This window comes from Anabaena sp. AL09, from assembly GCF_001672255.1.
Lineage (GTDB): Bacteria > Cyanobacteriota > Cyanobacteriia > Cyanobacteriales > Nostocaceae > Dolichospermum > Dolichospermum lemmermannii.
The window spans coordinates 155,021-206,915 of sequence record NZ_LJOQ01000038.1 but is presented as its reverse complement, the minus strand read 5'-3'; the positions used below and the strand labels follow the sequence as shown (position 1 = coordinate 206,915).

The following is a 51,895-nucleotide window of genomic DNA, read 5'->3' as shown; positions in this document are numbered from 1 at the left end:
CCCCCGATTGTTGTAGACAATGGCATTATTAGGATTAATTTTTATAGCTTGAGTGTAATCATCAATAGCGTTCTGATTATCTCCTAATTCAAAGTGAGCATTTCCCCTTTTGTAATAAATAATTGCATCACTTTCATAATAAGTAATTGCCTCATTTGCCCTTAATTGTAAGGCATGACGATAATTTAAAATAGCACCTTCATAATCTTGTTTATCAAGACATTCATCGCCTAAACTGATATATTTGTCAGCATCGTAAGATACTAAACTATCTAAATAACCACGCAAACCACCAGGATAAAGTAATTCATCTATTCCTAGTATAGCTTCATTAAAAGCATATTGAATCATATTGGTTGGTAAAAACCCAGCCATAATAAAACGATACTCTTTTTCGGTGTCACTAAATTCTTCTTGACATAAAATACAAACTAAAACAGCATTTTTTTCAATTTCTTCTCTATCAATTGTCCATTGAACTTTATCAAAATATCCATAACGGGTTTTAACCTGAATACCAACTGACGAATCAGAAGTTAAAGTAAAATCAATTTTCCCATCTCCACTACTATATTTTTCATAATCAACCTCAGTGACAAAATCACCTAAACAGATTTTAACAACCTCCTCACCCAGCTTTCCCTTCATATTATTGAAAAAGATGTTCTTAACATCGGATTGTTGCTTAAATTTATTAGCCATCTCCCAGCAAAAATCCCGTAATTGCTTTAACCTCTCTCCAGAGATAACCGTCAACTCACTATGCTGGCCTTCCTTCTCACAATGGAGTAAGTCACCAGATTTCAGTCTTTGAATAAAATCAGTCTGCTGTGCTTTGAGTATAGTTGTCCAGTCCATTTGTCAAAACTCACCTTTATCTGACAAGGAGTATTTATTCTATTATTCCCTATCAAGCAGCAAAAAGCACTAATCTAGATCACATTGCAGTTTTTTGAGTCTAACCGAGAAGTATAGAATCCTCAAACCCTAAAAACGCAACTTAAACAAACATCCTGTAAATCCTTAAATCCTGGACATCCTGATTCTGACAATACCTCAGACAGATGAACAGGTATAGACTCAGCATCTAGAGTATCAAAGCCCGATTGATACCGAGAGTATGAATTCAAACTTTCATATTTGGACGCTGACAATAGTATTAAGTGAAATTTGAAACCGCCAATTTATCTTTTTTTCTCTGGTAAATTACGAGGGGGGATCATTCTCCCTTCATAAAACTCCCTTTCCAACTGACTTAATTTCCACCATCCTGCACCGAAAAACAGAGGAACAAATGTTTCCACCATCACCAATACAATTGATTTTGTTTCTACCAAAAAAGCCAATAAAGGACTACTAGCTAAAGCAACAATAGTAAAAACACCACACCAGAATTTTAACCGTTGAATTTTTTTTAAAGCCTGACGACAACTAGCACATTTTTCTGTATGGGAATGATATCTTTCTAGCAATCCTTCCTTATTCAATAACAGTGGTGGTAAAGATTCCCCTGGAAATGTTTCCCCATGAAATTGATTTACCCATTTACGTAACTCAGCCACAAAAGTATCTGCTTTTGTCGCTAGATAAAAAGCCTTATTAAAATTAGCACTACCACCTTTATCCGCTAAATAACGTTCTTGATAATGGAGAAAAATTTGATCATCTTCTAAAACGCCATTTTGTCCAATATGGACATACCAACGAGGGCGAATTTTAATAAAAAATCCGGGTAGTTTAGACTTGAACTTAAAAGGAAAACGGGCAATAATTCGACATTCACCTTTGCGAATGGGGACAGCATAAACAACAGTTAAAATTCTGCCTTTTTCCGCATTAATATCATGCCACATCAAACCAGGAGCAATAAATGTTGTGGAAAGTTTTCCCGATTGTCCCGCTTTTAATCCTTGTTTCCAAATCCCTTCAAAACCATGTTTTCCTGATTCAACTATTTCTAATTCTAAAGGTGCAGCATTGGCACGATTTCCCACTGTAAGATGATGCGTAAAGGCAATATGACTAGGATCAAGGATATTTTCTAATAATGTCAAAGCATCATAAGGAACATCTCGAAAAGTGTTCATAATTACCCAGCCTTCCGGCGCTGCTTCTATGGGTTCAACTACAGGAACTTTGGTATTTATGGCATTTTCTGGATTACCAGCATAGACAAATAATAATCCTTGTCTTTCTGTTGTTGGTAAAGATGTTACACAAGCCCTGGGAGAGGTTTCTGCTTTTGCACCTGCAACCTGTTGGGGAATTTTTTGACAAGTTCCATCTCCAGCAAAAGACCAACCATGATATGGACATTCTAATAGTCCATCTTCATTAATTCTGCCTTCAGAAAGAGGTGCAAGACGGTGAGGACATTGATCTATAAATACTTGCCAAGATGAGTTTTTTTGATCCCACCAAATCACAATATCTTTACCCAAAAGAGTGAAAGGAGTGGGTTTTGATTTATCTAAATCCTGAAGATAGTGAACTGGATACCATGCTTCTGCTAATTGGAAAGAATCGGGGTTACTCCCTCCAGGTAATATTTCTGTGAAAGAATTTTCGTTGATAAAAGATTGTGTTTGCACCATTTTCTGTATTGATTAATTTCCCATAACTTTTAATTTAACATTCTAGCAATAATCATCCCCAATTGAACACTGATAATTCCTAAAATTGTACTACCTGAAAAATAACCAGCAGCAGCTAACCAATTACCACGTTGTAACAAGCCAACTGTATCTAACCCAAAAGTAGAAAAAGTAGTATATGCCCCTAAAAATCCTGTAGCGACAATCAACTTAATTTCTGGAGAAATCATCGCTGTTTTTTCCATAGCTAAAGTTGCAAAAAACCCCATTATTAAACAACCACTAATATTAATAAAAAAAGTTCCATAGGGAAAACCAAAACCAAAGCAGTTTGTCAACCACAAAGTTAAATAATAGCGACTTAAAGCTCCAGCTATTGCCCCTAAACTAATGGCAATGGGAACACGAATTTCTGTCTGTTGTAACATTATTAATCTTTTATTCAATCAACCTCAAAGGGAAAACCGTACTTTGGTGACAGGTTTTCATCACTGTACCTCAAAATTGAACTCGATACAATCAAGAGGTGGCTAAAAGGATGCTGTTGTCCAGACAAAGTTATAAAAATTAATACAGCACAAGTAGGAGAGTTATCAAGATGGGAAATCAACTGAAAACGGCTATTTTACTAGGTACTCTAAGTGGCTTATTGATAGCAATTAGTTACTGGGTAATTGGTGGTACGGGGGGCTTGATTATAGGAATTGGGTTAGCAGCAGCGACTAATTTATTCTCCTGGTATCAATCAGATAAGATTGCTTTAGCCGTATATAACGCCCAGCCTGTCACCGCAGCGGAAGCACCAGCACTGTATCGTATTGTCCAAAAATTATCTAGCCGTGCCAATATTCCCATGCCGGGAGTGTACATTGTTCCTAGTCCCACTGCTAACGCCTTTGCTACAGGACGAGATCCTGAACACGCGGCTGTGGCTGTCACTGCCGGGATTTTAGACATCCTCCCAGAGGATGAATTAGAAGGCGTAATTGCCCACGAACTTACCCACATTATTAATCGTGATACCTTAACTCAAGCGGTGGCGGCTACTGTGGCTGGGGCTGTTTCTTTCCTCGCGCAAATGCTCAGTTATAGTCTGTGGTTTGGTGGCGGTTCACGGGATAATGAAAGAGGTGGCAATCCTTTGGGTGTATTAGCTACAGTTATTTTTGCCCCTATGGCTGCAACAATTATTCAGTTGGCTATTTCCCGCACTAGAGAGTTTTCTGCTGACGCTGGTGCGGCAAAATTAACAGGTAATCCTCGCGCCTTAGCTAGGGCTTTGCAACGGTTAGAATCTACAGCGAGACAAATGCCTTTGAATGCTAATCCAGCTTTTGAACCATTATTAATTATTCATCCCATTTCTGGGCAGTTTTTGGGAAATCTTTTTTCTAGTCACCCAGCAACTGAAGCAAGAGTAGAAGCTTTACTACAATTAGAAAGGCAACTGATTAGTCGTTAATAATCTATCTTTGGTCATAAGTATATTCATAAATCCCCAATTAACTGATGACCAAATTATGATGATTACAGGTGCAATATTCATCCACAAGTAAACTTTACCAACAGGATGTGGCAACTATGACTACTAACAATATTGAATCTATAGAAATCGTAGAAATTAGTCTTCATACCAGCGAAAATGGGGAAATAGATGAAGTTAAGCAGGAAACTACAGCATTATTAGAGGCGATTAAAAACCGCGCCCAAGCTGAAGCTGAATCGGCTGGAACTATTACCCGTGAAACCTATTTAAATGCTGTGCGTCAGGTACGAGAAGCTATTGAAAAAGACAAACTGATCGAAAGAGACCGCTTAGAATATTCTTGGGCTAAAATTCAAGAAGAATTGGAGCATAATTGGAACTTACTGCATAAGGATGTCACAGATTTGGGCGACAGATTCCAAAATGCTGCTAAGGCTGCTTGGGAAGCTTTCAATGCCCCTCGTGATTAGAGGATGTTTGAAAAGTGGTATTCCGTAATTTTCATCACATTGCTACCCCCCTTAGTCCCCCCCCTTGTAAAGGGGGGAAACAATAAAAATCCAGTTCCCTCCCCTTTACAAGGGGAGGGTTAGGGTGGGGGAAAAAATATTTGATACATCAACCATAACTTTTCAAACACCCTCTTAGGAACACAACCCCACTTTCTTACCTGCACATTGGTAAATTGGATGCCATTATTTGGCAATATGGAAATTGCCCAAATTATTATAGATTCTCTCAATTTTCTCCAATGCCAGCAGCGGTTGACATTGTATGGTTATGTGATTATGGAAAACCATCTTCATCTTATTGCTGCTGCTGCCAATTTATCTAAAGAAATTGCAAATTTTAAATCATTTACGGCTCGTTCGATTATTGATTTACTTGAGAAAAATAACGCCAGTTATGTACTTCAGCAACTAGAATTTCATAAATTAAAACATAAAACAAAACAAGATTATCAACTTTGGCAAGAAGGTTTTCACCCCCAGGCAATTTCTGATGAGGAAATGTTTAGACAAAAATTAGATTACATTCATCATAATCCGGTGCAACGTGGTTATGTTGATGAGCCGTCTCATTGGCGTTATTCTAGTTATCGGAATTATCTGGAATTACCAAGTTTATTGGCTGTTGATTTGGTTGATTTGTGAGGTGGGATGCTTGAGGCAGAGCCTCTTGAGGGCATTCCCAGCCGGAGTCTGGGAGCGAGGGTAATGGAGTTGGTTGATTTGTGAGGTGTGAGGTGGGATGCTTGAGGCAGAGCCTCTGGGGGGCATTCCCAGCCGGAGTCTGGGAACGAGTTGACAGTTTCAGATTTGTGTGTTATCGTGAATGAAACCAAGGCTGTGAAAGTTTCTATTAAATTAAATAGCTCGAATTTCTGAAAAGTCACAAAATAAAAAAGATCGCTCCACTCCGTTACGCTTGGCAAGGGTAAAGAGGAAAAGAGCAGAGGGCAAAAGAGCAAGAGTGTAAAGGGCTACTAAGTCCTCGCCGCACCACTACATACAACCCGAAAACCAATATTGCCGTAGTAGTAACCGAGATTGATGAAGTAGCGAACAGCAGAACGGCAATTTCCAGGATTGAGGTCCCACGAACCACCGCGCAACAGCCTAGCGTTTTGATTAGTTTCGCTTATCCATGCACTTCCATCATTAGGCGCATCCTCATAGCTATCATGCCAAGTATCAGCGCACCATTCCCAGACGTTGCCGTGCATATCATATAAACCAAAGACGTTGGGCTGAAAAGTTCCTACTGGAGTTGTTCTTCCTCGATATTCTCCCTTGGGGGCATTACCATAGGTGAAGTTACCATCATAGTTTACCACATTTGTGGTGATTGTATCACCACAAGCAAAAGGTTTTGCAGAACCGGCACGACAGGCATATTCCCATTCAGCTTCACTGGGTAAACGGTATTTTTGTCCTGTCTTGTGAGAGAGTCTAGCACAAAACTCAACGGCATCATTCCAAGATACTCGTTCTACAGGTAGTTTATCACCTGGGAAGTAAGCAGGACGAGAATTTAATTCTCTAGCAACTGGAGGACAGGAATAAACTACTTTTTCCCATTGTTCTTGAGTAATAGTGTATTTTCCCATGTAGAAGGGTTTCACCGTTACATAGTGTTGGGGACGTTCATAATCTAAACTCTCTTCTTCTGTTTTTGGTGCGCCCATGTAAAATGTCCCACCAGGAATATAAACCATCTCCAATTTTACACCAAAACCCAAATCTTGGCTAAAAGATTGATTTGAAGATGAATTTGGAGAAGATTTAGGTAATTTATTTAATTCCTCTTGACGTTTTTCTATTACTTGTTTGATTGACTGAATTCTATTCTCCAACCTATTACGAAGACCTGGATCATTTTCATTACGTTTCTCATTTTCATACTGTTTAAGAAGTTGAAAATCTTTTTCTAATTCTTCTTCAAGGTGCTGACGCAAATCCACAATTTACTTTCTCCCTAATTTTTTGATAATAAACTCCCAAGCAGACTTGATATTAAAACCAGTTCCCAATTCTAATTCACCTTCATAATTAATCAAAAAAGGAACAATTGGTAAAGTGACTGTAATTTTATGTCTAGTATCTAATTCAGGAGATTTGATAATTTCGGCAAATTCTGCTTGACTGCTAGAAGGTAAAGAAGGTATGCGTGATTCTAGAACTGCCAACATTTGCAGCATTTCTGACTCAGATACTTGATTAGCTGCTACCGCATTTAACATATTTTCTGTAAAAGCTAATTGAGTCTGATTTAGCTGTTCAATAAAAACTCTCAAAATTGCTTGTTCAGAAGCTTGATAACGAATTAAAAGTGAATCTTGGTTAATAAGAACAATATTTAATTTTGCGTCTATTTGCTGTAATTGGTTTTCTATTATTTGCAGTTGATTTCCTACTACCTGTATTTGCGGTGTAGATATACCAGTTAACTGTTGTTCTAATTCTGTATATTCTTGTCTATAATTATCAATAGATTCCTGTTGTCGTTTAATTTCTTTTTTATATTTTTTTAATGTTCGAGGGTTGTCTTCAACAGTTAATTCTTCTTCAAATTCTTTCAGTAATTTTTGATCTTGAGTAATATTATCTAATAAATCTGTCAATCTTTGTTGGAAAATCTGGGAAAGCATGAGTTAAATGCCTTAATTTGGGGATTGTTGAGGGTTTACAGAACTTTTCAGCCCAGTGTATCATAAATATCCCTAAATTAGCTATTAGTCATTTCAAACTTTTGCGCTATGCTATCAAATAGATAAATACAGATTATACTTAGCTGATGCACCCTGCCCGCCTGGGAATGAATTCCCAGGCTGGAAGGGACATCAATTTACGTTAAGTTGACACCAATGAAGCTCTTGCTTTACCCCTACGAAAGATATAGTTTTCACCTAATACATATTTTGGGTTTTCTGTCAATGCTTGAGTCTTAATTACAAAAAATTTACAAGGTGCGCTACACTGGGTTAATCCAGATTAACGCACCCGATAGTTAATTAAGGAACAATCAAAACAGGACAGGGAGAAAGGTTAATTACCCGCATGGTGACGCTATCAGTTGCGCCTTCTTCCGTTAAACCTAGTCCTCGACAACCCATAATAATTAAACTGGCCTCAACTTCATCAGCAACATCACAGATAGTAAAGGCTGGTTTACCTTGTCTTTCTAGTAATTCGGTTATAATTCCTTGTCCAGAAAATAAGGTTTGGGCATTTTCTAGGAGTTTGGCAACTGCTTCTGGAGATACCATAGGACTGGTAGCAGGTGCTTCTGGGTCGGGTTCTTCAACGACTGAAAGCAAAATTAAGCGACTGCCATAAGTTTGCACAATATTGGCAACTATATCAGCGGCCTCTCTGGCTTCTCGACTTTGATCAATGGGAAATAGAACTGTTTTAAACATATCTCACCTCTGCGCCCCTCACTCCGGTAAAATCTTGATGGTCATATTTTGAAGACAATAACAAAAAAGTAATCAGGAGAGTTGTACTGTGTCTAAAAAAAGTTTAGCAAGTTTATCTGCGGCTGATATATCTGGAAAACGCGCTTTAGTAAGAGTTGATTTTAATGTGCCTGTGGATGATCAAGGAAACATTACCGATGATACCCGGATTCGGGCGGCGCTGCCAACTATCCAAGATTTGACCCAAAAGGGTGCTAAGGTCATTTTAACAAGCCATTTCGGTCGTCCCAAGGGTGTAGATGAAAAATTGCGTTTAACCCCGGTTGCTAAACGTCTGGCTGAGTTGTTGGGACAGGAAGTTATCAAAACTGATGACTGTATTGGTGATGATGTTGCTGCTAAAGTTGCGGCTTTGGACAATGGCCAAGTGCTATTGTTAGAAAATGTCCGCTTTTACAAGGAAGAAGAAAAGAATGACCGCGAATTTGCTCAAAAATTGGCAGCAAACGCTGATTTTTATGTAAATGATGCTTTTGGAACTGCACACCGCGCTCACGCTTCTACTGAGGGCGTAACTGAGTTTTTAAGTCCTTCTGTGGCTGGTTATTTGGTTGAGAAGGAATTGCAATATTTACAAAGTGCAATTGAAGAACCTAAGCGTCCTTTGGCGGCTATTATTGGCGGTTCTAAGGTTTCTAGCAAAATCGGTGTGATTGAAACTTTGTTGGAAAAGTGCGATAAGTTGATCATTGGCGGTGGGATGATTTTCACTTTCTATAAAGCTCGTGGTTTGAATGTTGGTAAGTCTTTGGTGGAAGAAGATAAGCTAGAATTGGCTAGAGAGTTGGAAGCAAAAGCTAAAGAACGGGGTGTGGCTTTGTTGCTACCTACAGATATTGTTTCTGCTGATAAGTTTGCGCCTGATGCTAATGCTACTACTGTCAGCATTGAAAATATCCCTGCCGATGGTATGGGTTTAGATATTGGTCCTGATTCTATCAAGGTTTTCCAAGCGGCTTTGGCTGATTGTCAGACTGTAATTTGGAATGGGCCTATGGGTGTGTTTGAGTTTGATAAATTTGCTGCGGGTACAGAAGCGATCGCTCATACTTTAGCAGAAATTGGCAAAACCGGCGCAACTACCATTATCGGTGGTGGTGACTCTGTAGCGGCTGTGGAAAAGGTTGGTTTAGCTGATCAAATGAGCCACATTTCTACCGGTGGTGGTGCGAGTTTGGAGTTGCTAGAAGGTAAGATTTTGCCTGGTATTGCAGCTTTAGATGAAGCGTAAGCTGTTAAATTTCGATAATTGATAACAAATTGAGTAGGGGTGTAGTTTTACATTACCTTACTCTTTTTGTTAGCATTTATCTACTAGCATTAGGAAGTTAGCCAAAGGTAAAATTATGGAAACCCAAGAACTGAAAGCCTTGATTAAAGAGATAGTTCAAGAAGTATTGCAACAAGAAAAACTAACGCTTTATAATACCTTGTTACCATATATAAATAATACAGAAAATCAAGAATGGAATCAATTTTCTCTTGAACAAGCTATGAGAGGTTTAGAAAATGATCATCTCCCTGAATACACAGAAGCGGACATTATAGAAAAATGGCAATAGTTGGTCAAATTGTTTTATTCAAATTTCCCCAAACACACCTGACAAAGATGAAGGATGAAATTTTTAGCTTTGTCATTCATTCCATTAGTTATAGTTAAATGAAATATGCAAAGAAAAATATTGTCAAGGAGAATACTATGAAAATCGAAAGTATCCATTTAAAAAACTTTAAAGCTTTCAAAGACGTAGAAATTAAAAATATTCCTAAAATGTGCGTTTTCGTCGGTGCAAATGGTACTGGTAAAACCACAATTTTTAATGTCTTCAGTTTTTTAAAAGATGCTTTAACTGATAACGTTCATGTTGCTCTCACGAAATTAGGAGGAGGTCGAGGATTCCAGGAAGTAAGAAGCCGCAATTCAACTGGACCGATAGAAATTGAATTAAAATTTCGTCTAACTGATAAATCACCCTTAATTACTTATTCTTTGAAAATCAACGAAGAAGATGGTAGCCCTATCATAGAAAAAGAGATTCTTCAATACCGAAGAGGTAGTAAAGGTCAGCCTTGGCGGTTTATTGATTTTTCTAAAGGTAAGGGACAAGCTGTTATTAATGAACCTGATCAAGTTATAGATGAAAAAGACTTAAAACGAGAAGACCACGAGTTAAAATCTCCAGATATTCTAGCATTAAAAGGGTTGGCACAATTTGAAAAATTTCCTGCAAGTAAAGCAATTGGTGATTTACTTGAAAATTGGCATATTTCCGATTTTCATATCCAACAAGCGCGACCAGAAAGAGAATCTAGTTATGCAGAACATCTTTCCAAAGAGGGTGAAAATTTAGCAATGGTGACAGAATTTCTCTATAAAAGACACCCTGATATTTTCCATAAAATCATTGAAAAACTAAAACAGCGAGTTCCTGGTATCAGCGAAGTTGATTCTAAAATTACTGAAGAAGGGCGGGTATTGCTGCGGTTTAAAGACGGTGATTTTCATGATCCTTTTTTAGCGCGATATGTTTCTGATGGAACTATCAAAATGTTTGCTTATTTAGTGCTTTTGTATGACCCAAAACCTCATCCTTTACTATGTGTAGAAGAACCAGAAAATCAACTTTACCCAAAACTTCTTTATGAACTTGCAGAAGAATTTCGAGAATATGCACGCAAGGGAGGTCAAGTTTTTGTATCCACTCATTCCCCTGATTTTTTAAATGGTTGTGAACTAGAAGAGGTATTTTGGTTACAAAAGGAAAGAGGTTATACAGTAGTTAAGCGAGCGAGTGATGATGAACAAATCACAACATACATGAATGAAGGTGATCAACTTGGTTATTTATGGAGACAGGGTTTTTTTGAGGGAGCAGACCCGCTATGATAGAGATTGTTTTCTTACTAGAAGAACCATCTGCAAAAGCAATGATTCAAGGAATTTTACCGAAGATAATACTAGAATTAGGTATAGTTGTTCGCTATATTGTTTTTAGCGGTAAACAAGATTTAGAAAAACAGATAACACGAAAACTTCAAGGATATAATAATCCTCATGCAAGATTCATTATTTTGCGTGATCAAGATTCTGGTGACTGTCAAGTTATTAAAACAAATCTTCAAGAAAAATGCGAAGCAGCAAATAAATTTCAATCTATTGTGCGTATTGCTTGTCGTGAACTTGAAAGTTGGTATATTGCTGATTTGGAAGCAGTAGAAAAGGCTTATAATAAAACCAATCTTTCATCACAGCAAAATAAAAATAAGTTCCGCAATCCTGATAATCTTGAAAGTCCATCAAAAGAACTGAAATCACTTGTACCTGAATACCAAAAGATAAACGGATCAAGAATGATAGCACCTTATTTAAATCTAGAAAATACACGCTCTCGCAGTTTTTATCATTTTATTAGTTCAATTAAAAAAGTTATTCAGGAATATAAATCGGAAAATGATATTGTTGAGTTACAACATCTTGATTTTGAGATTAGTTTAACTGACATTTATCAAGATGTTAATTTGGAGGACAAAGAATAATTCTCTCCATTTAAAACAATAAACTCATTGCAGCTTTAGATGAAGCGTAAGCTGTCGAATTTCACTAACTTTTAAATCGGTGGTTAGAAACCGCGTCTACACAGGCAAAACCCACGCAGGTGGGTTTCAAACGTTTGATTTTTGTTTAGTCCGCGCCGGCGGACTTTGTTTGTGTAGCCGCGACTTCTAGTCGCCAAAGCTTAACTATTTTGATTAGTTGATTCAGGTTTAGGAACTATAGGATTAGGAAGAGGTGGAGGTGTAGGGATTTTCGATTCTGGATGGGTTTTGCTATTAGTTTGATTCCAAAGAATCATAGACAACAAACCATCTGCTAAACCATTATTACTACCATTATTACCACCAACAATGATATCGGGAATAATGCGGACATGATGATCACCAACAATTTCCATCAACTGCATAGCTGTGTAACCTTGTAAACCCACTGCTTGTACACCTGTCCGGTAGGTTTCTGCTTTGGCGTTACCTGTGGCTCGGATACCTTCTGCTCCAGCTATGGCTTTGAGTTTAATAGCTTCAGCCTCACCTGTTGCTTGCTGAATTTGGGCGTTAGCTTGCAACTCGGCAATTGTCACACCTTGTTCCGATTTTACCAAATCTTGCTGAATATCTGCGATCGCTGTTTCCCTGACCAACATTTGCCGTTGGGTTTGTGCCATTTGCTGAACTTCGTAAGTTTTGCGTTGTTCCTCAGCAATTTTCCGGTCTGTCAGCGTGTGCATTAATTCATTCGGTGGGGTAATCAAACCAATCAACGAATCCACTGCTTGCACATCATAAGCACGTAAGGCAGATTTAACGTATTCAGAAGCTTCTACTTGGCGCTCGCTTCGGGCAATCAAGAAATCCAGGATAGTATATTCTTGAGCCGAGTTGCGGAAATAATTCCCCACAATGGGACGCAAAACCTGATCAATGACATTTTGCATCGAACCTAAGCGGGAAATCACTTTCGGTGCATCTGAAGCACCAATGTGGATAATTTGGAATATCTCCAAATCAAAGCTAAAACCATCAAATGACAGAAGTTTCAGTGCCGTTAAATTCGTATCATACCCATGCTGACCGCTAATTCTATCAGTAAAGTTTAAGACAATGTTTGTTGTCGGCACTAGCTCAACTTTCATCACTTTAGTGTTAAGCGGGTGTTTCCCAGGATATAAAGGCTCAACCCAAACACCCTTATGTCCTTGATTGACCAAATTTCCGTGAGTGAAAGATGCCCCGCTCACATCTTCGTGTTCTTCACCGACAAAAGAAATCACCACACCTACATAACCAATAGGGATTTGAGTCATCGGTACTTGTTCAATATTTACCAACCAAGGATTCAGATTCCACGAACCCGACAATAATACCTGTTCTTGCAAACCCCGTTGTCCCCCAGCGTCAATAAACTTTTGACCATTCTGAAAATTATTATGTCCAGTAATAGCACGCCCAGCAATTTCACCGGCAGCAATTGGTGAACCATCCAAAGTAGTCACAATCCCAACTTTTTCTGCGGCTATTTCATAGATTTGTAACTGTTCTGGACGCATACCCTCTTTACTGGCATTTCCGGCTGTAATCACTTTAAACAGCGCTGTATTGATGCGGTAACTACCTGCGGTGATAAAAGCAATTTGCCTTCCTTTCTCCCCACCTTTGGTCAAGAATTTGCGCGCATCTTGGAAATTATCACATTCGACAATTTTGCCCAAAATCCGTTCTGGAGGGTTAGAAGCGCCATCTGCGGCGACAATCAGAGCGATTTGACCTTGGGGGACAACAATTACTGATTCTTTCTTAACTGCATATTGCCAAGGCCAATAACCCCAGTGCCAACCAGGGGCGAGGGTGTCCGCTTGTAAGCCCGCTTCACCATTCAAAGCGATTAATCTACCAGGAGGTAGTCCTTTACCGGAAAGGGTGAATTTTTTGACAACAATACCAACTTCCCGTTCACCGATAACTACCAGTCCACCAAAGAAGAAACAACCACCAATAATGATCACAGGAATAATGATTAAAGGTTCAATCCCCATGGCTTGATAGGGGATTTGGCCAGTTACAGACTGAGTAACTGATTGTTGGGTTTGATGAGACGGGATTGAGACAGAAGTTAATTCTTTGGCTGTCAGTGTTTTTATGGAAGTGGCATTGGCAGCATTAACACCACTGGCTAAGGCTAAGGCTGCAATTGCAGATGTAGCCAAGCTGACAAATTTATTTTGCTTACTTTTACCAAGAGAAAACGGAAAGCTTTTCATATATCTGCCTCTTTGGGCGATTAATCATCTAAGGTATCACTTCATCAGGATGGAATGATTTTTCTGAAACTTAATGTAATTTTTTACCAGACTTCCGATTTTTTTAAAATACCAATAAAATAAGGGTAGGCAATTTGCCCACCCTCATTAGTTTTTGATGCAGTATACGATTTATACCGAACCGCCGGCAGCTTGAAAACGAGCGCGAGCGCGTTTAAATGCTTTTGTTGCCTGGATTTGTGCTTGACGATCTTCTGGTTTGACTTGATTTAGGCTAGTCTGTGCTGCGGTAAAAGCAGTACGGGCTTCTTCAAGTTGAATTTTATCTCCACGTTCAGCACCGTTGACTAAAATCGTGACTTCATTTTCATCAACTTCAGCAAAACCACCTAAAAGAGCGATCGCTTGCCAAGGGGCATTTTTAGAAGCACGAACACGCATGACACCTATATCCAAAGCTGTCAACATTGGAGCGTGTCCACTAAGGATACCTAATTGACCAGTGGTGCTAGGTAAAACTACTTCCTCAGCTTCAGCATCCCAAACGGTTTTGTCTGGAGAAATTACACGAACAGTTAATGTCATTTGTCAGTTGTCCTTTGTCATTTGCCTTTTGTCAATTGTCAATTGTCAGTTGTCAGTTGCATAAAAAACCACTGACTACTGACTAATGACCAATGACTAACCTTTCAGCTTTTCAGCTTTAGCTTTAGCTTCAGTGATATCGCCTACCAAGTAGAAAGCTTGCTCAGGTAAAGCATCCAATTCACCAGAAAGAATTTGTTGGAATCCTTTAATGGTGTCTTCCAACTTCACATACTTACCAGGAGAACCAGTAAATACTTCAGCTACGAAGAAAGGCTGAGACAAGAACCGCTCAACTTTCCGCGCCCGTGCCACAATCAAACGATCTTCTTCAGACAATTCATCTAAACCCAAAATGGCGATGATGTCTTGGAGTTCTTTGTAACGTTGGAGGGTGGATTGTACAGCCCGTGCAGTGTCGTAGTGTTCGCTACCAACGATGTTGGGTTGCAACATGGTGGAAGTAGAACCCAAAGGATCAACCGCAGGATAGATACCTTTAGCCGCCAAACCACGAGACAATACAGTTGTCCCGTCTAAGTGAGCAAAGGTGGTTGCAGGTGCGGGATCGGTGAAGTCATCGGCAGGTACATATACAGCTTGAATAGAAGTAATAGAACCTTCATTTGTAGAGGTAATCCGTTCTTGCAATGTACCTACATCTGTACCCAGAGTAGGCTGATATCCTACCGCAGAAGGCATCCGACCCAATAGCGCGGATACTTCTGAACCAGCTTGGATAAACCGGAAGATGTTATCAACAAACAGTAATACGTCTTGCTTGTTGACATCACGGAAATACTCAGCCATTGTCAAACCAGACAAACCAACCCGCATTCTTGCTCCGGGTGGCTCGTTCATTTGACCATAAACTAGAGCAATTTTGGATTCGTTGAGATTATCTTTATTGATAACTCCAGATTCCATCATTTCGTTGTAGAGGTCATTTCCTTCCCGTGTGCGTTCACCCACACCCGCGAATACGGACACACCACCGTGTTGGGTAGCGATGTTGTTGATCAATTCCATCATGATCACGGTTTTACCAACACCAGCACCGCCGAACAGACCGATTTTACCACCGCGTTTGTAGGGAGTGAGCAAGTCAACAACCTTAATCCCAGTTTCAAACACAGAAGGACTGGTTTCCAAATCTGTGAATTTGGGAGCGTCGCGGTGAATGGGCAGATATGCTTCAGCGTTTACGGGACCTTGCTGATCTACAGGTTCGCCCAAAACGTTGAAAATTCGTCCCAAGGTGGCTTTACCAACGGGAACGGTGATCGGAGCGCCAGTATCTACAACTTCTAAACCACGAACTAAACCGTCGGTGGTACTCATGGACACAGCCCGAATTTGGTTGTCGCCTAAGAGTTGTTGTACTTCAACAGTTAAGCTGAGAGCCTGTCCAGCTTCGTTGGTGCCTGTGATAGTTAAAGCGTTGTAGATTTGGGGTAATTTACCGCCGGGGAACTTAACGTCTATAACCGGACCAATTACTTGGGTAATGTAACCAATGTTTGTTTTTTCTGCGGTGGTGACCATGCTGCGCCTAAATGATTGAAGCTAGTTTTCACAAGTGGGTCGTTTAAGACCCCAGATCAAGCGATATCATCTTTTAGGTTAGCACTTAACGACTCCACCTTTGCCTTAAACTCATTATTAAGACCAGATCCTTGATTTCTGGAACAGGTTAGGGATATTTTTTACTACCTGTACTGATTCCGCCGATTTGATGACGATCAGAAAGTTCGGCTCCAAACCAACCAGTAATACTTGTTAATGTCCTTACTACCAGAGAAAGAACGACTTTTTTTGCCTACAGTATTGTTTTATGAAGAAAATTATTTACTATTGCGGCTTTGGACAGAGATACTTTCAAGAAGCCATCATATCCGCACTGAGCATTCGCTCTGTTGGGGGCTTTGATGGAGAAATATTAGTATTCTGCGACAAGAATCATGGCTCTTCATGGCTAGATGTCTATGGATACGAGGCTCCGAAAGTAACTTTTGTTCCTTTAGGCGAAAAAGAACCAAAAGACGCTGCTGCATTCAGGTTAAAGGCACTGAATTACATAGAATACACTGAGGATATCACGTTACTGTATCTGGATACTGACATAGTATGCATTCGTCCTATTGATTGGCCAAAACTATTTTCCATTTGCGACCTTAACCTAGTTAATTTATACGGCTATCCCGATAGGACGCAAGATAATCCAAATATGGCTGGTCTGGTTACAGACGACAAAAACATCTTGGCTCAGAAAGCATTTTGTTCCGGGCTATTATTATTCCGTCCACTAAACTCTATTTCCCAATCATTTGATGAAACACTTCAACGATATGCTTTGCAGCAGAATATAAACTTCTGCTGGGAGCAGCCTATGCTCTCCTATGTCTTACTCAAGAACAAGATGGCAAACATTACCCTTGAAAAATATGTGAACGAGCTTCGCAATCCAGCCGCTGATAAACAGGAAGCGTTTTTCAATCACTTATGTGGCTTGAGATCGGAAGAAAGACCTGCACAGATGATTAATTTACTTGAATTGGCCCTTCACAAAATTAACACTAATTTTTGGCGATGATATGGTCTAATTTGGATATGATGCAATGATTCAATGAAAATTACAGGTGTATTTGTTTGATAATGACAGCTTTTTAATGCTGCTTGTTGTAGTGAAAGTTGATCGCCTAATATCCAAATTCCAATCAGAGATTATTTTATGTGAATTTATGTTTTCTGATTTTGGGATTTGAATCTACCTGCAATAAATTCGCGTTTTTCTAAATGTTTAGTTTGGCGTTTGGTAACTCTTTCTCTCCACATTCGGAAGCTCGATGATTTCATTTCTCTTCTCATGAGAGCAATTACCTGTTTTTCTAAGAGTCCAAATTGTTTTTCTATCACATCAAATGGTGTCCGATCTTCCCAAGCCATTTCGATAATACGATCTATGCTTTCAGCATCTAAGTCAGGTAATTTCATGTTTTGAGAATTTGAATAAAAATGCCATAATTATCAATCTGTTTTAATCATACTATCATAATTCTTTTTTCTGTTGTTTTTTATTGGAGGTAGAACCTCTAAGATAACATTCCCAGTCTGGAGACTGGGAACGAGAAAGATAACATTCCCAATCTGGAGACTGGGAACGAGAAAACGAGAAACGAGGAATTGGGAAAGAGAGAATAGATCCAGACCATGTTCCATAAATCGCCTGAATACTCTAAAATAAGAGCAGGTACAAAAAACTCTGTACTTTCCCTCCAGTCGCTTCATCCTTATTGCTTATGAATTTCTCGTTAGCACGACAGTATTTTTACCAGGAGATTCAACAACCTGACGAGGATATCAATCTCGCAAAGGCAGCTTTATATATTGCCCAGGAAGAATATCCAGATATTGATCCTGAAGAATATTTAAATGCTCTTGATACAATGGCAATGGAGTTAGAGGAACGTTTGCCTTCTTCTCGCTATCCCCTGCGGATTATTCAAAGTATTAATCAATATTTATATGAAGAATTGGGTTTTGATGGTAATAAAATTGATTATTATGACCCGCGCAATAGTTTTTTTAATGATGTCATTGAACGGAAAATGGGAATTCCCATTACTTTGGCATTAGTTTATATAGAGGTGGCAAAACGGATTGATTTTCCCATGGTAGGGGTAGGAATGCCGGGACATTTTCTGATTCGTCCAGATGTGGAAGATATAGGCATTTTTGTGGATGCTTTTAATGGTGGAGAGGTGATGTTTGCCCAAGACTGTCAAGAAAGACTTTCACAAATTTATCAACAAGAGGTAATGCTAAAACCTGAATTTTTAGCAGTTGTGAGTAATCGGCAATTTTTAGCTAGAATGTTGACTAATTTAAAATATATTTATCTTCAGCAGCAGGATTTAGAAAGAAGTTTGGCGATAGTAGAACGAGTTTTAATGTTATTTCCAGAAGCAAGTTTTGAATTAAGAGATAGGGGTTTGTTGTATTATCAACTGGGGCAGTTTTCTCAAGCTATGGAAGATTTACAAATTTATTTAATTAAAGTTCCTGATGCTAAAGATGCCGATGTTATTCGTCAATTACTTGCTAAGTTAAATTAGTTAGTTGTATAATCTTATCAAGAGTCTATCGAGTCAGGAGAAGTTGTTATGCTGACCATTGATACTAATAAAACATTATATGAGCAAGATTTTTATCTGTGGATACAAACTACACTTGCAATCTTGAGAGAAAGAAAATTAGAACAATTAGATATTGAGAATTTAATTGAAGAAATTGATAGTATGGGAAGGAGTGAAAAGAAAGAACTAAAAACTCGTCTAGTTGTCTTAATTGAAGACTTATTAAAACTACAATATTGGACAGAAGAAAAAGATTATAATGCTAGGGGCTGGCGTAATACTGTTGTTGAACAAAGACGACAAATAGCCTATACTCTAGCAGATAGTCCTAGTTTAAAAGGTATTTTAAATGATGTATTTCTAGATTGTTATACAGATGCTAGAAATGATACAATAAATAAATATCAACTTCCTTCAACTTTATTCCCTGAACAGCCATCTTTTTCTTTAATTCAGCTTCTTAATGCAGATTTTATGCCCTAAGTCTAGAGTATAGATGAAGATGGTATTTTACTAAAAATTTAATCAGATTTCAGATTTTTTTCTGCGTCTAACTTTAATCAGTAATTCATCTTTAATGCGGTTTAAAATAGAAGTTTCATTTAAAGTTGATAAAATTTGACTAACTACTGCTTTTGGTCCATCTGGTCCCCAGGTTGCACCATTGGCTAAATAGGCTTTGGTAACTTGGCCAATACTGTATGAAGAGACACCAGCTACTCCTGCTTGAGTTATGGCTATGGATAAATAGGGTCCAATTGTCATTCCTGCTGTTGCTGTTGTAGAGACACCAAGGAGGGTTTTTAAACCACTTAAACCCAAATTTGCTAATAGTTCACTAGCACCGATACCACCCATACTCAGGGCGATTTTTTGGAGTAATTTCACAGCACCGGTTTCGGTCATAGGGATACCGTAAAGTTTGGATAAACCTAAGATTAAGGAGATATCTATAATTACGGCACTTAATATATCAACTACTGTAACAGGATTGAGAGCGATCGCTAATGCTTTTGTGATGACTGCTTTCCAAATTAACTGATTAGCATTTTCTTCCCTAATTATTAGTTTACGCTGTACCAACTGCTGATTGACATTATCAGCATAAAGCATCGTATTCAAAGCCACTAAAGCCTTCCCTTCATGGTGGAGAATTTCCAATATTTTCAATTTTAATTCATCAACTTGGGATTTACCTTTTTGCAATTTTACACTCCTAGAACCATCAGGATTTTGTTCGGCAATTTTGACCAATGGTGAAGCTGCGGACATGACTATTTCTGCGGGTGAAAGTAATTCCCGCACTCTATCATCTCGAATTTTTTCGTAAATTGTCATGCGGTCAGTTTCCGGATATTGATCAACTTTATTAAAGACTAAAATTATCGGTTTACCGACTTCTCGCAATTGCGATAAAGCTATTTGTTCAATCTTGGTCATGTCTCCAGAAATAACAAAGAGAATTAAATCGGCTTGTTTAGCGATTTGTTCAGCTAAAGCTGCGCGAGTTTCACCGTCTACTTCATCTAATCCAGGAGTATCAATTAATTCGACTTGGGATTGGCCATTGCTGGGTAATGTGGCTTTTAAAGTTCCTAAAGCTTCTTCACTAATACTCCAATTTACTGTTTGTGCATCACGAGTAACACCATGTAAGGGACCAGTAATAAAGACTTCTTGACCAACCAAAGCATTAAGAAGGGAAGATTTACCCCGTCCTACCATCCCAAAAGCTGCAATTTGTACTACCATGCTTTCGAGTTTATCTAGCATGATTTCTAAATCATTAATTTCTGCTTCTAAACCTGATTTTTCCGCAGCAGAAAGATCAAGATTATTCACTAAGTTTTTGAGTGCGGTTTTGGCTTGTTTATAGTTAAGTTCGGCTTGAATATCATCAAAGGTAAAAATGACGTTATCTAGTTCTTCTTCCCAATTGGGGATGGATTCAGGTATAGTATTCATTAGGATTAGGGAACAGGAAACAGGTAATAGGAAGTAATTACATTTTTAATTCTTAATTTTTAATTCCCTAAGATATGACAACTTGATGTAATTCATTGGGAGTAAGATGAGAATGAACAACTTCACCATCACGAAACCAAACAATCCGCTTAGTTTGACGCGCAACTTCTGATTCATGGGTGACAATAACAACGGTGATACCACTGCTATTAAGTTCATTAAACAGGTCTAATACTTCCTGGGTGGTGTGAGAATCAAGTGCGCCGGTGGGTTCATCTGCGAGGAGAACGACGGGATTGTTGACAATGGCGCGAGCAATTGCTACTCTTTGTTGTTGTCCTCCTGATAATTGGGTAGGTTTGTTATTGAGGCGTTTTTCTAAACCGACTTTGATTAATGCAGATGTCGCGCGATCTTTTCTTTCCCCAGGTTTAACGCCAGCATACACCATTGGTAACATGACATTTTCTAGAGCCGTTAATTGATTTAATAAATGGAATTGTTGAAAGACAAAACCTAGTTTTTTATTACGAATATGCGCCAATTCAGTATCACTAATTTGGGCGACATTCAAATTATCTAAATAATAATTTCCGTTACTGGGACGATCCAAACAACCGATAATATTCATGGCTGTGGATTTACCCGAACCAGAAGGCCCCATGATCGAACAGTATTCACCTGCTTCTATGACTAAATTTACATTATTCAGTGCTTTAACTTCTATTTCTCCAATTCCATAAACTTTGAAAATATTTTCCAGCCGAATAATTCCTGATGGCGATGCAGATTGGGGAATACTTGTGTCAGTTATCGTAAAAGTATTATCCACGGAAATTTATCCTCCTGTCAAAGTATAATTGTAGCGAATGTCCATTAATTTTAAATTTTTTTACGCCGTTCTCAGTGCTACCATTGGGTCAAGTTGAGCGGCACGACGGGCAGGAACTACACCAAAAAATAAACCAATCCCACCAGAAACACTAGCAGCTAATAAAACTGCACTTGGTGAAATTGCCGCCTGTAATGGGGTAAGGATACCCACTAAAATAATACTACCACCGCCTAAAGCAATACCGATTACACCACCAGCTACTGATAATATCACGGCTTCAATCATGAATTGCAAAAGAATATCTTCTTGAGTTGCACCAATAGCTTTACGCAGTCCAATTTCTTGAGTACGTTCAGTTACAGAAACTAGCATAATATTCATAATCCCAATCCCACCCACAAATAAGGAAATACTGGCAACCGCAGCTAACATTAGTGTTAAGCCGCTGGTAATTGTATTGGTAATTTCCAAGATATTTTTTTGGCTTTGAATAGTAAAATCATCTTCACGGACAATTTTGTGCCGACGACGGAGTAAATTTGTCATTTGAAATTCTGCTGCTGAGATGCTATTTTCATCTTGAGCAGATACAGAAATTAAAGAAACATTAATACCAAAAGGGGATGTTCTCCCCACTAACCGACTAAACATAGTGTTAATAGGAATAAAAACTGTATCATCACTGTTATTGCCAAAGGAAGAACCTTTAGCTACTGTTAAGCCAATCACCTGAAAAGTAGTATTTTGAATGCGGATTTTTTGACCAACAGGATTTTGATTATCAAAGAGTTTGTTGGCTAAATCTGGAGCTAATACTGCTACTCTCTTATTACGTTTAATATCGAAGTCATTAAAAAACCTGCCTTCTTTAATTTCAAAACTACGAACTGTTATATAATTAGCAGTAGTGCCAATAACTGTACTAGTTGTATTTCTATTTCTATAAGTAATTGTGCTTCTGTTATTAATTTCTGGAGCAACTTCTTTAACTGCACGGACTTGTTTAGCGATCGCTTTAGCATCTTGTAAAACTAAAGTTCTGGGCATTGTTGTCACCCTTCCCCGACTACCTGGACTCCCAGGGACAATAAATAAGGTATTCGGTCCTAATGATGCAAATTGCTTAGTTGCCAGTGTTTGTGCGCCTTCTCCAATGCCAATCATGGCAATAACGGAAGCATTGCCAATAATAATTCCCAACATAGTTAAACTACTTCGCAACTTATTAGCTAATAAGGTAGTGGTTGCCATTTTTACACTTTCTAAAATGTCCATAATTTGTGCTTATTTTTTATTTTCTTTTCCCTGTTCTATTTTCTCTTTTTCCTTCGTTTTAGGCAGATCAATAAATACCCGATCTCCGGCTTTAAGACCATCTAAAACCTGAATTTGGTTATCAATATTCGCGCCAATTGTCACAAGACGAAATTGAGGTTTATTTTTTTCACCTAATAACCACACACCAGTTTTTCCCTTGCGAGTAACAATTAATTCCTGGGGTATTAACAGCGCATCTTTGATATTATTGCCAAGAAATGTGACTTCACTGACATTCATCCCTGAACGCAGTTTTTCAGCCCCCGTATTAATCGCCACGCGCACCTGAAATGATGTGACATTTTGATCAACTACCGCTTCGGGAGCAATCAAACGTACCTGTCCTTGAAAAACTTCTTCAGGATAGGCATCAATGGTAATTTCCACTTTTTGTTGCTGTTTAATTTGGGATATATCCACTTCAGGAACATTTGCTAAAACTTCTAAACCTTTTGCCAAAGCTACTATAGAAGTTGAAGTGGCAGAAGCATTACTAGAAGCGGAAATTGCTGGACTAACATAACCTCCCACCGTCGCATATCTCTGAGTGACAATTCCCGAAAAAGGAGCGCGAATAATGGTATCTTCTAATTGAACTTGTTGTTGTTTTAACTGAGCTTCCGCACTAGCTACTGCTGCTTTTAATCTAGCAATTTCTTGGGGACGATTACCATTTTCTAATTTTCGTAATCCTTCCTTTTCCTGATTAACAATTGCTGCTTGCTTTTGAATATCTTGGTTGCGGTTGCCCACTTTCAGTAAAGATAATCGGCGTTGTGCTTCTTCTAAATTAGCCTTAGCTTTACTATTTTCACTGACATATTGTTCTAAACTATCTTGGGAAATAGCCCCATCTTTAGCTAAATCTTGATAACGTTTGACTCTGGATTGGGTAAGTGCTACAGAAGCTTTTGCCGAGTCAACTTGAGCCTGTGCTTGTTGAATTTCCTGTAACCGATTACCATCTCGAATAATCGCTAATTGTGCCTGTGCTTGGTCTACACGGGCTTTTGCTTGGGCAATTTCTTCGGGACGACTGCCGGCTTCGCTTTCTGCTAATTGTGCCTTTGCTTGTGCTAAATTAGCTTGGTACTGGAGAATTCGCATTTTAATTTCCGAATTATCCATGCGAGCAATTATTTGTCCTTGCTTGACAGTATCTCCCTGTTCCACATTTAAATCTGCCAAAAGTCCTGGACTTTTAGGACTAATATTTACACTTTGAACTGGTTGAACTTTGCCACTAGCAGTAATGCGGACAGTTACACTTTTTGCCTCTACAGGAACAGTTAATTTAGTCACATCTAGCGGTTTATTTTTTTGCTGGATGGTTTGAATAGTGGCTGTTGTTCCCACAATTAAAACACCACTAGCTATTAAACCCATTAACCAACGGAATGGATATTTAACTTTTTTGCCAATTAAGGGAATTTCTATGTAAAAAATCATGATCAAAAAAGGTTAGGAATAGAAGTTAGCAAGAATATTCTATAGTTGAGAATCTATGATAATCATTTGATTTATCTAATTCATCACCTGATTAGGTGAATTTTCAATTTCTATTTTATAAATTTTTATCTCTCTCCTAGTTATACTATCATATTTCTCTTTGATTCGTGATCATGACTTATTTCCTATTTTTTAATTTAATTTAGATCCCCGACTTCTAGCTCCCCCACTTCTTCAAGAAGTCGGGTATCTGGGATTTTGACTATTAATTTTATAAACTAATAAACTTTGTTGCTTGCTATCTTCTAATTTCTGGGCTAGGGAAATAGCTTGTTTATATAAATCCTTGGCTTTGGTAAAGTTACCCATTTTTTTATAGATTTCCCCAGAGACGACTAAATATTTTAAATCTTCTGCGGGATTTCTATTTACTTCTGTAATTGCGACACGGTTTTGTAACATTATCTGAGAAATTCAGCCCTAGCATTTTCCCTTTGGTTTTGGACAGCAGATGAGCTATTGTGATTATTATAGCTAAAGTTAGGACTAAATCCCAGCCTCGCCTAAGTAAATAGCCCGAATATCAGCAGGTAATTTATCTTCTAGCATCAGATAACCTTCTTGGAGAGAATTTGCTACTTCAGCGGGGGAAATTTGTTCTCCTTCAGCTTGCAAATATGCAGCAATTCTGGTTTCACTCCAGTGGAAAGTTTGTGCCATTAAGACGATTAATCGTGATATTGGTGGGAGTTGATCTAATGCCCGTTCTACATAGCACCATAGCGGTGGTGATGTATCCTTGAGAGAATAATGAATAGCTTCTGTGGGTGGTAGTTTAATCTCGTTAATATGGAATGCCGTGATATTAATTAACCAATTTTGTAAGGTTAAGGATTCCGTCTCTGTCGCTGCTTGGTTTAAATTCAGTCCACCTAGTTCATAATATATATTGCGCCAAATCAGAGCAAACAAATAATTAGCTTGCACAGGCGATCGCGCTGAATGCCGAATTAAGGTGTAAACTATGGGGCTATAACGGCAGAAAATCACCGTAAAATACTTGCCATAATCAGGATATTGCTGAAATAGACTCAGTAGTTCTTGATCACTGTGATGAAATAGCGACTTCACCAATGGGTGATTAGCTTCGGGAAAGTGGGGAATTTGCACAATCTCTGGACTAGATAACTGTTAAAATATACTAGGGAATGGTGATGTGATAGCTAACAATATTTGCAAGTCAGTTAATTTGTCAATGTCAGACAACCAGACTATTGATAAACTAGAAACTAGGACTTAATGTTAGTCTTAACTGACAACTAAAAGCGGTTCCTTTATTGTGATCTTGTTTGTTCATGGTTATAGAAGCTAGTTCCCTAATGTTCCTGCTAAGTCCACTAACTTTCGGCTCGTTTTTGCCTTCCCTACCCTTGGATAGCCTGTTCTCCACCCAGGGGATTATGATTATGCTGCTGGCAGCTTACGCGGGCGCTATGTGGATGTTTTTGAGTAGCGCACCTAAAGTTTATACTGTCATGGTATCAGATTTAGAAGTTGCCCGACAGTTATATGCAGGTTTGCTAGATTTGCCAGTGGCGGAAGTCCCTTTGCACTATTATTACAACTACGAGCAAACTATCGGTGCAACAGGTATTGATCCGCTATATATGTCCGCTAGTCCCAGTTGGTCTAATAACACCATGAATAATGGTAATGACGGGCTGTGGTATCAACTCAAGAAAAATACTCAATTACATATTATCACTGGTGCAAGTTTAGGCAAAAAAGATCAGCATCGTCATGTTTGCTTTGATCATGATTGTCTAGAATTAATTTTAATGCGGGTAGAAGTCAGGGGTTTAAAGTTTAAAATTCGCAACCAAAAGCCTTTGAATTTTTTAGTTAAGGATTATGAAGGGCGCGTCATTGAAATGGCTGAAGTTGCTAATTAGTCATGGGTGTGTTGGGTTTTCCTGACGCACCCTGAATATTTTTTATCTCCCTGTTACCTACCTAAACAGTTGACAATCATCTAAACAAGATTGTTTTAACCGATCCAAATTTTTTCTATAAATAATTTTGTTGCTAACAGATTTTTCCGGATAGAGTCGGAATATTTAGCACCTATATTTTAGGGGGTTTACTTTTTACTGATAGCTGAAAGATTCTATATATCTATGATTACCAGTTAGAGGTATTCAAATTTAACATGAAGTAAATGCCATAATTGATACCTTAACAAATGATAAAAAATATGTCAGTAACAACGGTGAAAATAATGGGAATAAATGCTATGACTCAGATTCCAAAATTACTCATATTTTCTGGCGATTTGGCACAAAAATAGCCCATATTTAGAGTATTCTAGAAAGAATAGTTAGATTTAACAATTTTCCGAGTAGTTTCTGAGTAATCTCTTGGGAAGATAACTGATAAATTATGACTATATTTGATTATGTAGATAACTCATCTATCACTGATAAATTCCAGAAAATTAACCGATAATTGGCAGCAAAATAAGTGATAATTTGAGAGTTTTGTTAACCATGTGTTTGATCATTTCTAGAAGAACTCAGAATACTTATTAAATCAAGAATAGAGAGAAGTGATATCTTAGAAAAATAACTCAAGCTAACTCTAAAATCCGTGATTATTCTGACAAATCTGAATGCTCACAAATTTAATATTTAATAGAGGGATGAGATTTTTTTTGAATCAACAGAATCTAAAAATCCTATTTCTATATACAGCAGAATTCAGTGGGAATTTAGCAGTGCTAAACCCATACAGAAGTAAAAGCCTTTTATTGAATTTAAGATAATGCCCTAATTCCAGTTAATTTATCAAGCTTAATTATGGAAAATATATCACAACTAGGGTCACAAGTTAGAGATAAAACAGCTTACCCAGATATTCTCGTTATTTCCCGAATATTCCGCCCAGAAGAGGCTGTAATTGGTGAATATGTCTATAATCGTTGTTTACAAGATCCAGATCGGGTAATTGTCTTAGCTGGTGGTTGTCATGGAGATAAAAAATTTGATAAATCTCAGCAGTTTCCAGTTTATCGTTGGTTTCATTTTCCGGCTTGGTGTGATAACTGGTTAGGAGATATTTGTCAATCTGGTTTCAATATTATTTGCTCTTTGCTACTAGCTATTAAATTATATTTTCGCTATCATTACCGCTACATTGAATGGTGTCATGGTTATGATTTCCCAGCGGTGTTGGTACTCAGTTATATTTTACCAATTCGCTTTTTTATCTATTTACATGGTAATGATTTATCACGTACAGTTAATAACCCGTTGTGGAGATGGCTGTTAAAATTAACTCTCACACGTGCTGATGGAATTGTTTGTAATAGTTCTTATATTCGGAATTCTTTAAGAAATACTTTTCGTTTAGATACACCTACTCATGTAATTAATCCGGTAGTGAGGCCAGAAAGATTTGGTAATCCTACTAGTCTTAGTCATATTAATGTTTTACGTAACCGCATCCGTCAGACTTACAATATTTCGGAAACAGCAATTGTAATTCTTTCTGTTGGTAACTTGGTTAAATATAAAAACTTTGATCGGGTAATAGACAATATTCCCGTATTACTAACTATTGGTGTGGATGTTCATTGCATTATTTGTGGTGAAGGAAATTGTGAAACTCAGCTAAAATCTCAAGCGGAAAGGTTACGAATAGATAAACGGGTACATTTCGCTGGTTATGTACCAGAACGCAATTTAGCTGGTTATTATGCAGCCTGTGATATTTTTGCGATGTTGAATTCCGATAATTATGAAGATGCAACCACAGATAACTTTGGTGTAGTTTATTTAGAAGCTGGTTACTTTGGTAAACCTGTCATTGCTTCCCGCTTGGGTAGTGTTTTAGATGCGGTTCATCATGAAGAAAATGGCTTATTAGTAAATCAAGATTCTGGTTATGAAGTTTTGCAAACTTTCAATCGGATGTGCCAAGATTCACAGTTACGGGAAAAACTTGGCCGTCAAGGTAAGGAATTAGCGAAACGGAAAAACTATCATCGCTGGTTATATACTCCTGAGTCTTCCTATTCTTGTTTGTTGAACTAATGTCAGCACGATAAAACAAAACTAACTGTGCTTCCATAGCAATAGGTAATAGTTAGGCGCGTTTTATTACATTCCTAGAACCGTCAGGCGTTCGGTGAAGCGTTCAACTTAGATGATGTCGAAGTCTGAGTCGAACCGTCGAACGCTGGCCATTCCACAAATTAATTAATTTTGAGCAATACCTTCTTCCCGTGCGGCTTGTTGGACAGCAGCAGCCACAGCAGTAGCCACCCGCTGATCAAAGACAGAAGGGATAATATGCTCTCGATTCAAATCCGCAGGTTTAACTAAAGAAGCGATCGCACTGGCAGCTTGTAAACACATATTAGTAGTAATCGTCCTAGCCCGACAATCTAAAGCCCCACGAAACACCCCAGGAAACGCCAGGACGTTATTGATTTGGTTGGGGTAGTCACTTCGACCCGTAGCCATAACAGTGACGTTTTTAGGCACTAATTCTGGCTGAATTTCGGGAATGGGATTAGCCATTGCAAACACAATTGCATCCTTCGTCATTCCCTGAACCATTTCTGGTGTTAAAACTCCCGGTGCGCTGACACCAATGAAGACATCTGCACCTTGGACTGCACCGGCTAAAGTTCCTTGGGCTTTAACAGCAAATTCCAGTTTTTCAGCGGTCAAATCAGGACGATTGGTGGAAATAATCCCCTGAGAATCACACATCAAAATGGTTTCTGCACCGGCTTTGCGGAGTAACCGAGCGATCGCAATCCCCGCCGCACCAGCACCATTAATCACAATGCGGATATCTGCAATGGATTTTTGGATAAGTTTGAGAGAATTAAATAATGCTGCTAAGGTGACAATGGCTGTCCCATGTTGGTCATCGTGAAAAATGGGGATATTTAATTCGGCTCGCAGTCTTTTTTCAATTTGAAAACAGCGCGGTGCAGCGATATCTTCCAAATTCACACCACCAAATACCGGGGCGATATTTTTAACTGCTTTGACAATCTCATCTGTATCTTGAGTATCTAAACAGATGGGAAAAGCATCAAGTCCAGCAAATTCCTTAAACAGCATGGCTTTTCCTTCCATGACGGGTAAAGCTGCCTCTGGACCCAAATTGCCCAAACCGAGGACTGCACTGCCATCAGTGACGATCGCCACCGTGTTCTGTTTGATTGTTAGATTGTACACTTCTTCGGGATTTTCGGCGATCGCTTTACAAATCCGCCCCACTCCTGGAGTGTAAGCCATTGCTAAATCAGAAACACTTTTGAGCGGAATTCTACTGACAATACTGATTTTACCACCGCGATGTAAATTAAAGGTGCGGTCATAAACATCAATTACCTGAATATCTGGTAATTCCTTTACCGCTTGGACAATGGTTTCCGCGTGTTCCGTACTCGCGGCATCAACTGTAATATCACGGGTAGATTCTTGACGGCTTTGTTCAATTAAATCAATTTGTCCGAGATTACCACCAGTGGCAGCGATCGCTTGGGTAACAGATGCTAACATCCCCACTCGATTGGGAATCTGTAACCGCAGGGTAACACTAAAACTAGAATTAGGAGTAAGATTTGTCATGGTGCTATTTCGATTTTAAATTTTAGATTTTATATTGTATTGCTACGGGAAATTTTATTTTCACAAAAAAACCGTGTGATCCAAATTAATTAGATTTTAAGAATTATCGAACGCTGATAAACGCCGATAAACGCCGATAAATATGGATGAAATAAGTACCAAGACGGTTATGGTGTTGGTGATAAGTTACCGAAAAAGTCATAATGATCTAAAGCTTCTAAAATCCCCCAAGCATAATTTCCCCCAGCAAAGTAAATTTGTGGTAAGCCTCGGAGCTTCTCAATTTCTTGGCTGTGATTTCCCACCACAACTGCCAGAGTATTACCAGCTAACATTGATTCATCATTACCTGAAGCCCCAGCAACCAAGAAACGGTGAACAGGTAAACCCCATTTTAAAGCAGCATAACGGATAGCATCTCCTTTAGAAGCGCGAATAGGTACTAAATCTAGATACATATTATGGCTATAAAATCCTTTGACATGGAGGCGATGTTGGCGCAGACGGCGGGTAATTTCTCGAAAACTAGGTGATTTCGTCTCATCCACAAAATAGCTAATCTTAAACTTACCCTGAGCATCAGGAGGTTGCAATTCCACCCCAGGTATATCTTGCATGACTTTGCGAATTTCTGACCGTCGCCAATTATAGGCAATGTGCCTTTGCCAACTTGTATCTGTGACTATCTGGGGACCGTAGTAGATCTCACTTCCCGCTGATGTAATCAACAAATCTGGCAGAGGGAAACGCCATTCCTCTAACATACTTAATGTACTTTTGAGACTGCGCCCGGTGGCAATACCCACTCCAGTTGTATTCCCTTGATCACGAATTCTCTGAATTAACTTTTCTAAAGCTTCCTCATCACCTAATAGAGTATGATCAATTTCGCAAACTAGAAACCGATCAGCCGTTGGTAAGTGATTGGTATCCGGTACATTCCAATCTGGATGTTCATCTGCGGGAGATTTAACCAGGGGACTCAACAGAGATTGAATGCGTTTTTGGGGCAATAATCGGCGGACTTGCTCTAAATACTGCTCTACGTGACTATCCCAAGAGAAATGTTGACAAACATTAATCAGTCCATTTTTAGACCATTGTTGCCATTGTTCTGGATTGGTGAGAGATGCTTGCAAAGCATTTTGGATATCTTGAATATTCAAAGGATCAATCAATAATCCATTCTGACAAGCTGCTAAAATATCCCTTGGACCACCATCAGCCGTAGCAATGATCGGCACACCACAGGCACTAGCCTCAATTAATGTCAGTCCAAATGGCTCTGTCAGGGCTGGGTTGATAAATACTCCTTGGGTTTTTGCCGTGAGCCGGTATAAATCTGGAACATCATCAGCATTATGGTGTTTAGGATAAGCAATATGACCATAAAGATCGTAGCGATCTATTAACTGTAATATCTCCACAAATACCTGACGCGGACCCGATTCCATCGCCAAAATATCCTCTCGTTTGCCTAGTATTAGTACCAGATTGGCTAATTGGCGCAATTCGGGATCTTCGCCATAAGCCTTAATGAGACTACTGACATTTTTCCGGATAGCCGGGCGAGAAATCGCCATAATCATCGGCTTTTGCAGGTCTTTGAGAAACTTTTCTAATTCCTTTTGAATAGGTGGATTTTGCCAATTATCCGGGGCTGGGTAAAAACGCTCTAGGGTGACACCTGGGGGGATAACGACCATGCGTTCTGGTTGATAGTGATCATAAACGCTGTACTGCTCCTCAACCTCTTGATGAGTGCTGGCTATAACTAAAGCTGCACTACCAAGGGTAATTTCTTCAGCTTCAATTCTGGTACTAATATGAAAATTATCTTCAATAGTTTTCTGTTTAGTACCATGTTCTAATAATCTTTGTTGCTTGATGCGTCCTAAAGAGTGACCTGTATGGACTAGAGGGATGCCTAGCCAACCGGCAACTCTAGAACCCACGTATCCGGCATCAGCATAATGTGTATGAATAATATGGGGAATTTTGCCAACTTTGCGAATATGTCTGAGCAATTCATCTGCAAAGGTATCTAAATGTGGCCAGAGAACTTCTTTGCGGAGGTAGCGTTTGGGACCACAGGCAATACGAACAATTTGGACTTTATCTGCAAGAATTTCTACTGGTTGAGCATAATCGGGGCTAACTTTTGGGTCATTTACCAACCGCGTTACTAAGTCAACTCTTGCTACTTGGGGATTTTTAGCTAATGTGCAAGCAAGTTCAACTGCGTATTTGGTTTGCCCACCAGTATCAGCATCTTTGCCTAACTCTAGATTATTACCGCGAATTAAACCATGAACGCTGACGAGTAAAATATACAACCCTGAGTTGTTTGACACAGCGCTGATTCCTCCATTATTAGCAATAAATCCAGCATTTTTGCCTGATTTATTATAGTTATATCACCACTAATGCACTAAAGGTTACAGGTTTTTCCGTCAGCGTCAAGATCAGGATCATAAGACCTCGCGGTAAGCGGGAAACGAGCGCGGCTTGGCTCCCTGAGAGTGTCAAGAACAAGTCAATTCTTGATATCGGTTCGGGAATGTTACGCAGCACCATTAAATACAAAGTTGAGCAAATTGGTGGTGTGGTTGTGAAATTTCCGACTCAGTAGGGGTAGCGCCCCTGTGCCTACCCCAGTATTTGGGGCAACCACAGGGGGTTGGCCTCTACAAAATTGATTGGTTTAGGGATTTTTTAAATGTTCAATTTATTTTGCACGACTACTTAATATCTATTCCCCAATCAATTAAAATTTTATTGTAGCCACAAATAAATTACCAATTTTCCCGTCCCTTATTGAGAACTGTGTTACCAAACAATGTGTTGGCAATTTCTGGAGTTTCAGCTAAATTTCCCCTAAAAAAATGAATGAATATACATCAATTAGCAGCGCAGTAGTGAAAGCAAAAGCCAAAGAGTTGGGATTTCACGAAGTGGGTATTGCTGCTGTCGGTAATTTAGAGAGAACAGAGACAGAAAAATTGCAAGCTTGGCTAAAAATGGGTTATCACGCTGACATGGAATGGATGAAAAATCCCAAACGTGGGGATATTAGTTTAGTTATGCCAGAAGTGCGATCGCTCATATCTGTAGCCTTGAATTATTATACTCCCCAGGAACGGCCGCAGGGGGATGAATACGGGAAAATTTCCCGTTATGCCTGGGGACGGGATTATCATCGAGTGATGCACAAAAAGCTGAAGGAATTGGCTATTTGGCTAGAATCCCTGGGCGAAAATGTCAAAGCCCGTTATTATGCAGATACAGGGCCAGTCCAAGATAAAGTTTGGGCGCAAAAAGCCGGCATTGGTTGGATTGCTAAAAATGGGAACGTTATTACCAGGAAATATGGCTCTTGGGTGTTTTTGGCAGAAATATTAACCAATTTGGCACTAGAAAGCGATCGCCCATCTACCCAACATTGCGGAACTTGTACTCGTTGTTTGCAAGCTTGTCCTACAGGTGCAATTACTGAACCATTTGTAGTAGACGCTAATCGCTGTATTGCTTATCATACAATTGAAAACCGGGCTGAGGAATTACCCGCAAACATTACACCTCATTTACAAGGATGGGTAGCAGGTTGTGATATTTGTCAAGATGTTTGTCCTTGGAATCAGCGATTTGCTCAAGCAACTGATGTCACTGATTTTCAACCCTATCCTGGCAATTTAGCCCCCAAGCTGGTAGAATTAGCCCAAATATCAAACGAGGAGTGGGATAAAAGATTCACCGCATCAGCCTTGCGACGCATTAAACCAGAAATGTTACGACGTAATGCTCGCGCTAATCTTGACGTATCCAGGCATAATAATGACCCAGAAAGTAATAATTTTTGATTTTGATGGGACGATTGCGGATACAGTAGATGCTCTTGTGACTATTGCCAATCGTTTAGCCCTGGAATTTGGATATGTGCCAATTAATTCGCAAGAACTAGTTCTCCTGAGAAATTTAACAGCCAGAGAAATTATTAAATATTCTGGTGTTTCCCTATTCAAAATTCCTTTTATGGTTAAAAAAGTCAAAGGAGAATTAAAACATAAAATCCCAGAATTAACACCTATTGAAGGAATTAATGCCGCATTAATAGAACTCCATAATCAAGGTTATCACCTGGGAATCATTACTTCTAACTCTCAAGAAAATGTCAATCAATTTCTCAAGTGCCATAATTTAGATTATTTGTTTGACTTTATTTATTCAGGAGTCACTATTTTTGGGAAAACCACAATTATTAATAATGTGTTACGGCAAAAACAGTTCAAACCAGAAGTAGTAATTTATGTAGGAGATGAAACTAGAGATGTAGAATCTGCCAAAAAAGCTAATATCAAAGTGGTTGCAGTCAGTTGGGGGTTTAATTCTTCCGAAGCCCTAGGTAAACAAAACCCAGATTTCTTAATTCATCATCCTTGTGAATTATTGGCTGTAATTAAAAATTGTTAAGAGGATCTTTTTAGATCATATTATTGTAGAGACTTTCCATGGAACGTCTCTACTTTTTCTCCTGACTCCTGAATTCTCCTATGTTTATTCTTCTTCTAAATCAGTTTCTTCTTCCTCTTCAACGTCATGAGGTTGAACTACAGAATTAGCAGAAACTACCGCACCCTTATCTAGTTTTTCCAGAACTTGTTCCTTAACTTTGGCCGCAAATTCGGGTTTTTCTTCTAAATATTTAATCGCGTTATCTCGACCTTGGGAAATATTTTCACCACTGTAGCTATACCAAGCACCTTTGCGAAGAAGAACACCAGTTTCTTCGGCTATATCCACTAAACAACCAATGGTAGAAACTCCTTTGCCAAAGATAATGTCAAATTCGGCAATTCTAAAAGGTGGTGCAACTTTATTTTTCGCTACTTTGACTTTGACCCGGTTGCCAAATTCATCAGTTCCTTTTTTTAAAGTTTGAATTCTGCGAATATCCAAGCGCACGGAAGCGTAAAATTTCAGCGCATTACCACCCGTTGTAGTTTCTGGACTACCATAGGTGACACCGATTTTTTGCCGCAACTGGTTAATAAAAATAACTGTACATCCAGATTTACCAATATTACCAGTAATTTTCCGTAGGGCTTGACTCATTAACCGAGCTTGTAAACCTACGTGAATATCCCCCATATCCCCTTCAATTTCAGCGCGGGGAACTAAAGCGGCAACGGAGTCAATAACAACAATATCAACCGCCGCAGAACGCACAAGTTGGTCAACTATTTCTAATGCTGATTCGCCATTGTCTGGTTGGGAAACAAGTAAGTTGTCAATATCTACACCCAACGCAGCGGCATAGGTAGGATCTAGGGCGTGTTCAGCATCTACAAATGCGGCAATACCGCCATTTCGCTGCACTTCTGCGAGGGCATGAAGGGCGACGGTAGTTTTCCCAGAACTTTCTGGTCCGTAGATTTCGATTACCCGTCCTTTAGGTAAACCACCACCTAAAGCTAAATCTAGGGTGAGCGCCCCGGTGGATATTGTTTCTACCTTCATGCGGGTGGCATCACCCAGGCGCATAATTGCTCCTTTCCCGAAGCTGCGCTCAATTTGTCCCAGGACGATATTTAACGCTTTTTGCTTGCCAGAAGTCTCGGTATTAGCTGCCATTCTTGCCTCTAAGTATAGGATTTTTCAAAATTACTGGGACGGGAGTTTTAATAGAACGGATATACTATCCTAACCGGAAAGTGTGCCAATTAGGAATATTTACAAAATTAGGTTTGCCAAGCTCCTAAGGCGATCGCTGAAAGATTATAGCATTTTAGATTTAGAATTGCGAAAGACTGACTATATAGGCAATTCATATTTTTAGCTATCGTCATTGGCAAAGCTAATTGGTATAATTTTTGCAATAAATAATAGCAAGTCTGGTGACTATATAGGTATGGAACGGGTCATTAAAAGTGGGGTTGGTTGGCGCATAGGTTGGAATCCAGTTGCACCAGAATTTACAGGATTAGTCGGTACAGAAGATTGGGCCGTAGAATTAACAGAAGCAGAATTCAACGAATTTTGTCGCCTTTTTAATCAGCTTGCAGATACGATGAAGCATCTAAGTGCGGAGTTAATGGACGATGAAAAAATTGCCTGTGAAGCCGAAAGCGATTTATTATGGATGGAGGTGGAAGGTTATCCTTGTGCCTACAATCTCCGCTTCATCCTCAATACGGGAAGGGGGACAGAAGGTAAATGGGTTGCTTCAGCCGTCTCAGAATTGTTGCAAGCAATCAGAATGCTCAAGCCATCAGCCTGAGTGCGGATCTATCGGCACGAGTTTGTAAGTTAACAATAGCGTATTTGCGAAGTTAGGATTAAGTTGTGCGTTTTGAAGAGATTTTCTCTACTTTTAAGAATTATTAATTGCTCATCAATCGAGTTCTATCCGTAAACAAAGTTCAACGGCCAATTCCTAATTACCAATTACCAATCCCTGTGTTAGATTGGGCATACTTGATATATATTTTTTCCTTTGACACAGCCGCCATTATGGTAATTACAAAAAGTAAACTGGTTTTGAGTGCTACGGTGGTAACGCTTTCTACAATCGCCGTTACTGGTCTGGGTATTCACTCAATTGGTAAGGCTTCATTTAAAGATAGTCACAAGGATTTGGTAGATGAAGTTTGGCAAAATATTTACTACCGATATGTAGATGGCACTTTTAATCAGGTAGATTGGCAAGCTGTTCGCAAGGAATATTTAAGCAAGTCCTATACTGATGATAAAGCGGCCTATAAGTCCATTCGGGAAATGCTGAAAAAGCTGGAAGATCCTTACACCCGGTTTATGGACCCAGAGGAATTCAAGAATATGCAAGTTGATACCTCTGGTGAACTTACGGGTATTGGTATCACTATCAGTCAGGATGAAAAAACTAAACAACTGGTTGTAATTGCTCCCATTGAAGATACACCAGCATTTAAAGCCGGTATTTTAGCTAAAGATATCATTCTCGAAATTGATGGTAAAAACGCCAAAGGTATGGATACTAATGATGCAGTATCCCTAATTCGTGGACAATCAGGCAGCAAGGTGAGGTTGACAATTCTGCGGAATGGTCAGAAAAAAGAATTTAATATTCAACGAGCGCGCATTGAAATTCATCCTGTCCGCTTTTCGGAAAAGAAAACTCCAGCGGGGAATCTTGGCTATATTCGCTTGAATCAATTCAGTGCTAATGCCAGCAAGGAAATGAAAAATGCTATTCAAAGTTTAGAAGCTAAAAAGGTTTCTGGATATGTTTTAGATTTACGTGGTAATCCTGGAGGGCTGTTATACGCGAGTATAGAAATTGCTCAAATGTGGATGAATAAAGGCACGATTGTCTTTACTATTGACCGTCAAGGTACACAAGATAAACAAGTTGCCAATGGCAAGGCTTTAACTGATAAACCTTTGATAATATTAGTAGATAAAGGGTCAGCTAGTGCTAGTGAAATTGTTTCTGGGGCATTACAAGATAATAAACGGGCGACTTTGGTCGGAAATCAAACTTTTGGGAAGGGTTTAGTTCAATCGGTGCAACCTTTAAAATCTGGTGCTGGTTTGGCTGTAACTATTGCCAAATATCATACTCCTAGCGGTAAAGATATTAATAAACACGGTATTGATCCAGATGTGAAGGTAGAATTAACTGATGCCCAACGTCAAAAGTTATGGTTGGGCGGAAGGGATAAATTAGCGACTCTTGAAGATCCTCAATTTGCTAAGGCTGTGGAATTGTTAGGTAAAAAATCGGCTCAAAACACCAATACAATTCAGCAGAATTAAATGATTTCTTCACCCATTACCAAGAAACTTAGCTTTTAATTCTTCTAATTCTTTATCTATGGGATTATTGCTAGGAGATTGTGGTTGAGAATTAGGGTTTTGTGGTTGGGGTTTACTACCTGTGAATTGAGTTTTTAGTTCTTGTAATTCTTTCTCAATTTGGGTGGAAGTTTTAACCACAGCAGGAGGTTGAGACGTGGGTGGAGTTATTTGTTTGGGTGGTAAAGATGATGGTTGAAAATTCAAATCTTTGATCACTTCATCAACTGTTTGGTAGCGGTGACTGGGGATGGTTTCTACCATTTTGTCAATGATTCGGCTCAATTCTTGACTAACAGGAGTTTTTAGATATTGTCCCCATATCCAAGCTGCGTTATGGGTATCGTAGGAGTCGAAAGGCGATCGCTCTGTTAACAGATTAATACAAGTTACTCCTAAACTATAGATATCACTGGCGAAAAGTGCCTTCCCGCGCATTTGTTCCGGGGCGACATATTCGGGACTACCTATACTGGTTCCCGTGCGGTTTAGGGCTGTTCCTGTGGCGGATTTCGCTGCCCCAAAATCAACTATAACTAATTTGCGATCGCTATTGCGACGAATGATATTTTCTGGTTTAATGTCTCGATGTATGACTCGTTTACCATGACAAAATTGCAGCACTGACAATAAATCATTCAGTAATTGTCGAATCTGCGTTTCATTGAAAGCCCCATTTTGTTCTAATTCTTGGTGTAAATTTAGTCCATTAATAAATTCCTGAACTAAATACTGTCTGTCATCTTGGTTACAATATGCCAAAAGTGCAGGAATTTGGGAATGTTGTCCCAATTCATCCAACTGAACAGCCTCTTGATTAAATAATTCTACTGCCTTTTGTACCGTATTTGTCCCTTGGGATTGGGGGAAAAATTGCTTAATTACACAGGGTGGCTTTGAGGGTTTATCCTCATCTACAGCGAGAAAGGTTCTACCAAAACCACCTTGTCCGATAGGTTTAATAGCGCGGTAACGTTCTTTTAGGAATAATTTCGTCCCACAGGTTTGACAAAACTTAACATCATCAGTGTTTTCTGGGTGAGAACAATGGGGATTAAGACAATAACTCATAATTAAATAAATGATACTTGTCTTTATTGTGCCTTATGCTTGTAAAAACGTGGTTATTAACTTTTATTTTATTTCTAAGTAATGTTAAGAGATTTTTTTAATGCTAGTTCCACCTGATTAAATAGATCAGATGGTAAAATTCCTATTCTTTTGTGAAAAACTGAATTATGGACAGTAGCAATTTTATCAGCCCTAATCAATGATGTTTTTTTTTAGTCCTGTTTTTATGAAGTCAGTGTGTGTCTCTGACATTTGCACTTTGAAAAGTTTAAGAATTTTAATAGCAGTTTCCGCGTCTTTATCCCCCTTAGCAGTCCACCAGGTGTGAATTGAACTTCCCCCTGTTCATCCATTGAGTAAATGCGAGATTAAATTATATAATTTGAGTATCTAAGTCCTTATCTTAACATTTTTCCGATCAAAACAAGCTATAAACATCTAAAAACCCGATCAAGGTTGACCGGGTTCTAGTGAATTTGCAGGTTTCAAATGATTAAAGTAAGTAAGTGATTGTAAGTTACTAAGGGTGGACTTTCTAAAACGCAAACACAGCATCTCTACGTCTTTCCGCTCTGGGATTTGGCTTCGCCATCTTATCTAAAGTTTGGCTAGTTGCCACTTTATGATCAATAATGCTGTACTTGTGGGGCTAATGACGGGGGACACTAGATCAATTGCCCTTTCTCTTAGTTGGTTTCTTCTTAACTTGGTGTCCTATGGATTTAATATATCATTTCATTTTGGATGTGGAATATGTTCTTTACATTTATTAACAAATAGGTGGAAAGGAAGAAGAGTAAAATAAAATCGATATTTACCGTTATTCAAAATTACAAACTGTTGCACAATGTCGTCAGAATTCCCAATTGGTAGTAAAGTCCGTGTGGTATCATTGCCACCTTATGTCAAAACCGCTGACCCAATGCCTATGTTACGTCCTGCTGATGTAATTTATGTTGGTGAGGAAGGTATAGTTCTTGACCGTCGCCCTGGTGGTTATTGGGGTATACGCTTGACTAGAGGCGCTTTTCTTATAGATAGCCAATACATTGAAAGTATCGAAAAACCACCAGAAAACCAGTCAGATTCAGAATAGCGGCTAACAAGAATGTAAACTTATTTAAGTTATATTTCTGGTGAAGACTATGATTTCGCGCCGCACTTTTATTAGCATTCTATTTGCCACTTGCTTGGCTGTTATCAGTTGGTTGAATTTTACCCCTCCTGCTCAAGCTTTAGGTGGTAAATTACCGGCAATTAATCAACCTGCACCTGAATTTACCTTACCAACTAATACGGGGAATGGTGAGGTTTCCCTGGCTGATTTCCAGGGTAAGTGGGTGGTTCTCTATTTCTACCCGAAAGATTTTACCTCCGGTTGTACTATTGAAGCGCGGCGGTTTCAGCAAGATCTACCTAAGTACATTGAGAAAAATACTGAAATTATTGGTGTCAGTGCTGATGATATTGATTCCCATGCAGAATTTTGTGATTCAGAAGGGTTAAAATTTCCTTTGTTAGCTGATACTAAGGGTGAAGTTAGTAAAGCTTATGGTTCTTGGATAGGTGTTGTCTCTATGCGCCATAGTTTTATTATTGATCCTCAAGGGATATTAAGAGCAACTTTTGTGGGAGTTAATCCGAGTATTCACAGTATGGAAGTTTTAGCAAAGTTAACAAAATTGCAATCTGCTGTTTTTTAAAATAAGTTTTCACTCTGTCTCTCTGCGGTGAAAAGGTTTTTTATCTAACCACAGAGGCACAGAGAACACAGAGAGAAAGAGGTTATACTAAATTAAGATGAAGCTCCATAGAATAAGATTTCAAAAATAATTAAACGCAGATAAACGCAGATGAACGCAGATGAATTTATGAATTTTATAGGAGTGCTAATTTTTTTATGAATCATGATCCTTATATTGTTAAACCAGGTGATCAAATTTCTTTGGTAAAGGACTATAACGCAGGTTATAAATGTGAGTTTCACCAAAAAGATGATGCGGTGAAAAAATTAAAGACAGGTATTTTACAATTAGCAAAATATCAAGATATTCTTTATGCTCAAAATACCTATTCTTTATTGATTATTTTTCAAGCAATGGATGCTGCTGGTAAAGATAGTACCATTAAACACGTGATGTCTGGCGTGAATCCTCAAGGATGTCAGGTATTTAGTTTTAAATCACCGAGTGAAGAAGAGTTAGATCATGATTATTTATGGCGTTCGATGAAGTCTTTGCCAGAAAGGGGAAGAATTGGCATTTTTAATCGTTCATATTATGAAGAATTACTCATAGTCCGTGTCCATCCAGAAATTCTTAAAAAACAACAATTACCCAATTTTCCTCAAAATAATCATATATGGAAACAGCGATTTGAGGAAATTAATAATTTTGAAAAATACTTGTTCAATAATGGGGTAATTGTCCTCAAGTTTTTTCTAAATGTTTCAAAATCGGTGCAAAAAAGACGGTTTTTAGAACGGATTGAATCACCGGATAAAAATTGGAAACTTTCTGTTAGTGATGTTCGGGAAAGGGCTTTTTGGGATGATTATATGGATGCCTATGAGCAGGTTTTTAACCATACAAGTACAGAATTTGCACCTTGGTATATTGTTCCTGCTGATCGTAAATGGTTTACACGCTTAGTGGTAGCAGATATTATTTGCCAAAAATTGCAGGAATTAAATTTGCAATATCCGCAAATGAGTGAAGAATATAAACAGCAATTATTAGCAGCCAAAAAAACTTTAGAAGCAGAAAATTAGTCAATTAAAAGATCCTGTGTAGAGACGTTCCATGGGTAGGGATTCTCGGCTCTACATTTTTGTCCCCAAATGCTTATTTGGAAAGTTCTATACGTCTGTGGATACAGGGAATGAATTGAAAATTTTGATATTTTAAGGATGGGGGGAACTATAATCTTCAAGATAAATATGCCAAATCTTCCTAACTTTGATATTGTGGCTTTAGCGGCTTCTGCTGGTGGGTTAACGGCGTTAATTGAGGTGCTGGCACATTTACCCGCAGATTTCAAAGCAGCAATTGTGATTGTTCAACACTTAGATCCTCGTCATCCATCTCTCATGGCAGAAATTCTCAGTCGTCGGACTCCACTGACAGTAAAACAGGCAAAGGAAGGAGACAAGCTCACACCAGGGACTGTTTATATTGCTCCTCCTAATAATCATTTGTTGGTGAATAGTGATGGTAAAGCCTCTTTATCGCAGTCGGAAATGGTGCATTTTCTCCGTCCTTCGGCAGATTTATTGTTTGAATCTGTGGCTGCAAGTTATAAAGAAAGAGCGATCGCTGTTGTCCTCACAGGAACTGGCAGTGATGGGGCAATGGGAGTAGAAGCAATTCAAAAAATGGGTGGGACGGTAATTGTCCAAGATGACAAAAGTGCTGAATTTTCGGGAATGCCGTCCGCAGCAATTATGACTGGGAATGTAGATTTTATCCTGCCTTTAGCAGAAATTTCTTCAGCTTTGCTAACTTTGGTCATGCCTCATCCTGATTTGTAATCTATTACCAATTTAGTTTATTATAAAAAATTGACTATAATAACATAGATACCCGACTTCTTTGAGAAGTCGGGTATCTGGGGGGATCTGGTGATTCTGTATCTCTATAACGTAGTTCATTTATTAGCAAAATCCTGATTTATTTTATGAATGTCCCACATAAAGACCCTGATTTTGAAAACCTCCTCGAATATTTACGAATCAACCGAGGCTTTGATTTCACAGGTTATAAACGTTCAACTTTAATGCGCCGTGTTACTAAAGAAATGGAGACTTTAAAGATAGATACTTTTGTCAATTACCAAGATTATTTAGAAGTTCATCCAGATGAGTTTAAAAATTTATTTAATACTATTTTAATTAACGTCACCGCTTTTTTTAGAGATGCTTCAGCGTGGGAATATTTAGCCAAAGAAGTTATTCCTAATATCATCAAAAATAAACAACCAGATCAACAGATTCGATTTTGGAGTGCTGGTTGTGCTTCTGGGCAAGAAGCTTACACTTTAGCAATAGTAATAGCGGAAATATTGGGAATAGAAAAGTTTCGTAATCGGGTAAAAATCTACGCAACAGATGTAGATGAAGAAGCTCTCGTTCAAGCTCGTCAAGCTAGTTATTCAACCAAAAATATTGATGAAGTCCCGTTAGAATTACGCGATAAATATTTTGATATAGTCAATAAAAATTATGTTTTTCGCCAAGATTTGCGTCGTTGTGTAATTTTTGGTCGTCATGATTTACTTCAAGATGCACCGATTTCTCGGTTAGATTTATTGATTTGTCGCAATACCTTAATGTATTTTAATTCGGAAACCCAAGGAAAGATTATCAATCGCTTTCATTTTGCTCTTAATGATCATGGCTATCTGTTTTTAGGAAAAGCAGAAATGTTAGTTATGCACTCTAATTTATTTATCCCTATAGATTTAAAAGATCGTGTATTTGAAAAAGTATCTTTAGGAAACCTCCGCAGTCGTCAACTAGTTATGAACAATTTAGAAAATCAAGAATCAACTAGTAATTTTTCTCAAGAAATACGCATTAGAGATTTGGCTTTTGATACAGCATCTAGCGCCCAAGTTGTAGTAAATAATGATGGCATATTAATTATGATTAATGAACAAGCTCGTAATTTATTTGGTCTGACAATAAAGGATTTAAATCGCCCTTTTCAGGATTTAGAATTATCCTATAGACCGGTGGAATTACGCTCAGTAATTGAGCAAGTATATAATGAACGTCATCCGATTATACTCACAAATGTTGAACGTTATCAGTCTAATTCAGAAATTCAAAATTTAGATGTGCGGGTTATTCCTTTACAAGATAATAATCAAATTATTCTTGGTGTAACAGTTACCTTTAATGATGTCACCCGTTATCTGAAACTCCAGACAGCATTACAACGTTCTCGACAGGAACTAGAAACAACCAATGAAGAATTGCAATCAACTAATGAAGAGCTAGAAACAACCAATGAAGAATTACAATCTACCAATGAAGAATTAGAAACAACTAATGAAGAATTGCAATCAACAAATCAAGAAATGGAGACAATGAATGAAGAACTGCAATCGGCTAATGAGGAGTTACAAACAATTAATCGTGAATTAAGCGATCGCACCAGTGAACTTGACCAAAGTAATATTTTTCTTTCTTCTATTTTAGGCTGTCTGCAAATGGGAATGGTAGTCTTAGATAATAACTTGAATATTTTAATTTGGAATCATACAGTTGAAGATATGTGGGGTTTACACAGTGAGGAAGTAGTTCATAAATCTTGGTTTAGCTTGGATATTGGTTTACCTGTAGAAAAATTGCGAAATCCAATTCGTGATATTATGTCCGGTAAAAAGAAATTCCAGGAAATACTCCTGAATAGCACTAATCGTCGCGGCAGACAAATCCAATGTTATATTGCCTGTAGTCCCCTAATGAATGAAACAGTAAAAGGTGTTATTATCATGATGACAGATATTGAAAAAATCAACAGTATGATTTCTCCAACAAAAATTGAAGAAAGACAACGGGAAGGATAATTGTCAGTGGTCAGTTGTTAGTTGTTAGTGGTCAGTAGTTAGAATATATAATCTTAGAGGTTGTTTGAAAACTTTTTCGTGTGGGATCTGACACCCGCAGATCCCCCTAAATCCCCCTTGAAAAGGGGGACTTTGAGGAATTTAGCCCCCCTTTGTAAGGGGGGTTGGGGGGATCTCGATTAATTCTGATACTTTTCAAACATCCTCTTAGTTTTTAATTGTTAATTTTGAATTTTTAATTGTTGATCTATGTCTATAATTATTGCTGGAGAACGGAGTGGAGTCGGGAAAACAACAGTTACACTTACCCTATTAGCATCTTTACGTCGTCGTGGTGTGAAAGTACAATCTTTTAAAGTCGGACCCGATTATATTGATCCTATGTTTCATCAATATGTAACTGGTCTTCCTTGTCGAAATTTAGATGCTGTACTAACTTCAGAAAATTATATTCAAAAATGCTTTAACCATCATTCTCCGCAAAGTGAATATACTTTAGTTGAAGGTGTAATGGGTTTATTTGATGGTATTGGTCAGTTAGCAAATACAAATGGAAAAACAGACTTTGCGAGTACAGCGCACGTTGCCAGATTATTAGATATCCCCATCATCTTAGTAATAGATTGTAGTCGCTTATCGGGTTCAGTAGCCGCAATTGCACACGGTTATTGTTCTTTAGATAGTAGAATTAAAGTTGCTGGTTTAGTATTAAATCGGGTGGGAAGTGATCGACATTTATCATTATTAAAAACTTCCCTTGCACCTTTACAATTACCCATACTTGGTGTTTTAAGAAGACAAGATAACATTACCATTCCTGACCGTCATCTGGGTTTAATTCCCACTTCAGAATTACCAGAATTAGATCAGATAATTAATAGTTTAGCAGATATAGGTGATACTTACTTTGATTGGGACAAACTTCTACCACTTTTAAAATCATCATCTTCCCCAATTCCCAATTCTCAATTACCAATTACCAATTCCTCAGTAAAAATTGCCGTAGCGCGAGATCAAGCTTTTAATTTTTATTATCAAGATAACTTAGATTTACTAGAACAATTAGGAGCAGAATTAGTATTTTGGAGTCCATTAAATGATTCTCAATTACCAAAAGATATCCAAGGAATGTATTTTGGTGGTGGATTTCCTGAAGTATTTGCACCACAATTAGCTGCAAATATTAGCCTAATTCAAGCAGTCAGAAATTCAATTTCAGCAGGAATACCCACAATTGCTGAATGTGGAGGATTGATGTATTTGTGTGAGCAAATTATTGACTTTGACGGTAACTCCTGGCCAATGGTGGGAATATTACCCACTCATGCACAAATGGATAAAAGATTAACTTTAGGATATCGTCGCGCAGTAATTTTAGAAAATACTTTTTTACTTGATAGCAATAAACATATTTTTGGCCATGAATTTCATCGTTCTCATTTAATCACTAATTCTCCTCAACCATTATTTAATACCTATCGCTATGATTGTGATGAAAATACAGGTTTTGAAGGTTGGTATTTACCTAATGTTCATGCTTCCTATATTCATCAACATTGGGGAGAAAGTAGAGAAATACCTCAAAGATTTATTCAAGAATGTTTAAAAAATCAACAAATTTAGATCCCCAATTTAGATCCCCGACTTCTTTTTTATCTTATAACTAAATTGTAGATTCATGTTAGAAGTCGGGGATCTTAATCTTATTATTTCATTAAAGGAATAACAACATTAAAAGTTGTTCCTACATTAACTTCACTTGCAAAAGTAATTTCTCCTCCATGTGCTTCCACTGATTTTTTCACAATTGCTAAACCTAGTCCAGTTCCAGAAATATTACCAACATTACTACAGCGGTAAAATGTCCAAATCCCCTGAAAAGATGTAAAAACAATCCTTTCAGGGGAAAATTATCAACAACCTACGCCGGGTAAATTCTTAACCGCCGATTAGGTTCATCGCCAAAACTATCGGATTTGAGACGATAATGTTCCACCAACTCATGCTGCATTTTCCGCACTTGGGAAGAACGGGGTAATAACTCCACAGGCTGACCTTTAGGAATGACAATCTGCTCCACAGCAAGCCTCGCCTCCTCCAAAGCGTCCATTTCATCATCACCACCGTTGTGTAATAACAGTTGTAACTCTCGGTCATCGCCAATATCTGGATCATCAATATTCAGTAAGCGGCGGAGACTGCGAGTAATTTGGGGAATTGTACTAGACTTGATCACATGAATGGGTACATGACGAGCCTTAGCCATTTGTCTTAACTTAGCGTGATTCTTAACGTGCGATCGCAAAGCCAGAATAGCATCAGCACTATCTAAGTCCTTGGTCAATATCACAGGCAAAGTTAACACATTAATCACCTGTTCCAGTTGTTGACGACTCACCCCATAGGGGTAAATGTGCAATGGTAAATCTTCCCCATTGGGACCTGCTTGTTTGCGGCTGGCAAAATCAAAACTTTCTGAGTAATTGAAAGATTCATCCAACAAACGGTCAAATTCACTGCGTCCCGTCGGTCTTTCCCGATCCAGAGATAAAGGTGGTAAAGCCACCATTTGTCCAGAAGAACGCCAACCATTAGGTTGAGCAGAGAGGAAAGATTCCTCCACATTAGTAATGTGTCCATTGCCATTACCATTGCTATTGCCACCATTGACCACAGCCAACTGTCTAACAACGCCAACCTTGCCATTGTCATCAACAGTTCTCGTTTGTGGAGTCGGTTGACGACCACGTAACAAAGTATCAACCGTATCAGCCACACATTCATGAACTACCCAGCGTTGCCGTTCCAGCATCTCCACAGCAATCTCAAAAGTAGGTGGCGCTTTGCGTTCCAAAACTGTCTTTTGCGAACCACGCCGTCTAGCTTCATCATCTCCTAGAGTCACAGCCTGAATCCCCCCAACCAAATCAGACAGAGTGGGATTTTTAATCAGGTTTTCAATCTGATTACCGTGGGCAGTTCCTACCAATTGCACCCCCCGTTCGGCAATGGTTCGGGCTGCTAAAGCTTCCAATTCCGTGCCAATTTCATCAATGATAATGACTTCTGGCATATGGTTTTCCACAGCCTCAATCATGACCTGATGTTGTAATTCTGGCTTAGAAACTTGCATCCGTCTCGCCCGACCAATGGCGGGGTGAGCAACATCACCATCCCCAGCAATTTCGTTAGATGTGTCAATAATGACCACTCGCTTATGTAAATCGTCCGCCAACACACGGGCAATTTCCCTTAAAGCCGTGGTTTTACCAACACCCGGACGACCTAGCATGAGAATTGATTGACCAGTTTCCACCAAATCGCGGATCATGGCAATTGTTCCGAATACCGCCCTGCCGACCCGACAAGTTAAGCCAATAATCTTACCGCTACGGTTACGGATAGCACTGATCCGATGCAAAGTTTGCTCAATTCCTGCCCGATTATCCCCCCCAAAATTTCCAACTCGTTGAATGCAATCATCTATCTGTGCTTGAGTGACTGGTGTTTCGCTCAAATACTCAGCTACATGGGGAAACCGAGCTTCTGGACGACGGCCTAAATCCAAAACCACTTCAACTAAATTATCTCCATTAGGATGATGCTCTAGTTTTTGTTGAAGGTCTTGGGGCAAAATGTCTAACAACTTTTGGAGATCTTCTGTAATCGTCATGCTTTCTATTGGTGACTTGACGTTTTTAGAGATATGCTTGGAGCGATGAGCGCGACTGCTCAGACTTAATCTGGGAAACGAGAGTATGGGCAAGCCTTACAGCCTCCCATAGTAATTCCGGTTCTGATTCCAGGCGAATATTGCCTTGACTATCAGTGTTAATCACCTCCTTTTTTTCTAACTGGTCAAGAATGGGTGACAGCAATACACGGGCGTAACTACCATAGGCAACCCCAGAGATAAAAGCTGGGGACTCTTTCCCCCCTGCCTCTTTCAGCAGTCCCATTCCCTTCAATTTAGGAACGGTGTAGCTATTAGTTCCGCCTGCTAACTGCACATATCCCGGTAGGTTTGCTGCCACAACTTTTTGCCCCAATTTCACTGTGGCTATGGTTGTACCATCACCAATATCACCACTCATTGAACGTCCATCAGTTTGCCAAATTAAAAACTGGGGACGGGGGATAATTAAATCATAAATAGCTTTTAGGTAATTAATTAGACCTTCTCCATCGTTACAACTGATGGCTACTAACTTTAATTGATCTGCCCAAGGTGTCATCGCGTTCCATAACCGTTGGAATTCTGCCAACCGCCCCACTTGAGTATGAATTTCTACGGCTGCTATTCCCGTTGACATGATCAATGGTACGATCTCCCCTGGCGTTGACTCATAAGATTTTGTATAAATTGTACCATAAGGACAGATAGGAATGCAACGGCCACAGCCATAACATTTTTCAGCGATTACTCCAGAAAAATCATCTTTGGTATTGTTAAATAAAATTGCTTGGGCTGGACAAATTTTTTCACATGGTCTGGAACAATCGCGGGGACAGTCTTGAGAATTAAACTCAGCTTTTCTAAAATGGGGATCTTCGCCATCATTGAGACTGACCATCAACAAGGGCAAATTACCTGTAAAGGCAAAGCCTCGCTTTTGGGCATTATATCTCAAGCTTTGGGCTACCAGTAAAGCTTCTTGGGTGGCGGCAATGACTGCCGGATCTGCTGCTACATCTATACAGTCAGCACCAGCCAAGGTGTAGGCTAATGTTAAGTTTCTGACCGCAGGAAGATGTTGGTAACTGGCTCCGCAAATTAATTTGAACCAGTTACCCTGTTGTAGGGATTGTAAAGGGGCTAATAAATCAGTCACATTTCCATTATGCGTTTATTCGACTGAAAATAGCAGCCTGTGATCAGGAAAATTTAGATTTTTTTGTTACTAGTTTTTTATTGGTAAATTTTTATACTACTATAAAGCCTCTCTTGTTTGATTTATTGGTGAGAAATCTGGATTAAGTTAATTTGGCTACAAGTTGATTTTCTAATAGGATGTTATTTGTTAATAAGTCCTCAACAGTAATTCTTAAAAACCGTTGTTCATCAACTTGAAAATAGATTTTAATGCGATCGCTTCCCGGAAATCCTGGAGGTTTAAGTTTGGCAATTTTACTGGCATTTACTGTATCATTGAGAGGCTTAACAGTAGTTGCACCATGATCAATCTGACGAGTAATTAAGCGGTCGCCCTCAAAGTATATCTCTGTTCCACCTGTTTGGGCGCCCAATTCCCCAACAATTAATTCAATGCTGGGTTGATTTTCCACAGAAGCACCCAAAACTAATTCTACGGGTTGAGTCATGGGGTAAGGTTGTCCAGTTTTAATAATTGGATGCCAACTATGACGTTGATTGCGGCGATCCCAATAACGCACACCGTAACTATGATAAAGATAGTCTTTAATTTCTATCCCTTGAGTTATTTGTAAAGCCCCTTGAGCGATTGCTTCAAAAGGCAATTGACGGCGGATTTTTTCTGGTTCAAAATATTGTTCTATCCATGCTTGCACTACGGGCAACTGTACAGTTCCCCCAACTAATAATACTGCATTAATATCATCAATTTCTATACCGTAGCGTCGCGCTTGCTGTAATAGCGTCATCATTACATCATGCAGTTTATCAAAAAATCCGTTTTCCTGCAAAATATTTTCAAAGGTGTAACGATCAAGATCCATTTCATAACTTTCAAAAGTTTGATCATGAAAATAAACTTCACTAGCTTTATCTTGGTGAGATAGCTGAATTTTCAACTGTTCCGCTAGTCGCGCTGTAAGAGAACTAACTGGCAATCCTTGGGTTTTAGCAAAGTAATCTACTATCCAATTATCAATATCAGTTCCGCCTAGATTTTGCCCTGCTTTTGCTAATACACGGGCTGTTTTAGTCTTTTGTTGAGAATTTTCACCCAGATTTTTATCACCCCATTTGAGAAGAAATCCTAGAGGTTTAGTCTTGGCTTGTGTACCTTGATCTAAACTCACTAAAGATAAATCTAAAGTTCCACCACCAAAGTCAACGACTAAGAGAGTTCCTTGATCTGTTAAACCATACCCCAAAGCCGCAGCAGTGGGTTCATCCAACATCCGTACCTGTTCGACGGGTAATGATTGACAAACTTTCCCTAACCAGTGACGATAGGCTTCAAAGCTGTCTACTGGTACGGTTAAAACCAAGGAATCTATTCCCCCTTCTAAAGGTGCTAATTCTGCAATTACTTTGCTTAAAAACCATGTTCCTACCTGTTCAAAGCTAATGTTTTGTCCATCAAGTTCCGGTAGAAAACCCTGGATATCTGCACCAATTCCCCGTTTAAAGTTCCGGAAGAATCTGGTGTCGGTTTTCAGATCCAAACCGCGATCGCGTACCTGTTGTCCAGCTATAATTTTACCAAGGCTGGCATTTTCTACATAAACTAAGCTGGGAATCAGTGGAGGGTTAAGAAATTGTTGCGTTGATAATCTGGGTAGATTCAGGGTTTCTGCTTGTTGAGTGACAGGATTCCAACGAGTGATAACTGTGTTACTTGTGCCAAAATCAATCGCGATCGCCATATTCTTTGATTATTTAACTAAATAAATATCTAACATATTGGATATTAAGTTTTTTATAGTTGGTGACAAAACATACTTTCTCGAAAGAACGAGAATACAAAATTGAAAGTTATCCGGACATAACAGAATCAGCAGTGGATACTCAAATAGTAGATGCACCTTAATTAAACCATTACCCTTGGCTTGTGGCTAAGGGTTTTTTTCTTTGGGATTTATATCTTAACAAATTTTGATCAGGAATGCCAAAAATTTTATTTGAAAATAGCAGGCAGTAAGTTGGGGGCTAACCATAACGCATAACCAATAAAACCAAATAGCATAGTAATCAAGAGAGTAGCGACATAACTAATACACATTAATAAACCATCAGATTCAATAGTAGCAACTGCCAAAAGTAAAATCCCCACAGTCGGAATGGGATTGGTAAAGGGAATTGGGGAAATTAGTAGTATTGTTAACCAAGAGATGCACAGCCCGTTAAATCGCCAAATTAAAGGATGATTGGCGACTTTTTGTAGTCGGGGACGGGCAATTTTTTCTAATACCCTAGTCACGCGACGCAGATTTTGTAAGATGATTTTAGCGAAGGCGTTGGGAAATTTATAGTTAGCGATTTTTTTGGGTAGCCAAGGTGTTCTCCTCCCTAAAACCATTTGCAATGATAATAATAAACAAGCACCACCTAAAGGACTGGTTAAGCCTGGAGGCATGGGAAATAGAAAAGGTAATACTAGTAATGTGATTACTAAGCTAAAACCCCGTTCGGAAGTTTCCGCTAGGATATCACCTAAAGTTAGTGGCTGTTCACTTAAACGTTCTAGAAGGGATTTAATTTCTTGAGAAAAGCGCAAATTCATAACTATGATTTTAATGATTTTTCTGATTCTTATGATACAGCAAAATTCAGGAGTGAAAACCGCTGGATGCTTCCTTGTTGACAGATAGGAGTTTAATTTTCATTTTTTACCTCCTTTACCGACCATCTCCTGTTTAATTACATATCCCATCAAATAAATCATATCAATCAGGTAAATCAT

At 38.7% G+C, this 51,895-nt stretch carries 47 protein-coding genes and 2 pseudogenes; 22 read left to right on the top strand and 27 right to left on the bottom strand.

What is annotated here, in order from left to right:
* From AN490_RS07300 to crcB, 3 genes are all read right to left on the bottom strand, one after another.
* The coding region (locus tag AN490_RS07300) for a tetratricopeptide repeat protein (RefSeq protein ID WP_300001280.1) at nt 1–858 on the bottom strand (858 nt) is incomplete at its 3' end.
* 326 nt (nt 859–1,184) lie between these two features.
* A complete protein-coding gene (locus tag AN490_RS07295; protein ID WP_300001278.1) occupies nt 1,185–2,594 on the bottom strand; it encodes a Rieske 2Fe-2S domain-containing protein in 1,410 nt (469 codons plus the stop codon).
* A 29-nt stretch (nt 2,595–2,623) separates the two neighbouring features.
* Nucleotides 2,624–3,022 (bottom strand): fluoride efflux transporter CrcB, encoded by a 399-nt coding sequence (gene crcB / locus AN490_RS07290; RefSeq protein ID WP_300001277.1) that lies wholly within the window; start codon nt 3,020–3,022, stop codon nt 2,624–2,626.
* A 170-nt stretch (nt 3,023–3,192) separates the two neighbouring features.
* On the opposite strand from crcB, the gene AN490_RS07285 reads away from it, so the two are divergent.
* From AN490_RS07285 to AN490_RS07275, 3 genes are all read left to right on the top strand, one after another.
* On the top strand, nt 3,193–4,056 hold the full coding sequence (locus AN490_RS07285; RefSeq protein WP_015083661.1) for a M48 family metalloprotease: 864 nt from the start codon (nt 3,193–3,195) through the stop codon (nt 4,054–4,056).
* Nucleotides 4,057–4,175: 119 nt separating this feature from the next.
* On the top strand, nt 4,176–4,550 hold the full coding sequence (locus tag AN490_RS07280) for a hypothetical protein (protein ID WP_015083660.1): 375 nt from the start codon (nt 4,176–4,178) through the stop codon (nt 4,548–4,550).
* 219 nt (nt 4,551–4,769) lie between these two features.
* Nucleotides 4,770–5,234, top strand: a complete 465-nt coding sequence (locus AN490_RS07275; RefSeq protein WP_300001273.1) for a transposase — start codon at nt 4,770–4,772, stop codon at nt 5,232–5,234.
* A gap of 332 nt (nt 5,235–5,566) precedes the next feature.
* Here the strand turns inward: AN490_RS07275 and AN490_RS07270 are convergent, their stop codons facing one another.
* From AN490_RS07270 to AN490_RS07260, 3 genes are all read right to left on the bottom strand, one after another.
* Nucleotides 5,567–6,544, bottom strand: coding sequence for an SUMF1/EgtB/PvdO family nonheme iron enzyme (locus AN490_RS07270; RefSeq protein ID WP_300001271.1), 978 nt, complete (start codon nt 6,542–6,544; stop codon nt 5,567–5,569).
* A 3-nt stretch (nt 6,545–6,547) separates the two neighbouring features.
* Nucleotides 6,548–7,231: a hypothetical protein gene (locus AN490_RS07265; protein WP_300001269.1), complete on the bottom strand. Its 684-nt coding sequence runs from the start codon at nt 7,229–7,231 to the stop codon at nt 6,548–6,550.
* A gap of 363 nt (nt 7,232–7,594) precedes the next feature.
* Nucleotides 7,595–8,002: a universal stress protein gene (locus tag AN490_RS07260; RefSeq protein ID WP_015080709.1), complete on the bottom strand. Its 408-nt coding sequence runs from the start codon at nt 8,000–8,002 to the stop codon at nt 7,595–7,597.
* 88 nt (nt 8,003–8,090) lie between these two features.
* On the opposite strand from AN490_RS07260, the gene AN490_RS07255 reads away from it, so the two are divergent.
* The 4 genes from AN490_RS07255 (at nt 8,091) to AN490_RS07240 (ending at nt 11,599) form a co-directional block, all read left to right on the top strand.
* Nucleotides 8,091–9,293 (top strand): phosphoglycerate kinase, encoded by a 1,203-nt coding sequence (locus AN490_RS07255; RefSeq protein ID WP_300001266.1) that lies wholly within the window; start codon nt 8,091–8,093, stop codon nt 9,291–9,293.
* Nucleotides 9,294–9,408: 115 nt separating this feature from the next.
* Nucleotides 9,409–9,624, top strand: coding sequence for a hypothetical protein (locus tag AN490_RS07250; protein ID WP_168646407.1), 216 nt, complete (start codon nt 9,409–9,411; stop codon nt 9,622–9,624).
* Between the two features lie 137 nt (nt 9,625–9,761).
* A complete protein-coding gene (locus tag AN490_RS07245) occupies nt 9,762–10,949 on the top strand; it encodes an AAA family ATPase (RefSeq protein WP_300001263.1) in 1,188 nt (395 codons plus the stop codon).
* The gene (locus AN490_RS07240; RefSeq protein WP_300001261.1) at nt 10,946–11,599 is read left to right on the top strand and encodes a DUF4276 family protein; all 654 of its coding nucleotides are present in this window, start codon (nt 10,946–10,948) and stop codon (nt 11,597–11,599) included. The genes AN490_RS07245 and AN490_RS07240 overlap by 4 nt, the downstream gene beginning before the upstream one ends.
* A 200-nt stretch (nt 11,600–11,799) precedes the next feature.
* Here the strand turns inward: AN490_RS07240 and AN490_RS07235 are convergent, their stop codons facing one another.
* The 3 genes from AN490_RS07235 to atpD form a co-directional block, all read right to left on the bottom strand.
* The gene (locus AN490_RS07235) at nt 11,800–13,875 is read right to left on the bottom strand and encodes an SPFH domain-containing protein (protein ID WP_300001259.1); all 2,076 of its coding nucleotides are present in this window, start codon (nt 13,873–13,875) and stop codon (nt 11,800–11,802) included.
* A gap of 171 nt (nt 13,876–14,046) precedes the next feature.
* Nucleotides 14,047–14,460: an ATP synthase F1 subunit epsilon gene (atpC, locus tag AN490_RS07230; protein WP_300001257.1), complete on the bottom strand. Its 414-nt coding sequence runs from the start codon at nt 14,458–14,460 to the stop codon at nt 14,047–14,049.
* A 96-nt stretch (nt 14,461–14,556) separates the two neighbouring features.
* Nucleotides 14,557–16,005, bottom strand: coding sequence for a F0F1 ATP synthase subunit beta (gene atpD / locus AN490_RS07225; protein ID WP_300001255.1), 1,449 nt, complete (start codon nt 16,003–16,005; stop codon nt 14,557–14,559).
* Between the two features lie 289 nt (nt 16,006–16,294).
* On the opposite strand from atpD, the gene AN490_RS07220 reads away from it, so the two are divergent.
* Nucleotides 16,295–17,053 (top strand): hypothetical protein, encoded by a 759-nt coding sequence (locus AN490_RS07220; protein WP_300001253.1) that lies wholly within the window; start codon nt 16,295–16,297, stop codon nt 17,051–17,053.
* On the opposite strand, the pseudogene AN490_RS07215 reads toward AN490_RS07220, so the two are convergent.
* Together AN490_RS07215 and AN490_RS07210 are read right to left on the bottom strand one after the other, a co-directional pair.
* Nucleotides 17,029–17,181, bottom strand: a pseudogene (locus tag AN490_RS07215) (cryptochrome/photolyase family protein); the annotation flags it as partial. The gene AN490_RS07220 and the pseudogene AN490_RS07215 overlap by 25 nt on opposite strands.
* Nucleotides 17,182–17,199: 18 nt before the next feature.
* The gene (locus tag AN490_RS07210; RefSeq protein ID WP_148765537.1) at nt 17,200–17,454 is read right to left on the bottom strand and encodes a TIGR03643 family protein; all 255 of its coding nucleotides are present in this window, start codon (nt 17,452–17,454) and stop codon (nt 17,200–17,202) included.
* Between the two features lie 305 nt (nt 17,455–17,759).
* Between AN490_RS07210 and AN490_RS07205 the strand changes: the two genes are divergently transcribed.
* Both AN490_RS07205 and AN490_RS07200 read left to right on the top strand, forming a co-directional pair.
* Nucleotides 17,760–18,575, top strand: a complete 816-nt coding sequence (locus AN490_RS07205) for a SirB1 family protein (RefSeq protein WP_148765549.1) — start codon at nt 17,760–17,762, stop codon at nt 18,573–18,575.
* A 48-nt stretch (nt 18,576–18,623) separates the two neighbouring features.
* The gene (locus AN490_RS07200; protein WP_300001250.1) at nt 18,624–19,079 is read left to right on the top strand and encodes a DUF29 domain-containing protein; all 456 of its coding nucleotides are present in this window, start codon (nt 18,624–18,626) and stop codon (nt 19,077–19,079) included.
* Between the two features lie 42 nt (nt 19,080–19,121).
* Here the strand turns inward: AN490_RS07200 and AN490_RS07195 are convergent, their stop codons facing one another.
* The 6 genes from AN490_RS07195 to AN490_RS07170 all read right to left on the bottom strand — a co-directional run bounded on the left by AN490_RS07195 (nt 19,122) and on the right by AN490_RS07170 (nt 25,332).
* Nucleotides 19,122–20,561: a GTP-binding protein gene (locus tag AN490_RS07195; protein WP_300001248.1), complete on the bottom strand. Its 1,440-nt coding sequence runs from the start codon at nt 20,559–20,561 to the stop codon at nt 19,122–19,124.
* A 67-nt stretch (nt 20,562–20,628) separates the two neighbouring features.
* Nucleotides 20,629–21,393: an ABC transporter ATP-binding protein gene (locus tag AN490_RS07190; protein ID WP_300001246.1), complete on the bottom strand. Its 765-nt coding sequence runs from the start codon at nt 21,391–21,393 to the stop codon at nt 20,629–20,631.
* Nucleotides 21,394–21,453: 60 nt separating this feature from the next.
* On the bottom strand, nt 21,454–22,671 hold the full coding sequence (locus tag AN490_RS07185) for an ABC transporter permease (protein ID WP_300001244.1): 1,218 nt from the start codon (nt 22,669–22,671) through the stop codon (nt 21,454–21,456).
* 9 nt (nt 22,672–22,680) lie between these two features.
* On the bottom strand, nt 22,681–24,162 hold the full coding sequence (locus AN490_RS07180; RefSeq protein WP_300001242.1) for an efflux RND transporter periplasmic adaptor subunit: 1,482 nt from the start codon (nt 24,160–24,162) through the stop codon (nt 22,681–22,683).
* Between the two features lie 234 nt (nt 24,163–24,396).
* Nucleotides 24,397–24,624 carry a tetratricopeptide repeat protein gene (locus tag AN490_RS07175; RefSeq protein WP_300001240.1) on the bottom strand — a complete coding sequence of 76 codons (228 nt, stop codon included), beginning with the start codon at nt 24,622–24,624 and terminating at the stop codon, nt 24,397–24,399.
* 84 nt (nt 24,625–24,708) lie between these two features.
* Nucleotides 24,709–25,332, bottom strand: a complete 624-nt coding sequence (locus AN490_RS07170; protein ID WP_168632884.1) for a sigma factor-like helix-turn-helix DNA-binding protein — start codon at nt 25,330–25,332, stop codon at nt 24,709–24,711.
* A gap of 185 nt (nt 25,333–25,517) precedes the next feature.
* Between AN490_RS07170 and AN490_RS07165 the strand changes: the two genes are divergently transcribed.
* Nucleotides 25,518–26,114 carry a hypothetical protein gene (locus tag AN490_RS07165; protein WP_015080736.1) on the top strand — a complete coding sequence of 199 codons (597 nt, stop codon included), beginning with the start codon at nt 25,518–25,520 and terminating at the stop codon, nt 26,112–26,114.
* A gap of 903 nt (nt 26,115–27,017) precedes the next feature.
* A complete protein-coding gene (locus AN490_RS07160; RefSeq protein ID WP_300001236.1) occupies nt 27,018–28,253 on the top strand; it encodes a glycosyltransferase family 4 protein in 1,236 nt (411 codons plus the stop codon).
* Nucleotides 28,254–28,418: 165 nt separating this feature from the next.
* Here the strand turns inward: AN490_RS07160 and AN490_RS07155 are convergent, their stop codons facing one another.
* Together AN490_RS07155 and AN490_RS07150 are read right to left on the bottom strand one after the other, a co-directional pair.
* Nucleotides 28,419–29,810 carry a malic enzyme-like NAD(P)-binding protein gene (locus AN490_RS07155; RefSeq protein ID WP_300001234.1) on the bottom strand — a complete coding sequence of 464 codons (1,392 nt, stop codon included), beginning with the start codon at nt 29,808–29,810 and terminating at the stop codon, nt 28,419–28,421.
* 167 nt (nt 29,811–29,977) lie between these two features.
* Complete coding sequence (locus AN490_RS07150) at nt 29,978–32,164, bottom strand: HAD-IIB family hydrolase (RefSeq protein WP_300001232.1); 2,187 nt, start codon at nt 32,162–32,164, stop codon at nt 29,978–29,980.
* A 531-nt stretch (nt 32,165–32,695) separates the two neighbouring features.
* Between AN490_RS07150 and queG the strand changes: the two genes are divergently transcribed.
* Together queG and AN490_RS07140 are read left to right on the top strand one after the other, a co-directional pair.
* Entirely contained in the window at nt 32,696–33,670 is a 975-nt protein-coding gene (gene queG, locus AN490_RS07145; RefSeq protein WP_300001230.1) for a tRNA epoxyqueuosine(34) reductase QueG, read from the top strand.
* The gene (locus AN490_RS07140; protein ID WP_300001228.1) at nt 33,645–34,280 is read left to right on the top strand and encodes an HAD-IA family hydrolase; all 636 of its coding nucleotides are present in this window, start codon (nt 33,645–33,647) and stop codon (nt 34,278–34,280) included. Before queG ends, AN490_RS07140 begins: the two co-directional genes overlap by 26 nt.
* Nucleotides 34,281–34,364: 84 nt before the next feature.
* On the opposite strand, the gene recA is transcribed toward AN490_RS07140, so the two are convergent.
* Nucleotides 34,365–35,441 carry a recombinase RecA gene (gene recA / locus AN490_RS07135; RefSeq protein ID WP_168632878.1) on the bottom strand — a complete coding sequence of 359 codons (1,077 nt, stop codon included), beginning with the start codon at nt 35,439–35,441 and terminating at the stop codon, nt 34,365–34,367.
* 277 nt (nt 35,442–35,718) lie between these two features.
* On the opposite strand from recA, the gene AN490_RS07130 reads away from it, so the two are divergent.
* Nucleotides 35,719–36,087: a DUF1818 family protein gene (locus AN490_RS07130; RefSeq protein ID WP_300001226.1), complete on the top strand. Its 369-nt coding sequence runs from the start codon at nt 35,719–35,721 to the stop codon at nt 36,085–36,087.
* Nucleotides 36,088–36,320: 233 nt separating this feature from the next.
* Complete coding sequence (gene ctpC, locus AN490_RS07125) at nt 36,321–37,604, top strand: carboxyl-terminal processing protease CtpC (RefSeq protein WP_148767133.1); 1,284 nt, start codon at nt 36,321–36,323, stop codon at nt 37,602–37,604.
* A 9-nt stretch (nt 37,605–37,613) separates the two neighbouring features.
* Here the strand turns inward: ctpC and AN490_RS07120 are convergent, their stop codons facing one another.
* Entirely contained in the window at nt 37,614–38,714 is a 1,101-nt protein-coding gene (locus tag AN490_RS07120) for a protein kinase (RefSeq protein WP_300001224.1), read from the bottom strand.
* Nucleotides 38,715–38,788: 74 nt separating this feature from the next.
* A complete protein-coding gene (locus AN490_RS22920) occupies nt 38,789–38,914 on the bottom strand; it encodes a hypothetical protein (protein ID WP_366925025.1) in 126 nt (41 codons plus the stop codon).
* Between the two features lie 647 nt (nt 38,915–39,561).
* Here AN490_RS22920 and sipA point away from each other — a divergent pair.
* From sipA to AN490_RS07090, 6 genes are all read left to right on the top strand, one after another.
* Nucleotides 39,562–39,810, top strand: a complete 249-nt coding sequence (sipA, locus tag AN490_RS07115) for a regulatory protein SipA (protein ID WP_271821755.1) — start codon at nt 39,562–39,564, stop codon at nt 39,808–39,810.
* 49 nt (nt 39,811–39,859) lie between these two features.
* Nucleotides 39,860–40,417 carry a peroxiredoxin gene (locus AN490_RS07110; protein WP_300001220.1) on the top strand — a complete coding sequence of 186 codons (558 nt, stop codon included), beginning with the start codon at nt 39,860–39,862 and terminating at the stop codon, nt 40,415–40,417.
* A 197-nt stretch (nt 40,418–40,614) separates the two neighbouring features.
* The gene (locus AN490_RS07105; RefSeq protein ID WP_300001218.1) at nt 40,615–41,484 is read left to right on the top strand and encodes a polyphosphate kinase 2 family protein; all 870 of its coding nucleotides are present in this window, start codon (nt 40,615–40,617) and stop codon (nt 41,482–41,484) included.
* 168 nt (nt 41,485–41,652) lie between these two features.
* Complete coding sequence (locus AN490_RS07100) at nt 41,653–42,243, top strand: chemotaxis protein CheB (RefSeq protein ID WP_300001216.1); 591 nt, start codon at nt 41,653–41,655, stop codon at nt 42,241–42,243.
* Between the two features lie 146 nt (nt 42,244–42,389).
* On the top strand, nt 42,390–44,285 hold the full coding sequence (locus AN490_RS07095; RefSeq protein ID WP_300001214.1) for a CheR family methyltransferase: 1,896 nt from the start codon (nt 42,390–42,392) through the stop codon (nt 44,283–44,285).
* A gap of 249 nt (nt 44,286–44,534) precedes the next feature.
* A complete protein-coding gene (locus AN490_RS07090) occupies nt 44,535–45,908 on the top strand; it encodes a cobyrinate a,c-diamide synthase (protein ID WP_300001212.1) in 1,374 nt (457 codons plus the stop codon).
* An 83-nt stretch (nt 45,909–45,991) separates the two neighbouring features.
* On the opposite strand, the pseudogene AN490_RS07085 reads toward AN490_RS07090, so the two are convergent.
* The 5 genes and pseudogenes from AN490_RS07085 to AN490_RS07065 all read right to left on the bottom strand — a co-directional run.
* A pseudogene (locus AN490_RS07085) lies at nt 45,992–46,147 on the bottom strand (sensor histidine kinase); the annotation flags it as partial.
* A gap of 59 nt (nt 46,148–46,206) precedes the next feature.
* Nucleotides 46,207–47,958 carry a R3H domain-containing nucleic acid-binding protein gene (locus AN490_RS07080; RefSeq protein WP_300001210.1) on the bottom strand — a complete coding sequence of 584 codons (1,752 nt, stop codon included), beginning with the start codon at nt 47,956–47,958 and terminating at the stop codon, nt 46,207–46,209.
* 25 nt (nt 47,959–47,983) lie between these two features.
* Nucleotides 47,984–49,117: a circadian clock protein LdpA gene (ldpA, locus tag AN490_RS07075; protein ID WP_300001208.1), complete on the bottom strand. Its 1,134-nt coding sequence runs from the start codon at nt 49,115–49,117 to the stop codon at nt 47,984–47,986.
* Between the two features lie 142 nt (nt 49,118–49,259).
* On the bottom strand, nt 49,260–50,858 hold the full coding sequence (locus tag AN490_RS07070; protein WP_300001206.1) for an Hsp70 family protein: 1,599 nt from the start codon (nt 50,856–50,858) through the stop codon (nt 49,260–49,262).
* A gap of 251 nt (nt 50,859–51,109) precedes the next feature.
* Nucleotides 51,110–51,715, bottom strand: coding sequence for an exopolysaccharide biosynthesis protein (locus tag AN490_RS07065; protein WP_148765598.1), 606 nt, complete (start codon nt 51,713–51,715; stop codon nt 51,110–51,112).
* Nucleotides 51,716–51,895 lie beyond the last annotated feature (180 nt).

Excerpts from the sequence above, each read along its gene's own strand:
- sipA (WP_271821755.1), top strand. The coding sequence starts at position 39,562 with ATGTCGTCAGAATTCCCAATTGGTAGTAAAGTCCGTGTGGTATCATTG.
- queG (WP_300001230.1), top strand. The coding sequence starts at position 32,696 with ATGAATGAATATACATCAATTAGCAGCGCAGTAGTGAAAGCAAAAGCC.
- AN490_RS07095 (WP_300001214.1), top strand. The coding sequence starts at position 42,390 with ATGAATGTCCCACATAAAGACCCTGATTTTGAAAACCTCCTCGAATAT.
- AN490_RS07280 (WP_015083660.1), top strand. The coding sequence starts at position 4,176 with ATGACTACTAACAATATTGAATCTATAGAAATCGTAGAAATTAGTCTT.
- AN490_RS07235 (WP_300001259.1), bottom strand. The coding sequence starts at position 13,875 with ATGAAAAGCTTTCCGTTTTCTCTTGGTAAAAGTAAGCAAAATAAATTT.
- AN490_RS07200 (WP_300001250.1), top strand. The coding sequence starts at position 18,624 with ATGCTGACCATTGATACTAATAAAACATTATATGAGCAAGATTTTTAT.
- AN490_RS07100 (WP_300001216.1), top strand. The coding sequence starts at position 41,653 with ATGCCAAATCTTCCTAACTTTGATATTGTGGCTTTAGCGGCTTCTGCT.
- ctpC (WP_148767133.1), top strand. The coding sequence starts at position 36,321 with ATGGTAATTACAAAAAGTAAACTGGTTTTGAGTGCTACGGTGGTAACG.
- AN490_RS07210 (WP_148765537.1), bottom strand. The coding sequence starts at position 17,454 with ATGAAATTACCTGACTTAGATGCTGAAAGCATAGATCGTATTATCGAA.
- AN490_RS07275 (WP_300001273.1), top strand. The coding sequence starts at position 4,770 with ATGCCATTATTTGGCAATATGGAAATTGCCCAAATTATTATAGATTCT.
- AN490_RS07155 (WP_300001234.1), bottom strand. The coding sequence starts at position 29,810 with ATGACAAATCTTACTCCTAATTCTAGTTTTAGTGTTACCCTGCGGTTA.
- AN490_RS07240 (WP_300001261.1), top strand. The coding sequence starts at position 10,946 with ATGATAGAGATTGTTTTCTTACTAGAAGAACCATCTGCAAAAGCAATG.
- AN490_RS07285 (WP_015083661.1), top strand. The coding sequence starts at position 3,193 with ATGGGAAATCAACTGAAAACGGCTATTTTACTAGGTACTCTAAGTGGC.
- AN490_RS07265 (WP_300001269.1), bottom strand. The coding sequence starts at position 7,231 with ATGCTTTCCCAGATTTTCCAACAAAGATTGACAGATTTATTAGATAAT.
- AN490_RS07295 (WP_300001278.1), bottom strand. The coding sequence starts at position 2,594 with ATGGTGCAAACACAATCTTTTATCAACGAAAATTCTTTCACAGAAATA.
- AN490_RS07120 (WP_300001224.1), bottom strand. The coding sequence starts at position 38,714 with ATGAGTTATTGTCTTAATCCCCATTGTTCTCACCCAGAAAACACTGAT.
- AN490_RS07245 (WP_300001263.1), top strand. The coding sequence starts at position 9,762 with ATGAAAATCGAAAGTATCCATTTAAAAAACTTTAAAGCTTTCAAAGAC.
- AN490_RS07140 (WP_300001228.1), top strand. The coding sequence starts at position 33,645 with ATGACCCAGAAAGTAATAATTTTTGATTTTGATGGGACGATTGCGGAT.
- AN490_RS07185 (WP_300001244.1), bottom strand. The coding sequence starts at position 22,671 with ATGGACATTTTAGAAAGTGTAAAAATGGCAACCACTACCTTATTAGCT.
- AN490_RS07180 (WP_300001242.1), bottom strand. The coding sequence starts at position 24,162 with ATGATTTTTTACATAGAAATTCCCTTAATTGGCAAAAAAGTTAAATAT.
- AN490_RS07165 (WP_015080736.1), top strand. The coding sequence starts at position 25,518 with ATGGTTATAGAAGCTAGTTCCCTAATGTTCCTGCTAAGTCCACTAACT.
- AN490_RS07205 (WP_148765549.1), top strand. The coding sequence starts at position 17,760 with ATGAATTTCTCGTTAGCACGACAGTATTTTTACCAGGAGATTCAACAA.
- AN490_RS07065 (WP_148765598.1), bottom strand. The coding sequence starts at position 51,715 with ATGAATTTGCGCTTTTCTCAAGAAATTAAATCCCTTCTAGAACGTTTA.
- AN490_RS07260 (WP_015080709.1), bottom strand. The coding sequence starts at position 8,002 with ATGTTTAAAACAGTTCTATTTCCCATTGATCAAAGTCGAGAAGCCAGA.
- atpC (WP_300001257.1), bottom strand. The coding sequence starts at position 14,460 with ATGACATTAACTGTTCGTGTAATTTCTCCAGACAAAACCGTTTGGGAT.
- AN490_RS07195 (WP_300001248.1), bottom strand. The coding sequence starts at position 20,561 with ATGAATACTATACCTGAATCCATCCCCAATTGGGAAGAAGAACTAGAT.
- AN490_RS07090 (WP_300001212.1), top strand. The coding sequence starts at position 44,535 with ATGTCTATAATTATTGCTGGAGAACGGAGTGGAGTCGGGAAAACAACA.
- AN490_RS07220 (WP_300001253.1), top strand. The coding sequence starts at position 16,295 with ATGAAGAAAATTATTTACTATTGCGGCTTTGGACAGAGATACTTTCAA.
- crcB (WP_300001277.1), bottom strand. The coding sequence starts at position 3,022 with ATGTTACAACAGACAGAAATTCGTGTTCCCATTGCCATTAGTTTAGGG.
- AN490_RS07130 (WP_300001226.1), top strand. The coding sequence starts at position 35,719 with ATGGAACGGGTCATTAAAAGTGGGGTTGGTTGGCGCATAGGTTGGAAT.
- AN490_RS07160 (WP_300001236.1), top strand. The coding sequence starts at position 27,018 with ATGGAAAATATATCACAACTAGGGTCACAAGTTAGAGATAAAACAGCT.
- AN490_RS07110 (WP_300001220.1), top strand. The coding sequence starts at position 39,860 with ATGATTTCGCGCCGCACTTTTATTAGCATTCTATTTGCCACTTGCTTG.
- atpD (WP_300001255.1), bottom strand. The coding sequence starts at position 16,005 with ATGGTCACCACCGCAGAAAAAACAAACATTGGTTACATTACCCAAGTA.
- AN490_RS07250 (WP_168646407.1), top strand. The coding sequence starts at position 9,409 with ATGGAAACCCAAGAACTGAAAGCCTTGATTAAAGAGATAGTTCAAGAA.
- AN490_RS07175 (WP_300001240.1), bottom strand. The coding sequence starts at position 24,624 with ATGTTACAAAACCGTGTCGCAATTACAGAAGTAAATAGAAATCCCGCA.
- AN490_RS07080 (WP_300001210.1), bottom strand. The coding sequence starts at position 47,958 with ATGACGATTACAGAAGATCTCCAAAAGTTGTTAGACATTTTGCCCCAA.
- AN490_RS07070 (WP_300001206.1), bottom strand. The coding sequence starts at position 50,858 with ATGGCGATCGCGATTGATTTTGGCACAAGTAACACAGTTATCACTCGT.
- AN490_RS07105 (WP_300001218.1), top strand. The coding sequence starts at position 40,615 with ATGAATCATGATCCTTATATTGTTAAACCAGGTGATCAAATTTCTTTG.
- recA (WP_168632878.1), bottom strand. The coding sequence starts at position 35,441 with ATGGCAGCTAATACCGAGACTTCTGGCAAGCAAAAAGCGTTAAATATC.